Genomic DNA, 54887 nt, shown 5'->3' with positions numbered 1-54887 from the left:
TGAGATCCTCGAAGTTCACCGCCGGCGCGCCCATGCCGGCATTGTTGAACAGCACGTCGAGCCGGCCGTAGGTCGCCTTCACCTTGTCGAACAGCGCGGCAATGGAGTCCGGCTTGGTCATGTCCGCGGTGACGCACAGGCTCTTGCCTGCGGGGCCGAGCTTTGCGGTCTCCTCGAGCATGTCGAGCCGGCGCCCGACCAGCACCACGGTGAAGCCGATGTTCATCAACGCCAGCGACGCCGCGCGCCCGACACCGGTGCCCGCGCCCGTCACCACTGCGATCTTGTTTGCTTCACTCATCGTTTCCTGCCTTTTCTCTCTTCAAGTTGGCTGTCAGGTTTTTGGTTCTTTTTCGTTCTTGTAGGGCGGCCGCGGAATGTTCTGATGCGCCGCGCGCAGGGCCGCCGACCAGCGCGAACGGAGGTCGTGGAAATAGGGCTCGCCGGCCTCGATGCGGTGGTTGAGATCGGCATCGCAGGCATCGCTACGCACCACCAGCACGTCGATCGGCAGGCCGACGCCGAGATTGGAGCGCATGGTCGAGTCCATCGAGATCAGGCCGGTCTTCAGCGCCTCGTACAGCTCGACGTCGTAATGCATGGCGCGGTCGAGCACCGGCTTGCCGTATTTGTGCTCGCCGATCTGCAGGTAGGGCGTGTCCGTGGTGCACTCGATGAAATTGCCGGCGGTGTAGACCATGAACAGGCGCATGCGCGCGCCCTTGATCTGGCCGCCGAAGAGGAAGGAGACGTCGAAGGAGACGTCTTCGGATCGCAGCGCCGGTCCTTCGGTCGCGTGCACCGCCCGGATCGCCCGACCGATGCGCTGGGCGGCCTGGAACATGGTCGGCGCGTTCATCAGCGTCTCGACCTCGCCCGTGGTGGGGTCCTCCAGGCCTTCGGTCAGCGTCGACAGCACCGACTGGCTGATGGCGAGGTTACCGGCGCTGGCGATCGCCATGATGCGGTCGCCGGGTTTGGAGAAGATGTGGAGCTTGCGGAAGGTCGAGACATTGTCGAGCCCGGCATTGGTTCGGGTGTCGGCGATCATCACCAGACCGTCCCGAACCAGGATTCCGCAACAATAGGTCATTTCCCGTCCCCGAACGCGTTTGCGCGGAATTACTAGCCAATTTCGGGGAGGCATGAAACCCCCGATTCCCCGGGGGAGGTCGTCATTCTCCGGCGAAACAGCTATCTCTGCCGCTCAGTCAGCGGCATCGACGAGAAACGCCTCGTCGACGGGGACGCCGAGCGCCGTGACCAGCCGGTTGGTCTCCGCGGCCATGCCGACGATGGCGAGCATCTCGCCATATTCGGCCTCGGTCATGCCCTTGGCCCGTGCGCCCGCGGTGTGCGAATGGATGCAATAGCTGCAGCCATGCGCGATCGAGACTGCGACATAGAGCATTTCCTTGATCTTGGGATCGAGCGCGCCGGGTGCCATCACCTCCTTGATGCTCTCCCAAGTCCGCCGCAGCGTCTTCGGATCATGCGCCAGCGCGCGCCAGAAATTGTTGACGAAGTCCGACTTCCGCACCTTGCGGATATCGTCGAAAACGGCGCGCGCCTCGGCGGAGAGTTCATCGTCCGAAAGCAGCTTTACGGTCGCCATGGGGTACCTCGCGGGGTCAGGTCTGATCCCGCGAGTGTAGCACGGCTCGAGCGCTCAGCCGGCATGTCCGGCCGCACGACGCAAGGCCAGCTTGCCGACGTCGACATATTGCCGCTGCTGCGCGTGAGCGTGCTGAGCTGCGACGTGAAGGTCGCGCAGGCGCCGCTGCAGCGGCGAACTGTCATAGACCACGCTGGCGCCGGCCAGCGCAAAGCAGGCATCCGCGATGCCGACGCAGGTCGTGGCGAGCCAGGTCGCGGACCGGGACCCCTCGATCATGAGGTCTTCGTCGTTCAGCGTTCCCGCCAGCGCGTGACGCCAGTGGCTGGCGGCCTGGACCTCATGAAACGCTTGCGCGGCCCCGAGGTCGGCGGAGATCCGGCCGAGATCGTACTGGAAGATCTCGGACTCCCGCATCGGCACGGCCGCGTACAATTGCTGCCTTCCGGTGCCCGCCAGCGCGAGCAGGTCATCGACGGTGCCCTCGGCCATGCCTACCGTGAATGCGCCGTGCACCAATGGCAGCCATTGGCGCAGCGCCCGATAGAGCGGACCCGACTGGCGCGGGCGGCATCGAGATCGAAGAAATTGGCCTCGGGAACCAGCGTCTCCCGCAGCGTGACGTGATGGCTGCCGGTGCCCTTGAGCCCCGCCGCGTGCCAAGTGTCCTCGATCTCCCAGTCGCGCGCCGGCAACACAACGACGCGAAGCAGCGGCTTGCCCTGCGGGCCGGGGACCGGCTTGCCATTTTCGGTGACAATGCAGAACCCGCCGATCCAGTCGGCGTGCGTGCAACCGCTGGCGAACGGCCAGCGGCCCTTGACGCGATAACCGTCGGCCACGCGCTCTGCCGTTCCACCCGGTTGGGATGAGCCGCAGATCGCCGTATCGGGTCCGTCCTGATAGATGCGCTGGTACAATTCCGGGGGTGACGCTGCGACGAAGAGGCTGCTGGCTCCGGCGACAGTCGCGATCCAGCCGATCGAGCCGTCGAGACGGGCCAGTGCCTTGATGACCTCCAGTCTGGCCGGAAAATCCAGCTCCAGCCCGCCATGGCTCCGCGCAACGAACATCCGGAAGAGCCCGATCGACCGCAGCCGTTCCACGAGGTCGGGCGGGACGCGGCGTGCGGCTTCGATCTCGGCGGCGCGGGCCTTGATCTCGGGAGCCAACTCCCGGATCCCCGCAAGCATGTCTTGGTGGGGATCGCGCAGGGGCACGGAATGCTTCTTGTTCTTTTCGTGAAGCCGCATCTGTCTCAACCTCTGTTGCGGAAACGGATCACAACGGAGGTTGAAGAGATGGCGCTACGGGACGGTTTCAGCGCGGGCCGTCGTCGATTACAGCTGTAACGCTGCGACGTGATTGCGCCGCAGATGCCTCGTGACGAGATACCGCAGCGCCTAGCTTTGCCGCTGTGACTGCGACTGCGATTGCCCGCCGCGGCCGGCCTGCTCGACCTTCACGGCCACCGTCAGCGTCTCCGCACCGCCGCCATAGCGGGTGCCGCGCACGGGGGCTGCGCCGAGATAGTCGAGCCCGATCGCAACGCGGACATGGGCGTCGGTGGTGCAGATGCAGTTGGCGGGATCGAAGCCGACCCAGCCGAGACCGTCGACGTAAGCTTCCGCCCAGGCATGGCCGGCATCCTGGTGCACCGTGCCGTCCGAGCGCAGGAAATGGCCGGAGACGAAGCGCGCCGGCACGCCGCCGCTGCGGGCGCAGGCGATGAAGATATGCGCGTAGTCCTGGCAGACGCCGCGCTTGAGCGTGAACGCTTCGGCCGCCGAGGTGCCGCTGTTGGTCGGATCCTCGTCGAAGGTCATGTGATCGCTGATTTGCGTCATCAGCGTGTGCAGGAAGCCGAGCGTGTCGCTCTCGGCCTCGCTGCGCAACTGCCGCGCGACCGCCGTCATCGCCGGATTGACGGTGGTGAGGTCGGTGGCGCGCAAGAACATGCCGGCCGGAAAGCGCTCGTCGGCGCCGCGCAGCACGCCGCCGGTGTCGTGGGTCTCGATCAGGCCCTCGGCGGTGATCTTGATGTCGCCGACGGGTCCGCAGGACAGCACATGGGTGACGTTGCCGAAGGCATCCTCATGGGTGTCGAGCTTGGTGTCAGTCGAGACGTCGATCTGCCACTCCGCCACATACTGCCCGTCATGGCTGCCGGGCGTCATGCGCAGGATCTGGATCACGCTGGTGGCCGGCGGCTCGTAGCGATAGGTCGTGGTGTGCAGGATTCGCAGGCGCATGGTGGACCGTGAAGTTAGTGGTTAGACCCGCTGCCTATTGCGAAGAAGCTCGTCATGCCCGGGCTTGTCCCGGCCATCCACGATCTTCCTCGCCGCGCAAAAGCAAGAACGTGGATGGCCGGGACAAGCCCGGCCATGACGATATCCCGTTTTCGTCAGCCGGGGGACATCAGATCAAATACTGCTTCGTGATGATTTCGCCCAGCCTGGAATTGTCCGTGATGAATTCCTGAATGAATTCATGCACGCCGTGCTGGAAAATGTCGTTCATATTGCTGTGTTCCAGCCGGTTGCGGATGCCGCGGGCATGGCGCTGGGCGGGGCCCTGGCGGCCGTAGGCGACGCCGATCTGGTCGAGGTTGCGCACGAGATTGCCGTAGCAGCTTGCCAGTGAGCGCGGCAGCGTGTCGTTGAGGATGAGCAGGTCCGCAATCAGCCACGGCTTCAGCGTCTCGCGATAGACCCAGTGATAGGCTGTCAGCGCCGAGACCGAGCGCAGGATCGAGCTCCACTGATAGAAGTCGAGCGGGCCGCCGACATGCTCCTCCTCGGGCAGCAGCACATGGTACTTCACGTCGAGGATGCGCGCGGTGTTGTCGGCGCGCTCCAGATGCACGCCCATCCGCGAGAACCAGTAGGCGTCGTTGCGCAGCATGGTCCGGTAGGCCGAGCCGTCGAAGCGCAGCGAAGTCTCCTGCACGAAGCGCAGGAATTTGGCGAGATCCTCGCGCGTGGAGGTGCCCTTGCTCCAGACCTCCTGGAGTTCGATCCAGGCCGAGTTGATGGTGTCCCACATCTCGCTGGTGAGCGCGGTGCGCACCGAGCGCGAGTTCAGCCGCGCCGCCTCGATGCAGTTCCTGATCGATGATGGATTGCTTGCCGAGAACGAGAGGTAGTCGACGACGTTGTGCTCGTTGGCGACTTCGTATTGCTGATAGAAGCTCGCGGCGACGCCGGCGGTGAGAAGCGCCGAGTCCCATTCATTGGTCTTGCCGATATAGGCGGCGGGAAGCGCGGTGACGCGCAGCGTCGCATCGATGGTGCGCGCGAGATATTCGGCCCGTTCGACATAGCGGGCGAGCCAGTAGAGGTTTTCGGCGGTACGCGACAGCATCTGACTACTCGTCCAGGATCCAGGTGTCTTTGGTGCCGCCGCCCTGGCTCGAATTCACCACCAGGGAGCCTTCCTTGAGCGCGACCCGTGTCAGCCCTCCGGGCACGATCGTGGTGCTCTTGCTGCCGGTGAGCACGAAGGGGCGCAGGTCAACGTGGCGTGGCGCGAGGCCGCTTGCCGTACAGGTCGGGCAGGTCGAGAGCGCCAGCGTCGGCTGCGCGATAAAACCTTCCGGCTCGCGCTTGAGCTTTTCGCGGAAGGCCTCGATCGTCGCTTTCGTCGCGGCGGGGCCGATCAGCATGCCGTAGCCGCCGGAGCCGTGGACCTCCTTCACGACGAGCTCGCCGAGATTGTCGAGCACATAGGCAAGGTCCTTCGGCTCGCGGCAACGCCACGTCGGCACGTTCTTCAGGATCGGCTCCTCGCCGAGATAGAATTTCACGATGTCCGGCATGTAGGAGTAGATCGCCTTGTCGTCGGCGATGCCGGTGCCGACCGCATTGGCGAGCGTGATGTTGCCGGCCGCATAGGCCGACATCAGCCCGGGCACGCCGAGCACGGAGTCGGGACGGAAGGTGAGGGGGTCGATGAAATCGTCGTCGACGCGGCGATAGATCACGTCGATCCGCTTCACTCCCTCGGTCGTCCGCATGAACACTTCGTTGTTCTTGACGATGAGATCGCGGCCTTCGACCAGTTCGATGCCGAGCTTGTCGGCAAGGAAGGAGTGCTCGTAGTAGGCCGAATTGTAGACGCCGGGCGTGAGCAGGGCGACGGTCGGCTCGCCGGAGGCGCCTTGCGGCGCCACCGAACGCAGCGCGGAGAGCAGTTCGTCCGGATAGCGTTCGACCGGAGCCACCCTGTGGCGGGCGAACAGGTCCGGAAACAACCGCATCATGATCTCGCGGTTTTCCAGCATGTAGGACACACCCGACGGCGTACGGGCATTGTCCTCCAGCACGATGAAGTCCTCGGCATCGATCCGGACGATGTCGATGCCGGCGATGTGCACGTAGACGTCGTGCGGCACCTGCTGGCCGTTCATCTCGGGGCGGAACACCGGGTTCTGGAAGATCAGGTCGTCGGGCACGACCTCGGCGCGCAGGATGTCGCGGCCGTGATAGATGTCGCGCAGGAACATGTTGAGCGCGCGCACGCGCTGCTTCAGGCCCTTCTCCAGCAACGCCCATTCCTTGCCGGACATGATTCGCGGGATCACGTCGAAGGGGATCAGGCGCTCGGTGGATTCGGAATCGCCATAGACGGCAAAGGTGATGCCGATGCGGCGGAACAGGAGCTCGGCCTCCTGGCGGCGATATTCGAGCGCCTCGGGAGGCGTCTCCTTGAGCCAGCGCGCCAGCTCCTGATAGGCGGGGCGAAGGTCCCCGCCGGGAATGTTCATTTCATCAAACGCGACTGCCATAGATCCCGACTTGTCTCCGCAAGGCGTTGCGCCATTCGACAGGTCGCTAGGCCTTGGTGAAGACCGCAACGTCCTGGCCATGCGGCAAGAGTGCATGACTCTGAGGAGGTAGCAAGGGCTGGGCCAGCGCGATAAGCATGGAGTTGTGGCATTTGCCGGGGACAGCCGGGAGGGTGCCTCAAAAAATGGCTGAGGACTGCTTATTTCGGCAGCAAAACCGCGTGACTTCAACGCGTTACCTCGGCAAAGTCGGGCCGACAGGTGAGGGACTTAAGGTATGAGCGACATCGTCACGGCGGGCATTCTGGTCATCGGGGATGAAATCCTGTCCGGCCGCACCAAGGACAAGAATATCGGCTTCATCGCCGAATACCTGACCAATATCGGCATCGACCTGAAGGAAGTCCGGGTCGTCTCCGACGACGAGGACGACATCATCGCGGCGTTGGATGCACTGCGGCATCGCTACGCCTATGTCTTCACCACCGGCGGCATCGGGCCAACCCATGACGACATCACCGCCGACAGCGTCGCCAAGGCGTTCGGCGTCGGCATCGACCACCATCCGGAGGTCGTCGCCCGCTTCCGCGAGCGCTGGAGCGAGCAGGACCTCAACGAGGCCCGCCTGCGCATGGCCCGCATCCCCGATGGCGCCGAGCTGATCCAGAGCGCGACCATCCTCGCCCCCGGCTTCAAGATCGGCAACGTCATCGTGATGGCCGGCGTGCCCTCGATCATGCAGGCGATGATGGACATCGTCTCGCCCAAGCTGAAGTCGGGCGTGCGTATGCTCTCCGAATCGGTCCGCGCCAATGCGCGCGAAGGTGACATCGGCAGCCCGCTGCGCGCGATCGCCGCCGCCCATCCCGACACCATCATCGGCAGCTATCCGTTCATGGACGAAGATCAGAAGCCGAACACCAATCTGGTGGTGCGCTCGCGCGACGCGGACAAGCTGGCAGCGGCGATGGCGGCGGTGAAGGAAATGCTGGCGGGATTGAACATCACCCGGTAGCAGAATGGCTGCCGGATGAAGATTGGCAGGAGACAACAATGGCTGGCGAAGCACCGGAACTGAGCGCGCAGGAGCGGGCCGGCAAGGCCTTTCCTGTTTCGTGGGACCAGTTCCACCGCGACTGCCGGGCGCTGACCTGGCGGCTCAACGAGGTCGGCCCGTTCCACGCCGTCATCGCGATCACCCGCGGCGGGCTGGTGCCGGCCGCGATCGTGGCGCGCGAGCTCGGTGTCCGCATCATCGATACGGTCTGCATCGCCAGCTACGACCACGACAAGCAGGGCGAGCTCCAGGTCCTCAAGGGCATGTCCGAGGCGGCGATGAAGCTCGGCGGCGGCACCGGCAAGGGGCTTCTGATCGTCGACGACCTCGTCGACACCGGCAAGACCGGCAGGCTGGTACGCGACATGCTGCCCGATGCGCATTTCGCCACCGTCTACGCCAAGCCGAAGGGACGCCCGCTGGTCGACACCTTCATCACGGAGGTCTCGCAGGACACCTGGATCTTCTTCCCCTGGGACACCGCGCTGTCCTACCACCCGCCGCTGCGCGACGGCGCGGCGTGAGGGAAGCGACGAAGCAAGCCAGACGATTTCCGCAGACGCATTTCTGGATTGTCTCGCTTCGCTCGCAATGACAGGTGGAGGTGGCCATGCCCCTGCAAAACCGTGTCACGCCGACCGGCGACATCATCGCCACGCCGCACCGTGGCCTGTTCACCGGCAATCGCGGCATCATCCATGATCCCGCGACCAGGACGCTGCTCAAGAAGCGGTGGTCGTCGCCGGCCTGGCTCACCTGTGTTTGCGAATTCCGCGGCCGCCGTCGCGAGGTGATGACGACGCACAGCTGGACCGAGCTGTTCTTCCTCGACGAGGCCACCGCGCTCGCCGCCGGCCATCGCCCCTGCTTCTACTGCCGCCGTGACGATGCCAATCGCTTCCGGGCTGCGTGGGAGAAGGGCAACCGCGTCCGTGATGTCCGCATGCACGATATCGACACGGTGCTGCACCACGAGCGGCTCGATCACGGCAAGAAGCGGCTTCATGCGCTGCTGGTGCCGCTCGACCAGCTTCCAGACGGCGCGATGCTGCAGCAGGGCGAGGAAAGCTTTCTGCTGATGCAGGGCGGGGCGCTGCTGTGGTCGACGGCGGGTTATGTTGAAGGCGCGCGAGAGCTTGACGATGCGCGGTTGCTGACCCCGCCATCGACGCTGCGCGCGATGAGCGCCGGCTATGAGGTCACATTGCACCCCAGCGCGCACCGCGCCTGACCGTCCCCGCAAGGGGGAGGGAACGCAGCGAGCGTGTGGCTATTTCAGCGGCCGCCCCTGCTCATCCACTGTCGTCCGCGCATCGCGCAGCGCCCATTCGCGCATGATCTGGCGGCAGCGGGTGAGCTCGGCCTCGGTTGCCGTACCCGTATCCTTTGACGCACGCTCGACCATGGCCTTGCAATTCAGCAGCACGGAGCGATCCTCCGCGCGCACAGCGAATGTGATCCCCGCAAGAGCCGTGACGACGAGTGCCGTTCGGAGCACCATCACCCCAGCTTCTCGCGCGCCAGCGCGGCACCGGCGCCGAGCGCCATCAGCTTGGCCTCGGCGATCTCCCGCCGCATCGGCGCCATGCCGCAATTGGTGGTGGCGATGATGTTGCTCTTGGGAACGAACTTCGACACCGCGTCGATCACCTGCACGACGTCCTCGGCCGTCTCCACCGTGTCGCTGGCGACGTCGATCACGCCGGCCTGCACGATCTTGTTTTTCAGCAGCGCCAGCAAATCGAGCGGCACCTTGGAATTACGGCACTCGATCGCGACCTGCTGGATCGGGCTCGCGTCGATCGCCGGAAAGATCTGCTCGTACTGCCGCCACTGTGCGCCGAGCGTCTCCTTCCAGTCGGTGTTGGCCTTGATGCCGTAGCCGTAGCAGATGTGCACGGCGGTGGCGCAGGTCAGCCCCTGCGCGGCACGCTCCAGCGCCTTGATGCCCCAGTCGTTGACCTCGTCCATGTAGACGTTGAAGGCGGGCTCGTCGAACTGCACGAGATCGACGCCGTCGGCCTGCAATGCCTTGGCTTCCTCGTTGAGGAGATCGGCGAAGGCAAAGGCCATCTTGACGCGATCACCGTAGTAGCGGTCCGCAATCGTGTCGATGATGGTCATCGGGCCGGGCAGGGTGAACTTCAGCTTCTTCGTTGTGTGCGTGCGCGCCACGCGCGCCTCGTCGGCATGGACACGCCCCTTGAGCTGAAGCGGCGCGACCACTTGCGGCACCATCGCCTTGTAGCGGTCCTTGCGGATGCCCATCTCGACCTTGTGGGCGAAGTCGATACCGTCGATCTTCTCCAGGAAGCCGTGCACGAAATGCTGGCGGGCCTGCTCGCCCTCGGTGACGATGTCGATGCCGGCATCCTCCTGGACCTTGACGGCGAGCATGGTCGCATCGCGCTTGGCGCGGAGAAGCTCGGCGCCTTGCGACTTCCAGGGTGCCCAGAGCATGTTCGGCTCGGCGAGCCATTCCGGCTTCGGCAAGGAGCCGGCGATCGTGGTTGGAAACAGCATGGCGGCTCTCCCGGCAGGTTGTGTTGCGCCCCTTCCTGCCATGTCTTAACGTCAAGGTACAGAACAACAAAAGTCGCTCTCTATTCCATTGGCGACGACAGGGAAGGGCGATGATCGACCTCTATTATGCGCCGACGCCGAACGGCTGGAAAATCTCGATCATGCTGGAGGAACTCGGGCTCCCCTATAACGTGAAGCCCGTCAATATCCGCGCCGGCGAGCAGTTCAGCCCCGAATTTCTGGCGGTCTCCCCCAACAATCGCATTCCCGCGATCGTCGACCACGCACCCGCCGACGGCGGTGCGCCGTTCTCGGCGTTCGAGACCGGCGCGATCCTGATTTACCTCGCCGAGAAGACCGGCCGCTTCCTGGCCAGCGATCTGCGCTGTCGCTCGACGACCATCCAGTGGGTGATGTGGCAGATGGCGGGCCTCGGGCCGATGCTCGGCCAGCACGGCCATTTCGCGCTCTATGCGGCGGAAAAGATCCCTTATGCGATTGAGCGTTACCGCGACGAGGCCGCGCGGCTCTATGGCGTGCTCGACCGGCAGTTGGCCAAGACCGGCGCCTATGTCGCCGGCGACTATTCCATCGCGGACATCGCCTGCTTCCCCTGGACCATGACCCACAAGGCGCAGGGCTTTACGCTCGACGACTATCCGAACGTGAAACGCTGGTACGCCGAGGTGCGCGCACGGCCGCAGGTGCAGGCGGGGCTTGCGATCGGCAAGTTCGTGAAAGAGCCGTTCGACGAGGAATCACGCAAGATCATGTTCGGCCAGCGTGCCAAGGAAGTGCTGGGAAAGAAGTAGGCTGCTCGCCCCATCGTCATTGCGAGGAGCGAAGCGACGAAGCAATCCAGACTGGTTCCGCGGAAAGATTCTGGATTGCTTCGCTTCCGCCGTCGCTCTTCGAGCTATGGCGGACAAGTCGCTCGCAATGACGGGGATAGAGCACGACAAACAAGACGCAAAGGAAACGCCATGATTGAATTCTTCTTCGACTGTTCCAGCCCCTGGACCTACCTCGCCTTCCACAACATCCAGCCGCTGGCAAAGGAGCTGGGGGCCGAGATCATCTGGCGGCCGATCCTGGTCGGCGGCATCTTCAACACGGTCAATCCGAGCGTCTACGCGCAGCGCGAGACGCCGGTGCCGCTGAAGGCGCGCTACATGAAAAAAGACCTCGCCGACTGGTCGCGCTCGGCCGGCCTCGCGATCAAGATGCCGCCGACGGTGTTTCCGGTGAACAGCGTGAAGGTCATGCGCGGCTGCATCTGGCTGGGGAAAGACATGGTGCCGTTCGCCACTGCCGTGTTCGAGACCTATTGGGGCGGCGACAAGGACATCTCGCAGGACGCGGTGCTCGCCGAGATCTGCAGGAACGTCGGTGTCGACGAGCAGAAGTTCTTTGCCGGCATCTCCGAGCAGGCAATCAAGGACCAGCTCAAGGCCAACACGGAAGAGGTCGTGGCACGCGGCGGCTTCGGCTCTCCGACGATCTTCGTGGGCAAGACCGACATGTACTTCGGCAACGACCGCCTGCCGCTGATCCGCGAGGCGCTCGAACGCAGCAAGGCGAGTGCGGCCTGATGGTGCGGGCTGTCGTCTGCCGCGAACTCGGCGCGCCCGAGACGTTGCGGCTGGAGGAGTTTCCGTCGCGCGCCGTCAAACCGGGTGAGGTGCGCGTTGCGATCCGCGCCGCCGGATTGAACTTTCCGGACGTGCTGATGGCGGCCGGCGAATATCAGCTCAAGCCGGAGCTGCCTTTCACGCCCGGCATGGAGGCCGCCGGCGACGTCACCGAGGTGGGCGCAGAGGCAAGCGGCGTGTCCGTCGGCGACAAGGTCATCGTCAAGATGCGTCATGGCGCCTTCACCGACGAAGCGGTGGTGATGCCGACGCAGCTAACGCCGATGCCGTCGACGTTCGACTACGCGGAAGCTGCGACCTATCTCGCCGGCCACGGCACCGCCTATCACGCGCTGATCGATCGCGGCCGGGTCATGCCGGGCGAGGTGTTGCTGGTGCATGGCGCCGGCGGTGGCGTGGGGCTTGCCGCAGTCGAGATCGGCAAGATGCTGGGCGCGACCGTGATCGCGACCGCCTCCAGCGACGAGAAGCTTGCGATAGCGAAATCGCGCGGCGCCGACCATCTCGTGCGCTACGATCGCGAGCCGTTTCGCGATGCCATCAAGCGCATCACAGACGGTCGTGGCGCCGACGTCGTGTTCGATCCCGTCGGCGGCGAGGTGTTCGAGAACTCGATGCGCTGCATTGCCTGGGGCGCGCGGCTGCTGGTGATCGGCTTTACCGGTGGCATCGGCTCGGCGAAGACCAACCTGCTGCTGATCAAGGGCGCGAGCGTGCTCGGCGTGCGTGCGGGTGAGGCCGTACGGAAGAATCCCGCGCTCGGCGAGGTGCGCCTGAAGGCGCTGCTGCAATGGGCGGAAGAAGGCAAGCTCCGCCCCAACGTCTCGCACCGCCTGCCGCTGCAGGATTATGCTAAAGCGATGCGGCTGTTGATCGACCGCAAGGCGATCGGGCGGGTGGCGCTGGTGATGGATTGACGGTGCCGTAGGGTGGGCAAAGCGAAGCGTGCCCACCATTCTGGTTTCGATTGCTGATAGATGGTGGGCACGGCGCAAGAGCGCCTTTGCCCACCCTACGATCCCTCTTACTTGTACTCCCGCTCGCTCCACCACGGGAAATAGTCCGGCATATCGCTCGACACCTTGTTCTTGAACTGCGCCGGACGCTTCTCCAGGAACGACACCACGCCTTCCCTAACGTCGTCCGAGCGGCCGCGCGTGTAGATGCCACGGCTGTCGACCTTGTGGGCTTCCATGGGATCGTCGGCGCCCATCATGCGCCACATCATCTGGCGGATCAGCGCGACCGACACCGGCGCGGTCTTGGCGGCGAATTCCTTGGCCAGCGCGCGGGCGGTCGGCAAGAGATCATCGGGAGCTACGACCTTGCTGACGAGGCGGCCGGCGAGAGCTTCCTGGGCCGGGAAGACGCGGCCGGAATAGCACCATTCCAGCGCCTGCGAGATGCCGACGATGCGCGGCAGGAACCAGCTCGAGGCGGCCTCCGGCACGATGCCACGCTGGGAGAACACGAAGCCGAAGCGCGCGGCATCCGAGGCGATGCGGATGTCCATCGCCAGTTGCATGGTGACGCCGATGCCGACGGCAGGGCCGTTCACGGCGGCGATGACGGGCTTCAGGCACTTGAAGATGCGCAGCGTCACCTGGCCGCCGCCGTCGCGCACCTGCGGATCGCTGTAATCGACCTTGCCGTCCGCGAAGCGCTTTACCGGGCCGCGCCGCGCGTCGCGATCGAAGGTGTCCGCACCCGAGGAAAGATCGGCGCCCGCGCAAAAACCGCGGCCGGCGCCGGTGACGATGATGGCGCGGACGTCGTCGTCCTTGTCGGCGGCGTCGAACGCGTCGATCAGCTCGGCCTGCATCTGCGCGTTGAAGGCGTTGAGCTTGTCGGGCCGGTTCAGCGTGATGGTGAGGATCTGTTCGGCGACCTCGTATTTGATCGTCTCATACGCCATGGTGGTTTCCTTCCTCATCTTAAGTGCGATCTCAATGAGACGAGACGCATGGTCGCCGTTGTCCGTCTTGCGCGGACTGGGCATGCGAGCAGTACAAGAACGTGGATGGCCGGGACAAGCCCGGCCATGACGGAATGCTTACTTTGCCGGTGGGCTCGGCCAGGGCTTCTGTGCGCCGCGCAAGCCCTCGAACGCCTTGGCCATGCCGAGCACGCCAATATCATCGAAGCGACGGCCGACGATCTGCACGCCGATGGGAAAGCCGTTGGCGTCGAAACCGCCGTTGAGGGAGACCGCAGGGTTCTCCGACATATTCCATGGCACGGTATAGCAGATGTGCTCGAACGGCCGCATCGGATCGTTGGTGGGCGAGGCCCAGTCCGCAGGGTAGTTCACGTTCGGCGCGGTCGGCGAGATCACGTAGTCGAGCTCGCAGAACAGCTTTGACGCAGCGGCGCGGATCGCCATGGTCTGATTGAAGCCGCGGATGACGTCCACACCCGAGAGCTTTGCGCCGGATGCGCCCCATTTGAAGATGTAGGGCAGCACCTTTGCCTGTTCGGCCGGCGTCAGCTTGGCCAGATCGTCCCACATCCGCGCGCGCCAGAAATTGTCGAGGCCGTCGAGCATCTCGCGGGTCAAAATGCCGTCGACCTCGGTGACGACGCTACCTGCAGATTCGAACGCCTTTGCGGCTTTCACTGCAACATCGCGGACCGGCCTTTCTGCCGGCAGGCCGACGCCGGCATCGAGCATCAGGCCGATGCGCAGTTTGCGCGGGGATTTCTCCAGTCCCTTCCAGTTGAGAGGCTCGGCGGGCAGGCTCATGCCGTCGCGCCGGTCGGGCTTTGCAATCACGCTCATCATCAGCGCGCAATCGTCGACCGTGCGGGTCATGGGACCGGCGACACGGCCGACATAGGTCGGGTCGATCGGCACGCGGCCAAAACTCGGTTTCAGGCCGACGAGACCGCACCAGCCCGCAGGCAGGCGGACCGAGCCGCCGATATCGGTGCCGAGATGCAAGGGGCCATAGCCGGCCGCAGCCGCCGCGCCGGCGCCCGCGCTGGAGCCGCCGGGATTCTTGGAGAGATCCCAGGGATTGCGCGCCAGCGCGTGGAAGCTGGAGAGTCCCGAGGACAGCATGCCGTAATCGGGCATGGTGGTCTTCGCGAAGATGATCGCACCGGCCTCGCGCAGTCGCGCAGCGGGCGGTGCGTCCTTCTCGGCTGGCACGAGCTTCACGCTGGCAGCGCCGAGCGGCACCGGCACGCCCTTGGTCGCGATGTTGTCCTTTACCGTGACAGGCACGCCGTCGAGCGCGCCGGAAGGTTCGCCCCCGCTCCAGCGCGCGGTCGAGGCCTTCGCGGCCTCGCGCGCGCTGTCGGGGTCGAACGCGAAGAGCGCCTTGAGGTGCGGTTCCCACGCAGCGACGTGCGCAAGCACGTCCTCCAGCACCTCGCTCGGCGAGAACTGCTTGGCGCGATAGCCCGCGATCAGATCAACCGCGGAGAGATCGTGCAGCGAGGTGACGGCCTCTTCGACGCTCTTCTTGTGCATTGCTAACCTACCGGCATGCGCGTTTCGATGATCCGGGCGAACATGCTGGCGCCGATCGGCAGGATCTTGTCGTCGAGCACGAAGCCGGGATTGTGCACGGGCACCGAGCCGTCGTGGCCGATCCAGAAGTAGGCACCGGGAATGGTTTGCAGCATGTCGGCGAAATCCTCGCTGCCCATCTTCGGCTGGGCGCGGGTGATCACGTTGGCGGGGTTGACGACGGTGCGCGCGACCTCCTCGACCACCTTGGACTGCTCGACCTGGTTGACCAGCACGCCGAAGGTGTCGCGGATGTCGGCTTCGATCACGCACTGATATGCGGATGCGATGCCGGCGCAGATCGTGCGGATGCGTTCGGCGATCAGGGCGCGGACTTCATCCGAGAAGGTGCGGATGGTGCCGCAGAGATGGGCCTCGCCAGGGATGACGTTGTAGGCCGAACCGGCGTGAATCTGCGTGATCGAGATGACGGCGGCCTGCAGCGGCTCGACGTTGCGGCTGACGATGGTCTGGATCGCCTGCGCCAGCGTGGTCGCGATGATCACCGCGTCCTTGGAGCGTTCGGGCATCGCGCCATGCGCGCCGTAGCCGGTGATGCGCAGGTCGAAGAAGTCGGCGCTGGCCATCGCGGGGCCGGGCAGGATCGCGATTTCGCCGAGGTTGAGGTCGGGCGCGTTGTGTAGGCCGTAGAGCTCGTCGCAGGGAAACTTCTCGAACAGGCCGTCCTTGATCATCGCGCGAGCGCCACCAAGGCCTTCCTCGGCCGGCTGGAAGATCAGGTGCACGGTGCCGTCGAAATTTTTGGTCTCGGCGAGGTAGCGCGCGGTGCCGAGCAGCATGGTGGTGTGGCCGTCATGGCCGCAGCCGTGGAAGCGGCCGGGGATTTTCGAACTCCATTTCAGATTGGTGTTCTCTTCCATCGGCAGCGCGTCCATGTCGGCACGAAGCCCGATGCGCTTGCTGCCCGAACCCTTGCCCTTGATGACGCCGATCACGCCGGTGCCGCCGAGACCGCGGTGCACCTCGATGCCCCAGCTCTTCAGCTTGTCGGCGACGATGCCGGAGGTGCGCACTTCCTCGAAGCCGATCTCGGGATGGGCGTGGAGGTCGCGCCTGATAGCAGTGAGTTCGTCGGCATAGCCGTCGATGCGGTCGATCGTGGGCATGTGTCCTGTCCGGTTAGCGTGATGGGGGCGTGAAAACGGGGCCGTTCGGCTTGATGCGGATGCCCGGCCGCAGGCGCGTCCAGGGCAGGGTGGCTGTGTCGGCCGGCATCGCGCCGGGCGCGGCGCAGATCATCAGCTTTTCCGCGATCGGCTCGAAATCGGCGCGGAAGTGCACCGAGCTCTTGTTGACCAGAATCTTCTGCGCGGTCGGCTCGATGCCGACATAGCGGTACATCGCCTGATCGGCGAGCTGTGCCTTGTGCGAGGAGACGACGACGCGGACGTCACCGATGCGCAGGCACGCGGAGGGACCCATCTCCATCTCGCGGCCACCGTAGTAGGGGCCGGGCGCGATGAAGCGTCCGTCGGAGAGCTTTTCGACGGTGAAGGTCTCGCGATAGGGCTCGTCACCGGGAATGCCGGATTTGCCGCCGAGCGACAGCGTCACGGTGGCGCCGACGCCGGCCTCATGCGCGGCCTTGGCCGAGATCGGGTCGTAGATCGCGCCGGTCGCGGCGCTCGCCTTGTTGCGTACCAGCGCGCGCAGCATGCCGGTGGTGTCGGAATCGCCGCCGGCGCCCGGATTGTCCTGGGTGTCGGCGATGATGATCGGCTTGCTCGCGCCCTTGGCGAGTTCCATCGCATGGCGCACGCCGTCGTCGGGCGACCAGATCTTGCCGTCGAAATCGTCCTCGTGGCTTTCGATCAGTTTGACGATCGCATCGGCCGCGCGGTCGGCATCGGCCTGCGTCTTGCCATAGGCGAACACGCTCGGGCCGCAGTCGCGGAAGTCGGCGGCGGGGAAGCCGGGCGCGAAGGACAGCGTCGGAACGGCGTCGCTCTCCAGCGCCGCCAGTTTTTCGTAGATGCCCTTGGTGGGAAAGTCATTGGTGCATTGCCAGCTGATCGCGATCAAGAACGGCAATTGGCGAAACGACTTTGCAAAGCGCTGCCTGGTCTGCAGCAGCAGGGCGAGGTGCCTTGCGGAGGCGCGGCCGGTCTCGGCCATGTCGACATGCGGATAGGTGCGGTAGGCGATCAGCGCGTCCGCGTGTTCCATCATCTCGGGCGTGACGTTGGCGTGCAGGTCGAGGCTGGCAACCAGCGGAACGTCCTTGCCGATGACGCGGCGCACGCGCGCCAAAATCTCGCCTTCGCCGTCGTCGAGATGCTCGGTCACCATCGCGCCATGCAGATCGAGATAGACCGCATCGAGCGGGCCGGCGGCGGCGATACCGTCGACCATCACCTTCACGATACGCTCGAAGGCGTCCCTGGTGACATGCGCCGACGGACTTGCGCCGCAGGCGATCGTCGGAATGAGGTTCCAGCCATTCGCTTCGGCGCAGTCGACGAAGCCGGCGAGACCGACATTGATGCGGCGCATCACCTTCAATACGTCGGCGCCTTCCGTCATGGCCGGCCAGCCGCCGCCATGCTGGAAGTCCGCGAAAGTCGCCTTCGTCGGGGCGAACGTGTTGGTCTCGTGGAGGAAGCCGCCGACGGCGATACGTGTCATTAATTCTGGTCCAGCGTTTGAAAGTGCGCGACGTTAGCCTTGGCTTCGAGGCGGGGGCAAGCGAGGAGCCCATGCCGCCGCGCATGGCTTTAAGTCATTTTCGAATGATGATGGTCGCTACCCGTCATTGCGAGTGAAGCGAAGCAATCCAGACCGTCTCCGCAGAGGGACTCTGGATTGCTTCGCTCCGCTCGCAATGACGAGTGGACAAACCTAAGCCGTAGCCGCGACGCCTTCCGACACCGGCCTGAAGTTCGCAAAATCCCAGCCGCGGCCCGGTGCGGCCTCCAGCAGCGCCCTGGTGTAGGCTTCCTTCGGATGGGTCAGCACCTCGGCGGCCAGGCCCTGTTCGACGACACGGCCGTGCTGCATCACCACGACCTCGTCGCAGATCTGGGCTGCGACGCGCAGATCGTGGGTAATGAACAGGATGGCGATGCCGAGCCGGTTCTGGATCTCGTCGAGCAGTTCCAGCACCTGCGCCTGAACCGAGACGTCGAGTGCCGAGACCGCTTCGTCCGCGACCAGCACGTCGGGGTCGAGCGCGAGCGCACGCGCAATGGCGATGCGCTGGCGCTGGCCGCCGGAGAACTGGTGCGGATAGCGCGTCACTGCGTCCGCGGGCAGGCCAACGAGCTCGAGCAGTTCGCGCGCCCGCTTCATCGCATCGGCATGCGAGGTGCCGTAATTGATCGGGCCTTCCGCGATGCTCTCGCCGACGGTAATGCGCGGGTTGAGCGAGCGATAGGGATCCTGGAACACGATCTGGATCTTCTGCCGGTGCGGCTGGAGCAGGCGGCGCGAGATGTCGGCGATCTCGCGGCCGGCGAGACGCACGCCGCCGGAGGTCGGATCGATCAGGCGCACGATGCACCGCGCGACGGTGGACTTGCCCGAGCCGCTCTCGCCGACGATGCCGAGCGTGCGGCCCTTGCGCAGCGTCAGCGTGACCTTGTCGGCGGCGACGACCTCGCGGCCTTTGCCGAAGAAGGCGCGCTCCTTATAGACCTTGCCGAGCTCGTTGGCCTCCAGCACCACCGGCTCCTTGGTCTCGGGCCGCGCCGCGCGCGGCACCAGGCTCGGCACCGCAGAAAGCAAATTGCGGGTGTACTCCATGGTCGGGTTGCGCAGCACGGTCTCGAGCGGACCGGTCTCGACCAGCCGGCCCTGCCGCATCACGGCGACGCGGTCGGCGATCTCGGCGACCACGCCCATGTCGTGGGTGATGAACAGGACGGCGGTGCCGTGATCGCGCTGGAGGTCGCGGATCAGCGTCAGGATCTGCTTCTGCGTGGTGACGTCGAGCGCGGTGGTCGGCTCGTCGGCGATCAGCAGCTTCGGCTCCAGCACCAGCGCCATCGCGATCATGATGCGCTGGCGCTGGCCGCCGGACAGGCGATGCGGATAGGAGGCGAAGATACGCTCGACCTGGGGCAGGCGGACCTGCTCCATCATGTCGAGAATGCGCTTCTTCCGCGCCTTGGCGTCGAGATCGGTGTGGGCGCGCAGGACCTCGTCGATCTGACGGCCGACCGGCACCACCGGATTGAGCGCGGTCATCGGCTCCTGGAAGATCATCGCCATCTGCGTCGCGCGGAGCTGGCGCAGGCGGCGATCGGTCGCGGTGAGAATCTCTTCGCCGACCAGCTTGACGCTGCCGCCGGTCGGAACCAGCGTGCCCTTCGGCAGCAGGCCCATCGTGGTGAGCGAGGTCACCGACTTGCCCGAGCCGCTTTCGCCGACGAGACACAGTGTCTCGCCCTTATGCACCTGGATCGAGATCCCGTCGATGATGTTTGCGCCCTTCGGCTTCTTGCCGATGGAGACGACGAGGTTGTTGATGTCGAGAACTGGGTTGGTCATCACTTGATCCGTCATCACTTGCCCTCCCGCTGCTTCATGCGGGGATCGAGGGCGTCGCGGGCGGCGTCGCCGATCAGATTGATGCTGAGGATGGCGATCGAAAGCAGCAGGCCCGGCCAGAAGATCAGCGTCGGCTTGAGCTGAAAATACTGACGGCCCTCGGCCATGATGTTGCCCCAGGTCGGCGTCTCCGGCGAGATGCCGGCGCCGAGGAAGGAGAGGATGGCCTCGGTCAGGATCGCGGAAGCGCAGACATAGGTGCCCTGGACGATCAGCGGCGCGATCGTGTTCGGCATCAGATGGCGCCACATGATCTTCGGCAGGCTGGAGCCGACCGAGATCGCAGCCTCGACGTAAGGCTCCTCGCGCGCGGACAGCACGACCGAGCGTACCAGGCGTGCCACGCGCGGTATTTCGGGGATGGTGATCGCGACCAGCACGGTCCAGATGCTGGCGCCGGACAGCGACACCACGGCGATCGCGAGCAGGATGCTCGGCATCGCCATGAGGCCGTCCATGACGCGCATCAGGACGGCATCGACCAGCTTGAAGAAGCCGGAGACGAGGCCGATCGCAAGGCCGATGACGATCGACAGGATCGCCGAGCCGATGCCGATCAGGAGCGAGATGCGGCCGCCATAGATGACGCGCGACAAGAGGTCACGGCCATAGGCGTCGGTGCCGAGCAGGAACTGCGCCGAGGCCGGCTTCAGCCGCTGCGAGGGCGCAAGCTGGACCGGATCGTGCGGCGCGATCAGCGGCGCCAGGATCGAGACCAGCACGATCAGCGCGAGCAGGATCGTGGCCGCCGCAATGATCGGCGTCGAGGTGAGGAATCCGAAACGCGGCCGCAGTGGCGACGTGATCGGAATGGACGACTGGGGGAGGCTATCGACGGACATATTGTTGGTATCCTTGCCTCAGTACCGGATCCGGGGATCGAGCAGCGTATAGGCGACGTCGATCAGGAGATTGACGACGACATAGATCAGCGACGTCAGCAGGATCATCGCCTGGATGACCGGATAGTCGCGCGCCAGCACAGCGTCTACCGTGAGGCGGCCGATGCCGGGGATGTTGAACACGCTCTCGGTGACGACGACGCCGGAAATCAGCAGCGCAAAGCCGGTGCCGATTACGGTGATGACGGGCACCGCGGCATTGCGCAGCGCATGGCGCATCATCACGGCGACCTCGTTGATGCCCTTGGCGCGGGCGGTGCGGACGTAGTCCTCACCGAGCACGTCGAGCATCGCCGCACGCGTCATGCGCGCGATCAGCGCGATGTAGATGAACGAGAGCGCGCAGGTCGGCAGGATGATGCGCTCGAAGAACGGTCCAAAGCCGTTGAAGATGCTGCGGAAGCCCTGCACCGGCACCCAGCGCAGGTCGATCGCGAAGACCTCGATCAGGAGATAGCCGACCACGAACACCGGCACGGAGAAGCCGAGCACGGAGAGGCCCATCACGAAACGGTCGATCCAGGTGCCGTGCTTCCACGCCGCGATGACGCCGAGCGGCACGGCGACGATCACGGCGAGAATGATCGTCGAGAGCGCGATCGAAATCGACGGCTCGACGCGCTGGCTGATCATCTTCATGACTGGCAGGTTGGAGATCAGCGACGTTCCGAGATCGCCGTGCAGCAGCTTGTTCACCCAGGTGATGAATTGCACGATCAGCGGTTCGTTGAGGCCGAGCGAGTCGCGGATGCGTTCCAGCCGTTCCGGCGTGGCGTTATCGCCGGCGAGAATGGCGGCGGGATCGCCCGGCGTCAGCCGCAGCAGCAGGAAGACGAACAGCGCGACGACGCCCATCACGGGCACCGCGGCCAGAACGCGGCGAATGAGATAACCTAGCATGCACCTATCTCCGGCTGCGGAACTTGTGGGGCCGAGAGGCCCCTGTGGAATCGGTTCTGTCTATCATGCACGCCTGTCACTCGGGCTGGAAAGCCGGCCGGAGAAGCCGACCTTTCGGGGCAAATTGTGTGCCAAGGGCAGGGCGGTCGCAAGAGGCCGCCGAGCCTCCGATATCGGCCACTCAGGATGCATGGCGGAACTCGCGCTCAACCCTGAGTGAGGGTGCGGTCGGCGGTGCGTTGAGCCCGCGCCAGCCGTCGATGGTCCCGGCAATCATCTGCGCGGTCGCCGCCGACAAGGTCCAGCCGAGATGGCCGTGACCGGTGTTGAAGAACACGCCCGGCATCCGTCCTGCGCGCACCACGGGCATCATGTTCGGCATCATCGGCCGCAGCCCGGCCCAAGGCACGACCTTGGACGTTTCGACGCCGGGGAAGTTGCTGCGCACCCAGTCGACCAGCGGCTGCACGCGGTCGGCGCGGATGTCGCGGTTGAAGTCGTTGAATTCGGCGGTGCCTGCGACGCGGAAACGATCGGCGCCGAGCCGGCTGGTGACGATCTTGGCGGCTTCGTCGAGCAGGCTCACGGTCGGCGTCGCATTGCGGCTTGCGGCAGTGTCGAGCTGAACGGTGATCGAATAGCCCTTCACCGGATAGACGTTGACGCGCTCGTCGAGGAGGGCGGCGAAGTGGCGGCTGGCCACACCGGCGCAGACCACGACGCCATCCGCCTTCAGCATGCCGCGCGCGGATGCGACAGCATCACTGGCCGAAAGATCAGCCCAGCCGATGACAAAGCCGCCACCTGCCTGGGCAATGGAATCGATGTTGGCTTCGTGGATAAAGGTCGCGCCGCGCCGCTTGCAGGCTTCCGCAAGTCCGCGCGTGAACTTGTGGATATCGCCGGTCGCATCCGACGGCGTGTAGAAGCCGCCAAAATAGTCCTTGCGCAGCGTCGGCTCGATGGCGCGGATCTCCTCCGGCGTCACCGGGCGGCGATCGAGCCCGCCTTCCTTCAGCAGCGCATTGACCTGCAGGCCGGATTCAAAACCCCTCTTGTCGTGATAGATGTGCAGGATGCCGCGGCGTTCGAGATCGAAGTCGATGCCTTCGCGCTCCGCGATCTCGAACAGATGCTTGCGGGCTTCGATCGCGAGCCGCGTGGTCTGAACCGTGTTGGCGCGGTAGTTGCCGATATTGGCGACGAACTCGCTCATCCACGAATATTTGTGCCAGTTCGGCCGCGGGTTCATCAGCAGCGGCGCATCGCGCCGGAACATCCAGCGCAGGCCTTTCAGGATCGTGGCGGTGCTGTTCCACACTTCGGCATTGCTGGCGGAGAGCTGTCCGCCGTTGGCGAAGGACGTCTCCATCGCGGCGTAGCGGTGCTTGTCGAGCACCGTCACCTTGTATCCGCGTTCGAGCAGGGCATAGGCGGTCGTTACGCCGGTGATGCCGGCGCCGATGATGGCGATATGGGTCATGGCAGGTTCGGGGCTCCCGTGAGTTAGAGTCGGCTAACCGCCGGCCAAAGGCCGTTGGCGGCGCCCCATCTGTCACGGTTACCTGAGAGCTTGATCCGGCGCGGACCTCGGCGAGGTCAGCTCCGGACTATCCCCTTCGGTGGACGTCACGACCACATTGGCCGTGCCGCCTCTCTCCAGATCGTCCTGACGATACGGTCCTTTTGCCTGAGAGTTTCCGGGGCGGTTGCTCCGTCGGCGCCGCAACGAAAGCCTGAACTCTCGTTGCGATCTCTCCCGCATCGTCGCGTGGACAATCGAGCAGTACGATGCGCCTCATTTTTAGACAAGGCTAAATTTAAACCGCGACTGCCAACGCATTGTGCAGTGCGAAGTTGATTCAATTTACTCCAGGGTCGCCAGCAGGCCCGCCATAAGGCGCCCGCGTTCAACCAGGCTCTCGACCTCGATGAATTCTTCCAGCGTGTGGCCGTTGCCGCCACGCACGCCGAGGCCGTCGAGCGTCGGGATGCCCATCGCGCCGGTAAAGTTGCCGTCGGAGCCGCCGCCGGAGCTCGCATGCGGCAGCTCAGTGCCGAGCGATTTGGCGATGCCGCGCGCCTTTTCATACAGCGCCATGGTGCCGGCATCGGGCTCCCATACGGGGCGCGTGACGCCGCGCGTCACCTTGAACGTGACATCATTGGACGTGCCCGACAACGCCAGCATCCGCTCGACGCCGCGGTCGAGATCGGCCTGGCGCTTGGCCATGGACAGCGCCTCGCCGGTGGCGGTCGTGGCAACGCAATTGACCCATTGTCCGCCGTGCACGACGCCGACCGAGAAGGTGCAGTCCTCCGTCGTCATCGCGTCGATGGCGAGGATCTGCCGCGCCATCTCGCGGATCGCCGAGCGTCCGGCCGACAATGTCGCGCCGGCATGGCTCGGCCGGCCCGTCGCTTCCAGATTGAAACGCGCGATGGCGTAACGTCCGGTGGTGACACCGTTGTCGGCGCGGCCCGGTTCGGGCACCAGCACATATTTGTTGCGCGCGGCCTCCGCCTCGATGATGTCGCGCGTCGAGGGCGTGCCGACTTCCTCGTCGGGCGTAAACAGCACCGTGATCGGCAACGGCGTGGTGAAGGAAGCACGTGCCAGCTGCCGGATCGCTTCCAGCGAGAGATAGTTGCCGCCCTTCATGTCGTAGATGCCGGGGCCGTAGCACTTGTTGCCCTCACGCCGCCATTTCAGCTTCTCGATGGTGCCGACCGGGTGGACGGTATCCATGTGGCCGGCGATCAGGATGCCCGGCTCGCCCTGCTTCGGATGCGGGAAGCGCGCGCGGATCACGCCGCCGAAGCCCTGTCGGCCGCCGATGCGTTCGATCGTCGCACCCATGATCGCCATATCCCGCGCTGCGATATCGAGCATGCGGTTGACGGCACCCGCGTCCCAGGTCGGGCTCTCGCATTCCACCCAGGTGCGCAGGCCCTCGAGCATCGCCTCGGAATCGAAGGGAAGATTGGCTGGATTCATCTTAATGTCTCTCAAGCTTCGAAAGATGGAACGCGCATTGCATTGGCGCGGACGGGACTGGCGGAAAGCGTTGTAGAGCCAAACCGATCTTTGTGGAGCCCGTGGGCGCGCCGCTTGGGGCTGCAGCGAAACCGGATTGACGCGCTCAACACTGTCTGCAAGTCTCGAAAGACAAAGGCATCGCATGAGGTTAGTTCGCCTAAAGAACGAACCGAATGCTCAACCAATAACCTGCCTTTGAACAGTTTCACGTCAGGAGAAACTTTTATGTTGAGCTTGATGCGCCGGGGGCGTCGCGCGTTCGCCTCCACACTTGCGCTATCGGTCGTTGCGCTTTCGACGGCGATGGCCTCGCCGGTACTTGCCGCCGCCAGCAAGACCATCACTGCGGTGATGCATTCGGATCTGCGCATCATCGATCCGATTTTCACCACCGCCTACATCACGCGTGACCATGGCTACATGGTCTACGACACGCTGATCGCGACGGACTCGAACTTCAAGATCCAGCCGCAGATGGCGGACTGGAAGATCTCCGACGACAAGCTCACCTACACCTTCACGCTGCGCGACGGCCTGAAGTGGCACGACGGTACGCCGGTGACGGCGGAAGACTGCGCCGCTTCGCTGAAGCGCTGGGCCGCGGTCGACGGCATGGGCCAGCAGATGATGCAGTTTACTGCGAGCATCGAGGCGACCGACCCCAAGACGATCACGCTGAAGCTGAAGGAGCCCTACGGCCTCGTGCTCGAATCCATCGGCAAGCCGTCCTCGCGCGTCGCCTTCATGATGCCGAAGCGTCTCGCCGAAACGCCGCCGGACAAGCAGATCCCCGAGCAGATCGGCTCCGGCCCGTTCAAGTTCGTGCAGGGCGAATTCCAGCCCGGCGTGAAGGCGGTGTACGTCAAGAACACCGACTACGTGCCGCGCAAGGAGGCGTCGAGCTGGACTGCCGGAGGCAAGGTGGTCAAGGTCGATCGCGTCGAATGGATCACCATGCCGGATGCGCAGACCGCAGTGAACGCGCTGCAATCGGGCGACATCGACTTCATGGAAGTGCCGCCGTGGGATCTGCTGCCCGTCCTTGAAGGCAATGCCGACCTCAAGACCGAGACGCTGAACAAGTTCGGCTACCAGACCCTTGGGCGCATGAACTTCCTCTATCCGCCCTTCGACAATCCGAAGATCCGCCGTGCCGCACTTCTGGCGATGAATCAGAAGGACGTGCTCGACGCGCTCGTCGGCAATCCCAAATACTACAAGATCTGCGGTGCGTTCTTCATCTGCGATACGCCGTTCGCGACCGACGTCGGCTCGGAATCGCTGGTCAAGGGCAACGGCATGGCCGAAGCCAAGAAGGCGCTCGCCGAGTCCGGCTATGACGGCACGCCCGTCGTGGTCATGGTGCCCGGCGACGTCGTGACGCTGAAGGCGCAGCCGACGGTCGCGGTGCAGTTGCTCCGCGAGGCCGGCTTCAAGGTCGACGCGCAGGCGACCGACTGGCAGACGGTGGTCAGCCGGCGCGCCAGCCAGAAGCCTCCGAAGGAGGGCGGCTGGAACATGTTCTTCACCAACTGGGTCAGCGCCGACGTGTCCAACCCGATCGCCAATCTGTCGATCGGCGGCCAGGGCAAGAAGGGCTGGTTCGGCTGGGCGGAAAACGCCAAGATCGAGAAGCTCAAGGACGACTTCGTCCGCGCCGCCTCGCTCGACGATCAGAAGAAGATCGCGACCGAGATCCAGAAGGAAGCCTATGACCAGGTGATCTACGTGCCGCTCGGCCAGTATCTGGCGCCGAGCGCGTGGCGGAAGTCGCTCACCGGCGTGCTCGACGGCCCGGCGACGCCGGTGTTCTGGAACATCGACAAGACCGAGTAAGGCGAGGGCGCGCCAGCGCGCCTTCCCCGAGCGTTACGCGGCGTCGCTGTCATCAGCGGCGCCGTTTTCGTTTGTCAGCCTCGCGTCAGCTTTTAACTCTTCCAGTGTCCAATCATTGCTATTTGTTTCTGACTTGAAATAGATGTGCGCGGTTCGCACATCACTTCCTTCCTGCATTTGAGTCCCGTGTCGATTGATTTTTCATTTCGGGCGATGGCCGAGCGGTCCGATCGCGCGCCGGCGCGATGGCGGCGGCCTTTCCTGCGCTGGCTCGACGGCGTCGAGGCGGGTTGGGCCGTTCCGCTTCTCATTGTGTGCTTTGTCGCGCTCTGGACGATCTATCTGGTCGTTGCCTATGCCGGCAGCGGCCTGCACCCTGATACCCTCGAGGCCTGGACGCTCGGGCGCCGTTTCGCGTGGGGCTACCACAAGCATCCGCCGCTGATGGGCTGGGTTACGGCGGTGTGGACCTCCGTCTTCCCGCTCAGCGACTGGTCGCTGCAATTGATGGCGATGGCCAATGCCGGGCTCGCCCTGTTTTTCGTCGACCGGATCGCACGGCAGTTCGTGACCGGGCACAAACGCATCCTGGTGCTGCTGCTCCTGATGCTGACGCCGGCCTATCAATTCCACGCCCAGCGCTTCAATGCCAATACGGTGCTGCTTGCGCTCTGGCCGCTCGCGACCTGGTGTTTTCTGCGCGCGTTCGAGACCCGCAGCGCGGCCTGGGCGGTCGCCGTAGGATGCACGACGGCGCTGGCGATGGTCGGCAAATATTATTCGGTCTTCCTCGTGGCGAGCTTTGCATTTGCCGCGCTGGCGCATCCCGCGCGCCGCGCCTATTTCGCGTCCGCTTCGCCGTGGATATCGGTCGTGGTCGGGGTCGCGATGTTGTCGCCGCATATCTACTGGCTCGCGACGACGGGCGCGTCGGCCTTCACCTACGCGATGGCGCACGCCAACGGCAACTTCGTGAGCTCGCTCGGCGAGGTGCAGAACTTCCTGCTCGGACTCGTGGCGGCCATCAGCGTATCGGCCGTCTTCTGGGTGATCATCGCCGGCACACGGCTGAAACAATTTGCGGCCGACTTCGCCGCGATGAGTTCCGGCCTGCGGCTTCTTTTTTACGTTGCGATCGGCACGATCGTGCTGCCGGTCCTGACGTCGCTGGCGATGGGCACCGATCTGCCGTCGCTATGGGCGCTGCAAGGGCTGTTCCTGTTCGTCGTGCTGATCGTTTGCGGCACGCGCTACCCGATCGAAAGATTCTACACCGTCAATGTCACGGTCATCACCGCAATCGTTGGGCTCGCCGCTGTCTTCGTCGCCGCTCCGATTCACGCCGTCTATCGCAACAATCACGGCTACGAAGAGGGCCGGAATTTCTACGCGCAGGTAGCCAGTGAGCTCACCCGGGAATGGCACGAGCTGACCGGCGAGCCCCTCAGCGCCGTCAGCGGCGACGATTCGCTGGCCTTTGCGACCGCGTTCTACAGTCCGGACCATCCGTACTACGCGCGGCCGTTCGAGTTTCAGTACACATGGGGCATGCCGCGAAAGACGACACTGGATCGCGGCTGGGCCGCGCTCTGTTTCAGCGGCCAGGACTATTGCGGCAGGTGGATGGAGTCCGTGTCCGCGCGCGCCGAGCATTTCGTCAAGCGCCAGTTCACCGTGCAGGCGACGCTATGGGGCAGGCCCGGCCTGACTCGAGACGTGGTCGTGCTGATCGTGCCACCGCGAACGAGCAGCGCGACGCCCGAGAGCGCCGCGCAGGACTTCAGCGCCAGCAGGCGCCCGACGGACTAGGCTTTGCGCTCAGCAGTGGCTGTCGCGGATTCGCTCGAGGCCTTCGCTCGCGAAGGGGGGAGTGAACGCAGTTCGGTCGGCGCCCGACGTCGGGCGTTCCGTTTCCGCCCGATCCGGGGTGGTGTTGTCTTCGCGATGTTCCGGTTCCATGAGGCGGCCTTTCGAATTGCTGCAGTACAACATCGACGCGGCCGGGAAGTTCCTCATGCGATGGGACGATGATGCGGCTTGAACAGCCGTCCCTTTTCCACCACCAGCACGATCGCAAGCGCCGCCAGCGTCGACAGGAAGAAGCCGACCGAGAACGGCAGCAGCGTGCCGTCGAAACTCTGCCCGATCGCCATGCCGACGACGATGCCGATCAGCGTCGTGATCGAGCCGTAGAGCGAGGAGGCGGTGCCGGCGATATGGCCCTGCGGCTCCATGGCCAGTGCGGTGAAGTTCGCGACCATCATGCCGAACGAGAACATCATCAGGGCGGACAGCACCATGAACAACGAGAGCGGCAGCATGCCGAGGCTTTCCGTCAGCAGCATCACGCCCGCAACCGCGGTGTAGAGCGTCAGCGCGCCGTGCGAGATCACGCGCATGCCCAGCCGTCCGACCAGCTTCGCATTGAGGAAGCCGGCGATCGCGGTGCCGGCCGCGATCGCGGCGAAGGCAATCGGGAAATAATGGCCGAGATGATAGACGCCGGTGAAGACCTGCTGCGCCGAGAAGACATAGGCAAAGAGCGCGCCTATCACGCTGCCGGCGGCCGTCGCATAGCCGATGGTCTGGCGGTTGGTCACGGTCTGCCGGAACGCCGAGAGCACGTCTGCGGGCGCCAGCGACCTGCGCTCGGACTCCGGAAGGGTTTCGGGCAGCCGCAGCACGCTCCATGCGAGCGCGAGCAGTCCGTAGAGCATCAGTACGACGAAGATGCCGCGCCATTGCGTGACCAGCAGCACCGCCTGCCCGAACGAGGGCGCGATCACCGGCACCGCGATGAACACCATCATGGCGAGCGACATCACGCTCGCCATCCGGCGGCCGACATAGCAGTCGCGCACGATCGAGGTCGCGATCACGCGCGTCGCCGACGTGCCGAGCCCTTGCAGCGCGCGCGCCAGCAGCAGCGTCTCGAACGAGGGCGCGGCGACCGCCAGCACGCTCGCCACCGCATAGACGGCCATGCCGCCGAGCAGCACCGGGCGGCGCCCGAAGCGGTCCGACAACGGGCCCATGACGAACTGCCCGGCACCGAAGCCGATCAGGAAGGTCGAGAGCACCAGCTGAAGATGGTTGGCGTTGGGAATGGCGAAGGCTGCCCCGATGTTGGGCAGCGCCGGCAGCATCATGTCCATCGCAAGCGGATTCAGCGCCATGATGGACGCGATCACGATGACGAATTCTGGAAAACCCATGGGCCGGTGTCCCGAGGACACCCAATCGTCGGCATTGACGTCGGACAAAGCTCACCTCTGAAAATCAGAGGCTTTTCTATCGGTTATGCTGCGTCGCACAACCCATGTTTCGGGATGGCTGACAGGCGGGTGCACAAGAATTGGTGATGTCGCCGGGCTCGGGAAGGGCCGCCTCGTCCATCATCGTGCGCTAGCGGCCTGCTCGACCAGGCCGAGCGCCAACCGTCCCGCGGTGTCGACATAGTCGAGATCGCGATGGATCAGCATCACGGTCGTGGCGCCGTCGAGCAGGATCACGAGCTGGCGCGCGACCGCCGCTGCACCGGCAACGCCATGCCCGCGCAATTCGGTTTCGAGCCACGCTTCAAAACGCTTCTTGTGCGCCGCGCCGGCCTTGACCGCGGGATGTGCCGGGGTGTTTGCGAGCTCGGCGATGGTGCGCAGGAATCCGCAGCCGCGCCATCGCGGCGTATTAACGGAGCGTCCGAGCCTTGTGAAGAGACCGCGGACCTTGTCGGCCACCGTGCCCTCGGTCTCGGCGAACCAGCGCATATAGAGCTCCAGCGTCGGCTGGTCCCTGGCCGCGATGGTCTCGGCGACGAGCTCGTCCTTGCTGGTGAAGTGATAATAGAGCGTCTTCTTGGTGACGCCGGCCTTCTCGGCGACCGCGTCCATGCTCACCGCCCTGATGCCTTCGCCATAGAACAGGCGCGTCGCCGCGATGACGATCTGCTCGCGAGTGGTGTCGCCTTTGCCTGACATCGCGAATGTATACTGCCTAGTGAGTATACACGACAAGACCGCTGTGGCTGACTTCCGCGCCTGTTCGACCTGGAATTCGACCTGGAAGGAGCCTGCACTTGTCCGATCTCGTACTCTCCGAAACGCGAGGCGCTGTCGCGCTGCTGACGTTCAATCGCCCGAACAAGCTCAATGCGCTGAGCTACGCCCTCGTCGACCGCCTGATGGCGATCCTCGATCGTATCGAGGACGATGCCGATATCCGCGCCGTGATCCTGACCGGGGCGGGCGACCGCGCCTTCTCGGCCGGCGCCGACATCGCCGAGTTCTCGGAGAGCGTGAAATGCGGGCCGGACGCGGCGGTAAAGGCCTTCGTGCGGCGCGGGCAGGCGATGACGGCGCGCATGGAGGCGTTTCCGAAGCCGATCATCGCCGCCGTGAACGGCATCGCCTTCGGCGGCGGCTGCGAGATCACGGAAGCCGTGCATCTCGCCGTCGCGAGCGAGCGGGCGAGCTTTGCCAAGCCCGAGATTGCGATCGGAATCACGCCGACCTTCGGCGGCACGCAGCGCCTGCCACGGCTCGCAGGCCGGAAGCGGGCGCTCGAATATCTCCTGACAGGAGATTCCTTTTCACCACAGCGGGCTCATGAGATCGGTTTGGTCAACCAGGTCGTGCCGCACGGGCAGCTGCTGGACGCAGCCTTCGCGCTGGCAGACCGCATCACGCGGCATTCGCACCTGGCGGTCGCCCGCGTCATCACCGCCGCCACGCGGGGCCTCAACGTCTCGATCTCGGAAGGCCTCGCCATCGAGAGCGAGCAGTTCGCACGCATGGCGGCGACACGGGACACGCGCGAAGCGCTCGACGCCTGGCTTGCCGTCCGCGCGTCGCGGTAGGGCTGGCGCGGCGGATTTGGCGGTCGTGGCAACAGGGAACCGGTTCCCCGCCGTCCAGGCGGGCGGCTGGCAACCAAGGATTCACCATAAGCGCGAGCGCAACGCACAGGGGAGATGAATCCGCAACCCATCCTGTCCATGGTGGCACGGGCTGGCGCCGAGTTGGCGCCGGGAGAGACCCGGCCAAACAAGGTATCCGATTGTGTCCGACGTCACCGGTGCAGCACGATGGTTGGAACCCTCGGCCGACATGGCTTCGCGGCGGAATTTCTGGCTTGCCTGCCTGGTCGCACTGACTGCACTGCTGGTGCTCGGCAATCTCGCCAACGATGCCGTGCTCGATATGAAATATGGCTGGGACACCCGCGTCAATTGCGCGGCGGTCGATGCGTATGCCAGCGGGCTCGATCCCTATTTCGTCAAGAACCTGAAGGGCACCAAGCTCTCTTATCCCTATCTGCCGGTGACGCTGGATATCTTCCGTCCCTTGTGCGCGGGTGGACTTCTGGTCGATCACTACAAAGGCATCTTTCCTGTCCTCACCGTGCTTTGCGGGCTCCTCTTGCCCGGTCTTGGCCGAACGCGCCCGGGCGCGCGCGATGTTGCGCTGAGGGTGCTCTGCGCGCTCGGCGCGTTCGTCGGTTTCGAATGGGTGCAGGCGTCCGGCAACTTCGCGATCCTGAGCGGCGTGCTGACCGCGGTCGCGTTGAGGTTTCTGCTTTCTCCGTCTGCGTCCGGCGCGTCTGAGGACCGCAGCTTTCCGTTGCGGCTCGCCGGCGCCGCGCTGCTCGGCCTCGTGACGTCGTTCAAGCTGGTGTTCTTTCCCGTGCTGGCCGCGCTCTATTTCCTGCCGCTGCCGCGCGGCCGCAAGCTCACGCTGATCGTGGTTGCGGCGTTCAGCTTCGCATTGCCGATCCTGATATCGCGGCTGATGTACCCCGAGCTGTTCGCAAGCTGGCAACTGGCGATGAGCGGAAAGATCCCCGACCAGCATCTCGTCGATCTCTTCGAGATCAATCCGTCGCTGCTGCTGGCGGCGCGCGACCTCATGGATCATGCCGGCCTCGGTGACAGCAAGGCGGTGACGTTCGCGACCTATGCATGCGCAGCACTCGCGCTCGTGCTGGTGCCGTTCGCCTTGTCCATCCTGCGCGTGGTCACGAGCGAGCCGGCGCAGGAAGGCGGATCGCTTCTTGTGCGACTGGATCGCTGGCTGATGGATCATCCCCGCGTCGCCATGCGCATCACGGTGTTCGCGATGTTTGCGCTCTATCTCAGCTCGCCGCGCCTCAAGGAATATGCCTTTTTCGAGCTCGCGCTTTATGCCGCGATCCTCGTCGTCGATCTTCCGGCCCTGGCACTCGCCGCGTTCCTCGCCGTCGGTCTCGCCTTTCCGGCACTGATCTCGATTCTGGGGACGGCATTCGAGGGCAGCTTCATCCTCCTCATCATTGCGCTGACAAGTTTCTGGATCCTGCTGCTCGACTTTCGTGCCGAGCCGAAGCGGCTGGAGACGGAAGGTGCGCAGTCATAATGCATGCCGCCCCGTCCGCCGCAAAAGGGACGGCGCCTTGCCCCCGCGCAGGCCATAGCCGGTCCGTGACAGCATCGGTCTGCCGTCCGCCTTTGGGCGGAGGCTCGCCCCGTCAGCTCCGATGGTGCGGGCAGCCGGGGTCGAACCGGCACAGCGCTTGCGCGCCGAGGGATTTTAAGTCCCTTGCGTCTACCAATTCCGCCATGCCCGCTTGATCCAACGAGATCAACTAGTTAAGTCCACCTCCGGCCGTCTGGAATTGGCGCGTTTCGCGGGCCGGATGGGCGGTTCTTCCTTAAGCGAGCCGGCTGCGCAAGGCAAAGCCTCAATCCGGACATCTGTTGTTGCTTTAGGCATTCTCAATCCACGGGGACTATTCATCCGGCATGGCTGCTTCGTTTTCCTCTCGCCTGCGCGACTCGGGCGCATTTCTGGCGCTACTCGCGGCGGGCGCGGCGCTGTCCGGTTGCGCCAGCATGACCGAGACGGTCGCACCGGCCTTTGCCGATCCGGGCAAGTACGAATTGTACGACTGCAAGCAACTCGAGGCTGAGCGTAAGGCGCTCGCCAGCCGCACCGAGCAGTTGCAGAAGCTGATGGAGAAGGCTGAGACCGGGGCGGGAGGCGCGGTCGTGTCCGAGCTCGCCTATCGCAACGACTACATCGCGGTGCGCGGGCAGTCGCAACTTGCCGAGGAGGCATGGCGCCGCAACAAGTGCCGGGAAACGCCGCCCGGTGCGACGCCGGCGGCCTCTGCTCCGCAGCGGCCGGACATCAAGCCCGCCCCGAAATCCGGTAGCGCCGTTCGCTGAGTTGATACGATTGCGCCCGCCTCAGGGGCGCCAGCCGTAGATCCAGTCCTGCCGCGCCAGCATGCGCTCCGGGCCGAGCGCGCGGATCGCAACATCGCGCGCGATCGCGAGCGGCCCACCGAGATGATAGATGCGGCCCTGCTGCCGCGCCGTCCGCTGCACCCGCCGCACCCGCGCCTGCCGCGCGCGGCCATATTGCTTCAGCGCCGCCGCGATGCCGGCCGTGCTCTCGGCAGCCTCGAGGCTCAGATGCCGAGCGAGCACGGCGGCGTCCTCGATCGCCATGCCGGCGCCCTGGGCCGCGAATGGCAGCATCGCATGCACGGCGTCACCGAGCAGGCCGACCGGTCCTTCGCTCCAGGGGCAGCCGTCGGGCACGCCGAACAGCGCCCATTTGCGCCAATTGTCGACAGCAGTGAGCATCATCCTGGCCTGCGATGGCCAGCGCGGTGCCGCGAAGGCGTCCATCACCTCGAACGGGTCGCCCGGCGTGCTCCAGCCGGGCCTGTTCCAGGTCCCCGGTAGCACCGCGACCACGTTGATCTGGCGTCCGCCGGCGATCGGATAAGCGACGAGATGGGCGTTCGGACCCATCCAGAGCTGCACCCGCCGCGCGGTAAAATCCTTCGGCAGTTGCGTGGCATCGAGCGTGCCGCGCCAGGCGATCAGGCCGGAGAAGCGCGGCTGCACCTCGGGAAACAGATGCTGGCGTACCGTCGACCAGATACCGTCGGCGCCGATCAGTGCGCTAGCCAGATCGCTGCGCCGTATCGTGCCGCTGCGATGGACGACCGTCAGCCCCTTGGCGTGGGGCGCCACATCCTCGAAGGTCGCACCTAACTTCAGATCGATATCGGGATGGTCGGAGACCGCACCGGCCAGCGCGGATTGCAGGTCGGCGCGATGCACCACCCAATAGGGTGCGCCGGCCCGCGCGGAAGCGGCTTCGCCGAGCGGCATGCGCAGCAGTTCGCCGCCGGCCCGCGCGCTCATGACGCAGAGCGCCTCAGGGGTGACGGCGCTTCGCTTGAGCCGCTCGGTGAGGCCGAGCTCGACCAGCACGCGGCTGGCGTTGGGGGAGAGTTGCAGGCCGGCGCCGACTTCCTCGAGCCGCTCGGCCTTTTCCAGCACGACGATGCGGAAGCCACGGGCTGCGAGCGCAAGCGCGGCCGTCAGTCCACCTATGCCGGCACCGGCGATGACAATCGTTCGGGAGAGCGCCACCCCTGACCGTGAGAGGCGGTCAGGCCACCTTGTCCTTCAGCACGCATTCCGGCGGACGGGCTTCGCCCGGCTTCAGGTCGGCGGCGAAACGGTACAGCGTCGAGCAATAGGGGCAGATGATCTCGTTGTCGTTGCCGAGGTCCAGGAAGACGTGCGGATGATCGAACGGAGGATTGGCGCCGACGCACATGAACTCTTGCGAGCCGATCTCGATGACGGGGACACCGGCATCGTTATGGAAGTGCGGGACGACATGGTCGGACATCGTAGTTCATCCTGGAGTGGCAATGGCGGCAGACACAATCAAACACTGACGCGGCATCTTTGAGGCGCCGCGGACCATACTGTTGGGTGCAGATGATTGCTAGTCCAGCGGAACCGAAAGGTTCGCAATCGCCCCATGCTCATTTGCTCATGCAAATTCGACACAATCTTGCGGCCTGAGAGAAGCCCTTCTTTCGTCGGGGACGTTGTGTCGCAATTTTGGCATACTATGTCTTTGGACAAGCGGAATTGCGACGAAAGACGAACCGTCAGGCGCAATGATCTCGGGATCGTCCAGGCTCTTGGTATGACTCTTGGCATGAAGTGGCTGCGAATCAGCACGGCGTTGACCGGTATTGCAGCATGCAGCTTCATGCTCGCGCAGGTAGCGCCGCATGCCCGCGAGGCCGGCGCGCTCCTCTCTGCCCAGGACGATCCGGCGGCGCTCTCCGAGCTCAAGCTCGATGCGCTGCTGCGGCAGAACGACCGCCTGGTTCAGGACAATATCGAGACCGCGCTCGCCGCCGGCGACGCTGATCTCGCCGACAGTTTTGTCGCGCTGGCGCGTGAACGCAACGTCGCGCTGCCCGACGACCTCCTCAACCGCGTGAGCGATGCGGTCAAGGAAGAAAATTCCACGCGGCATTTCGCCAAACGGTTCGCCACCGGCCTCGTCACCGGCAACGCCGACGATGTCGCGAGCCTGTCCGGAACCGTCGTCGGCGATCTCTTCGTGATCGGCGACATCAGGGACGTCGTGCGCGAGGGCAAGCACCTCGCCATGGGCGAGGACACCGATCGCCTGGTGCTCGGCCTTGCGACCGCCGGCCTTGCGGTGACGGCGGTGACCTACGTGTCGGTCGGCGGCGCCGCGCCCGTGCGCGCTGGACTGACGCTGGTGAAGGATGCCCGCAAGGTCGGACGGCTCGGCGAGGGACTTGCCGCATGGGCCGGCCGGTCGGCGCGTGAGGTGGTCGATACGCCAATGCTCCAGAACGCCGTCGCCAAGGGTTCGGTGTTCCGCCCCGGCGAGACCGCGAGCGCGATCAAGGCCGCGTTCCGCGCCGAGAAGGCCGGTGCGCTGGTCCGGCTCGGCAAGGACGTCACCCGCGTTGCCGAAAGGACCGGCACGCGCGGCGCCATGGACACGCTGCGCATCGCCGAAGGCCCGAAGGACGTCGCGCGCGCGGCCCGGCTGGCGGAAGCGCAGGGCGGCAAGACCCGCGCGATCATGAAGCTGCTCGGCCGCGGCGCCCTGCTGCTCGTCGGCGGCATGTTCGATCTGGCGCTCTGGCTGTTCGGCGCGGCACTGACGCTGTTCGGCCTGCTGTCCTCGATCAAGGCGGCGACGGAGCGCCTGACCCAGGCCTGGTGCGATCGCAGAAGGGCGCGCCGGCTCCGCCGGGCGCAGATGGCGGCCCAATCCGCTCTGGCGGACGCGGCGCTTACCGCCTAAGATCGATCTCTCCCCCACAACGACTTCCGGAACTGCTGATGCCGAGCTTTCACAACGGCGCCGTTGAAATTGCCTATCTCGACGAAGGCGAGGGCGATCCGATCATCCTGGTGCACGGCTTTGCCTCGAGCAAGAACGTGAACTGGGTCTATCCGACCTGGGTCTCGGAACTGCGCAAGAACGGCCGCCGTGTCATCGCGCTGGACAATCGCGGCCATGGCGAAAGCGCAAAGCTCTACGATCCCACGCAGTACTCGATCCCGACCATGGCCGGCGACGTGCTCGCGCTGATGGATCATCTCGCGATTCCGCAGGCGGACATGATGGGCTATTCGATGGGCGGGCGGATGACGGCCTGGCTCTCCCTCAACGAGTCGCAGCGCCTGCGCTCGGCGATCCTCGGCGGCATCGGCATCGGCGGCCTGATCGAGGGCACCGGGCCCGGCGAGAACGTCGCGAAGGCGCTGGAGGCGCCCACGCTCGACGACGTCACCGATCCCGTCGGCCGCACGTTTCGCGCCTTCGCCGATCAGACCCGTTCCGACCGTCGTGCGCTCGCCGCCTGCCTGCGCGGCACCCGCGACCTCATGACGAAGGAAGAGGCCGCGCGCATCGACGTGCCCGTGCTGATCGCGGTCGGCAGCGCCGACGACGTCGCAGGATCCGCCAGCGCGCTCGGCGCCATCATCCCGGGATCGGAAGTGCTCGACATCCCCAATCGCGACCACATGCGCGCGGTCGGCGACAAGGTCTACAAGACCGGCGTGCTCGATTTCCTGTCACGCCGCGGCTGAGGTCTCGTCGTCAGGTTGGTCGTCACCGAAACGACGCGCCAGCGCCATCAGGACCACGAAGGTCGCGACCCACACCATCCGTGCGCCGTAGCGGTCGTGCGGACCCGAGATCACGCCGCAGATGAAGGCGTTGCCGAGCAGCGCCAGCGTGACGGTTGCCGCCAGCAGCGTCAGATCGTCGAGCCGGCGGCTTGCCAGCGCATGCGCGAGCAACCCGACCAGCGCCAGCATCGAGGCCAGCGCGACGGGAACGTGCAGCCAGTTGACGTGATCGAAATCGAGGCCGTGATTCTGCTGCCGCGCCGCGCGCATCGGCGCGACTTGCGCCGGGATGTAGCGCTCGATGATGCCGTAGGTGTGCCCGATCCAGACACTGGTGCCTTCGCCGGTGGCCACATGCAGCAATTGCTGGCCCATCGCCCGCAACGCCGCGCCGGCCTGCCACGCCGGATAGTCGGCGAGCGAATGCACGACGATATAGCCCATCTCGTCGTTCATGCCTTCGAAGCGGCCGAGCGTGTTGAACATGCTCTTGCCCCACAGGAACTCGTCGGCGGTCGCCGGCAATTGGTCGCGATAGGGACAGAGCTTGTAGCGCTCGCGCGGGCAGTGATCGTCGAGGAAGCGCGCGACGATACCGTCCTGCATCATGCGTCCGAAAGCGACGCCATAGCCGCCGGGCGTCCAGGCCCATTTGCCCGACAGCGCATGGTTTGCCGACACCAGCATCAGGCCGCCCGCGACGATGGTGAGGCTTGCCTGCGCCAATCCGGCGAGCGGCAGGCGCGCGCCGAGGAACGGCCGCACCATCCAGCCGGCGGCACAGAGACCGAACAGCACGCCGAGTGTGGCGCTGTGGGTTGAGGCGACAAAGGCGGTGAAGGCGAACAGCGAGATCTTTTCGAGGCCCGATGTCCGGCTCGCGCCGACGACCAGCAAGAACACGGACAGGATCGAGAGCCCTGCAAAGATGTCCGTGAGCAGCATGCTCGCGAGCCAGGGCAACGCGGTCGACAGGATCAGGCAGAGGCTGATCGCGACGAAGCGAGACGTCTGCATCAACCCGAGTACGCGTAGCGTCAGTTGCAACAGCCACAGCGTCGCCAGCGACTGGCCCGCGAGATTGACCCAGAAGCCGAAAGTCTCGCCGTAGTGCAGATAGAGGCCGAACACGGTGGAGCGGCTCGGGACCAGATAGCCCTCGTACCAGCGCGCCAGATAGCCGCCGGTATCCCATTGCAACAGCGGATAGCCGTTCCAGAACGCCGGTGCGATCAAGAGGAGGGGCAGTCCCACCGCCGCCAGCCGCAGCCAAAGCGAGCCCGCGGCGCCCGCGCGCAATTGATCGGTGGTGATGCTCAAATCCGCTCCGTCGTGTTCCCCGACCATGCCGGCAATAGCGGTCGAGGCGGAATTCACCAATAGTTTGACGCTGCCCGGCTTGAATTTGGCAAAACCCTGACCATTTTGAGCCGACCTCGCCGCCTGGGGGCGTCAGAAGAAACTGTTGTGTTTCAGGGCGTTGTCGTGCTTTCGCGGAGCAACTCACTGTTCACTCTCAGGCAAGCCCGTCGGGACTTCGTCGGGTAGACTGTGGTATAGAGCCAGCAAAATGAGCCAATTCGAAAGAGCAGATCCTATGGCAGTGCATCAGGTCAGTCCGGGAGGAAAGCTCGCAACGCTCGATCCGATCTGGGATCGGATCCGCGGCGAGGCGGAGGACATCGTCCATCGCGAGCCGGAGCTTGCGACCTTCATCTACTCGACGGTGCTGCATCACAGTCGCCTGGAAGATTCGGTGATCCATCGTCTCGCCGACCGGCTCGATCATTCCGCGCTGTCGGGTGATCTCGTTCGCCAGACCTATGACGAGGCGCTGCGCGAGGCTCCCGATCTCGGCAACGCCTTCCGCGCCGACCTCGTCGCCGTCTACGACCGCGATCCCGCTACGTCGCGCTTCATCGACCCCTTGCTCTACTTCAAGGGCTTTCACGCCATCCAGACCCATCGCCTCGCGCACTGGCTCTATCTGAAGGGCCGCAAGGACTTTGCGTATTATCTCCAGAGCCGCGCGTCTGCGGTGTTCCAGACCGACATCAATCCCGCCGCGCGCATCGGCCGCGGCATCTTCCTCGACCACGCCACCGGCTTCGTCTGCGGTGAGACCGCGGTGATCGAGGATGACGTCTCGATCCTGCACGGCGTCACGCTCGGCGGCACCGGCAAGGAGAACGAGGACCGCCATCCGAAGATCCGTCACGGCGTCCTGATCGGCGCCGGCGCAAAGATCCTCGGCAACATCGAGATCGGTCATTGCGCGCGCATCGCCGCCGGCTCGGTCGTGGTCAAGCCGGTGCCGCACAACGTCACGGTTGCCGGTGTGCCCGCCAAGATCGTCGGTGAGGCCGGCTGCGCCGAGCCGTCGCGCACCATGGATCAGATGATCAACGCGATGGGACTTTGAGCGAGAGAAAAGGGCCGGATTCTCCGGCCCCGCTCGTCCCCAAATTCTTTGGCAATTCATGCTGGCGGTTCGTCGCGTCTCGTCCTAAAACCCCGCCAACCCAGATTTCGATTGGAGACTTGCCGTGGACGTCAAGGAAGTAAGGAAGCTCGACGCGTATCTGAAGCGCGTATTCGGCAATCCCAAGATCCGCGTCGTGCCGCGGCCGAAGAAGGATGATTCCGCCGAGGTTTATATCGGCGAGGAGTTCATCGGCGTGCTCTTCGTCGATGACGAGGATGATGATCGCTCGTTCCAATTCCAGATGGCGATCCTCGAGGACGATCTCGTCGATCAGGAATAGTTTTCTCTCCGTCATTGCGAGCGAAGCGAAGCAATCCAGGATCTTTCCGCGGAGGGATTCTGGATTGCTTCGCTCTGCTCGCAATGACGAACGTTAACTCCGCGGTTCCGTAGTTCTATTTCTTCGCGAGAATGCGCAGCCGCGCCGTGGCATCAGCGACAGTGATGCCGTTCGCATCGACGAGCTCGGCCTGCACGACCATATCGCGATCCGTCCGTTCGACAACGCGCGCGCGTGCCGTGATGGCTCCGACCGCTGCAGGCTTCAGGAAACGCGTATCCAGACTTCTGGTGACCACTGTCAGGTCGGGAGACAGCGCTGCCAGCGCGCCAATCCCGGTGGCGGAGTCCAGCATCGCCGCGAGGAAGCCGCCCTGGATCGTGCCGTGCCTGTTGGTGAATGCGAGCTGCGCCTGAAAGCGGATCAAGGCCCGCCCGCCCTCGTCAAAGCCGAGCCATTCGCGCCCCAACAATTGGGCGCCCGGAGGCAGGTTTGCTGCTGCATCGGTCACGTCGATCACCGCGCTTGATGTTGTTGGCGACGAGCCTATCAGCCGGTCAATGCGGCGCAAAGCGATCGGGGGTCAGCCCTTCGGTCCGCGCAATTGCGCTGACAGCCGGTCCAGCGCTTCCGCGACATCGCGCCATTGCGACAGCCAGCTCCGCGGAAAACGGAAGGTGAGATCGGCGCCGTCGACACGGCGTTCGGAAAGGCACATGCCCGGCGTGGCGGCATCGCGCGTGCAGCGTGCGGTCAGCGCGGGGCTTGCGGCGGAATAGAAGTCCTCGCTGCCATAGGGCGTGTCGGCGCGGAACATCCGCATCGTCAGGCCGTCCGCCGCACTGGTCGCGGCCTGGTCGAGATAGCGCGGATAGATCGTGGCCGTTCGCTGCTCCGGCGCCAGCGCATCGTGATGCGCCGATATCGACAGGAAGACACGGTCGATCGGTTGCATCGCCTCTTCCACGGTGTCGGCGGTGACATGTTTCGGCGCGCCCGGCGGCTCAAGCGAAGGGTAGAGGAAGTCGAGATCGATGCGCTCCTGCGGCCCGGAGTGCCGCTGGATCTTCATCCTGATCGCGGTCGTGGGAACGTTGAACAGCGTGCCGCCGACGCTCACCGGCAGCCGGTCCGGCGCATTTGCGCCGCCCGAGCCCCAGGTCGGCCACAGCAAATAGGCGACGAGCGCCACCGCGCCCAGCGCCGCAATGCCGCCGAGCACGATCGGGACGACATGCGCCCGAGGGTGCGTCCTGGAGGACCTAAGGGGAGCTGCCGAAAACATCGTCATGAGCTTGCGCAAGTCGAACCGGGAAGTCGGCCGGTGGCCGACGAATCAGCGGCGAATATGCCATGCGGCGGCGAATTCGCGGAGCGTTCCCGGCCGCCGGGACGGGGGAGGGCCCTGCGCGGATCGGCCCCCGCTGTTAACCTTCCCTTAAGGATAATGTAGCGTTAACCGGCACTCTTTGTCACAGGAAGGCTCCGGCGTTGCGTAAGGGCGGACCGTTCCGATGACACCTGAAGCCTTCAATTCTCTGTTCTCGATCTGCATCGGTTTCGCGCTCGCGGGCGCGCTCGTGAACGGATACCAGGCGTTTGCGCAGCGGCCGGCGGGCTTCGGCCTGTTGCAGGACGGCGTGGCGCCGAAGACGTTTGCCGCGGTTCCGTTCCTGGTGTTCGCGGCGCCCTTCATCATCATGCGCAACACGCTGCGCGGCATGCGGGTGGAAAGCCGCCGCGTCGAATTCGTGATGATGGCGACCGTCATCGCCGGCTTCTGGAGCATGATGAGCGGCACCTTCTTCCTGATGACGCTACGCGCCGCCGGCGTTCTGGTCTGACAGAGCTGCGTGGCGCGGCGGCCCTTTGCCTCCGCGTCGCCGTTTCGCTATGGCTGGGGTCGACGCGACAGGAGAACCCCATGGCGATCTACGAGCTCGACGGACAGGCACCCGATCTTCCCGCCGACGGGAATTACTTCATCGCCGAGACCGCGACCGTGATCGGCCGCGTGCGCCTGAAGCCGGGTGCGAGCGTCTGGTTCGGCGCCGTGCTGCGCGGCGACAATGAATGGATCGAGATCGGCGATGGCGCCAATGTGCAGGATGGCTCGACCTGCCACACCGACCTCGGCTTCCCCATGGTCATCGGCAAGAATTGCACCGTCGGCCACAACGTCATCCTGCACGGCTGCACGATCGAGGAGGGTGCGCTCGTCGGAATGGGCTCGATCGTGATGAATGGCGCGAAGATCGGCCGCAACAGCATCGTCGGCGCGGGCTCGGTCATCACCGAGGGCAAGGAATTTCCCGAACGCTCCTTGATCATCGGCTCACCCGCGCGCGTGATCCGCACGCTCGACGACGCCCAGGTGCAGAAGATGGGGAGTGCGGCGAGGTTCTACGTGGCCAACGGCCCGCGCTTCAAGAAAGGCCTGAAGCGGATCGGCTGAAAATAGCCGTGGGCCGCCGAGAAGATGGCGGCCGCCGCATAGCGGTCCGCGCGCGCAGCGCGTCAGCTTCCTCCGGATTCACATGCTTCGATCGCGGCTGCTGATGCTCGCGCGGAAGTGAGACAGTGAGGCTGTCAGGAAGGCGCGGGTGACGTTAGCTTGGTCCCGCTTTGAGCGTGGAACGTCTCCACGCGGAGGATCGAGTGATGTTACGCAAGATGATGATGGCGGCGCTGGCCGTCGCGGCAGTCGGCTTGTCGGCGCCGCAGGCGGCTGAGGCGCGGGGCGGTTTCGGTCATGGCGGCGGCGGCTGGGGCCATGGTGGCGGTTGGGGCCATGGCGGTCACTGGCGTGGCGGCGGCTTCTGGCCCGGAGTGGCGATCGGGGCAGGTCTCGCCGGCGCCAGCTACTATGGCGGCTATTACGGCTACGGCTACCCCTATTACGGCGATCCCTATTACTCTGGTACCGGCTACGACGATGGCGGTTATGGCGGCTGCTATGTCGCGCGGAAGCGTGTCATGACGCCGTCGGGCTGGCGTGTCCGCCGCGTGGATGTCTGCGAATAGCGGCCACGAGGCTCAGCCAGACTAGGAAGCCAGATCTGCCAAAAGACTGGACCCACTAAAGAACAAGGCCGTTGACGCAGTATACCGTCAACGACCTTGCCAGCCCCGGACATTGAAATCGGCTCACGCCATCCGGTAACCGCGAGCATGGCGCGGAATCATACGGGGGAATGTGATCCAGTTCACATGTGGAAAAATTTAAGTCGCGGACCCTGACCCGGCTAGCCGCGCGAGCGCTTGCGGGCGCTGGCGTGGACACGGCGCGACGGTTTCCTGCGGGTAACCGAGGGTGTCTCCGCCTCCGTGGCCCGGGCGCTGGCAAAGGACTGCCGAAGGCTGTCGATGGACTCGTTCAGCGTCGTGACCTGCTCGGACAGTCGCTTGGTGTCGGCCTGCTGGAATGCGAGCAGCTTCTTCACCGTCTGGAGCTGGTCCTGCACGACCTGGAGCTGGTCGATCGATTCCTGCTGGGTCGCCTCGAGACCCTTGGTCTTCTCGACGAGTTGCTCGGAGGCCTGGGCCGTGCGGGCCTGGAGCTGCCGCGACGCCACCACCCGGTCGGTCTCGGGAGTTGCGCCGGTATAGGCGCGCCAGATCGCGATCGAGCTCACGCCCGCGATGAGGAGCAGGAGGGCTGCGGCGGTCAGCGCGATCGGCTGGGCGCCAAGGCGAAGGAGGGGATTGGACGGCCTGTCCTGGGCGAGATCGATCATCGCTGACAAAACCCAAATTGAAACTTGGTGAGTGGCGAAGTGCGGCAACCAGAGGTCGCCGGGACGTCCCGAAAGTGTTACCATTCGGCAACAAATGGGACCAAAAAGAGGCTAACGGGAAAAAACCAGCAATCAGCTGGTCTTGGGACCCCTCAAGGTCCTCGAAAAGAGCCGGGATCAAGGCTGGAACGGCGAAAACGGTCCGGAATAGGTCTTCGAGCGCGGCGCCGCATAGGGCCCGAGTCGGGAGGTTTTCAGTCCCAGCCGCACCAGTGATTCTGCCAGCGTGACCGCCGCTACGACGCCGTCGACCACGGGCAGGCCATGTGTGGCGGCGAGTTCGGCGGCGAGGTCAGCCATGCCGGCGCAGCCGAGCACGATGGCTTCCGCCCGATCGTCGCGGACCGCGGCGGTGATCTCCGCGGAGATCTTGCCGAGAGCATCAGCATTGCGCTCCTCGAGCGCGAGCACCGGGACCTCGGCGGCGCGGACGCGAGCGCAGCGCTCGGCGAGACCGTATTTCCGCAAATTATGCTCGATCGGCACGATCGAGACACCGAGGGTCGTCACCACGGCAAAACGCGCCGCGATCAGGCTCGCCATGTGGAAGCCGGCTTCCCCGATGCCGATCACCGGCGCTTTCGCGGCGGCACGCGCGGCGTCGAGGCCGGTGTCGTCGAAGCAGGCGATGATGTGGGCGTCGGCGCCGTCGCGGTCGGCGTCGCGGATGCAGCCGAGCATGCCGGGCACGGCGAAGGCTTCGTCGTAAAAGCCCTCGATCGAGACCGGGCCCATCGCGGGCTGGCGCGCATCGATCAAAGTGTCGGGCAGGGCGACGCTGCGTGCCGCAGCGGCGATCTTCGCCGTCATCGACGCGGTGGTGTTGGGATTGACGACGTGCAGCCGCATCAGTTCAGACAAGCCCCTTGTCAGACAAGCCCTTGGCCGGCATCCGAGCCCTTGGCCGCCTGCCGTTTGTTGAGCATGTGGATGGTGCCGAGTGCAAGGGCGATCACGGTGAACGACACCGCCGAGATCACGGTGCCGAGTGCATAGATGTCGGGGTTCGTCACGGTGGTGGTGAGGCCCTGGAGATCGAGCGGCAGCGTGTTCACCGCCCCGATCGCCTGGCTGGAGCGGGCGAGTTCGTCCCAGGACAGCGTGAAGCCGAACAGGCCGATGCCGATCACGGAGGGCAGAATGATCGGCAGCACGACATGACGGAAGGCCTGCCACGGCGTCGCGCCAAGATCGCGCGCGGCTTCCTCGAGCCTGGGATCAAAGCGGTTGAAGATCGCGAACATGATGAGCAGGCCGAACGGCAGCGTCCAGGTCAGGTGCGCACCGAGGCCCGAGGTCAACAGGCCCATCGAGGTCTCGAAATTCTCGTTCCAGTGCGCCTTGATCAGGTCGTCGATGATGCGGAATTCAAGCGAGATGCCGAGTGAGGTGATGATCGAGGGAACGATGAGGCTCGCGATCGCCGAGTAAAACAAGATGCCCTGCGCCTTGAACTTGCGGCGGAAGGCCATGCCGGCGGCGACCGACAGCACGACGGTCACGACCATCACGATCAGGCCAAGCAGCAGCGAGCGGCGGAAGGCCGCGCCGAGATCGACGATGCCGGTGCCCTGGAACAGTTTTGCGATCCAGAAGGTCGACACGCCGTTCATCGGGAAAGTGAGGCCGCCCTGCGGCCCCTGGAACGAGAGGACGTAGATCGCGATCATCGGACCGTAGAGAAACACCACATAGGCCGCGAAGAAGATCGCGAGCACGTAGAACGAGCGCGGGCGTCCTTCCTTCATGCTCTAGAGCTCCTTCTTGATGTCGACGATGCGCGACATCATGGTGATGATCAGGAAGGTGATGATGAGCAGGATCACGGCGTTCGCGGCGGCAGCCGGGAATTGCAACGCGTTCACCCGCGTCTCGATGATCTTGCCGGCGGCGGCGATCTGCTGGCCGCCCATCACGCCGATGGTGATGAAATCGCCCATCACGATGGTGATGACGAAGATCGAGCCGATCACGATGCCGGGCTTGGAGAGCGGAATGATGACGTTGACCAGCGTCTGGAAACCGGTGGCGCCGGCGTCATAGGCGGCCTCGATCAGCGACTTGTCGATGCGGATCATCGAATTGAAGATCGGCACCACCATGAAGAAGGTGAAGAGGTGGACCAGCGCCAGCACCACGGAGAATTCAGAGAACAGCAGCCATTCCAGCGGGTGGTTGATCAATCCGCTCTTGACCAGTCCGGAGTTCACCAGGCCATTGCGCCCGAGCAGCGGGATCCAGGCGATCATGCGGATCACGTTGGAGGTCCAGAACGGGATCGTGCAGAGCAGCGACAATCCCATCTGCCAGGTCTTGGACTTGACGTGGAAGGCGAGGAAGTAGGCGACCCAGAAGCCGATGAAGAGCGTGATGACCCAGACCAGGAAGCACAGCTTCAGCGTCTTCAGATAGGTCTTGGCGATGGTGCAGAGATCGGGGAGCTGCGCGATGCAGCCCTCGAACGTGTCGGTGTAGCCGCGGCCGGAGAAGGCCGGCAGCAGCTGGTATTCGTTGTAGTCCCAGAACGAGACGATGACGACGAAGACCAGCGGGATCAGGAAGAAGGCGAGAAACACCAGCATCATCGGCCCGGCCTGGAGCCAGGAGATGAAGGACGGCGACAGGCGCGTCGCTTTCGCGGCGCGCGCCGTGCCCGACCCCGGGATCAATCCCGGGGACGCCTGTTGCAGGATGTCCTCTGACGTGTCCATCACGTTAGGCCGCGATGAACTCGTTCCACTTGCGGACCATGTAGTCGTTCTCGTCCATCACGGCGTTCCAGCAGGCGACGCCGCCCATGCGGTCCTCGTAGGAGCCGCCGTCGCGCACCGCGCCGGCCTTCTCGAGCAGCGAGCCGTCGGGTGCCTTGATGTCCTTCTCGGCCGGCTTGCCTTCCATCCAGTACGCCCACTCGTACGGCTCCATGTGCGCCTTCGCGGTCGAGAGCACGGCGGAGTAGTAGCCCTGGCGGTTGAGATAGGCGCCGGCATAACCGGACAGGAACCAGTTCACGAACTCATAGGCCCATTCGAGCTTCGCACCCGACACGCCCTTGGAGACGCAGAAGCCCGAGGCCCAGGAGCGATAGCCTTCCTTGAGCGGCTGGAAGGTGCAGGGGATGCCCATCGAGCGCACCTTCGTCACGGCCGGCGACCACATCGACTGGATCACCGTTTCGCCTGAAGCCATCAGGTTGACGCTTTCGTTGAAATCTTTCCAGAAGGCGCGGAATTGCCCCGCCTTCTTGGCTTCGGTCATCACCTTCATGGTGAGATCGATCTCTTCCTTGGTCATGTTGCCCTTGTCGGCATATTTGTACTTGCCGGTGGCTTCCACGACCATCGCGGCATCCATGATGCCGATCGAGGGGATGTTGAGGATCGAGGCCTTGCCCTTGAATTCGGGATTGAGCAGCTCGGACCACGAGCTGATCGGGCGCTTGATCAGGTCGGGACGAATGCCGAGCGTGTCGGCGTTGTAGACGGTCGGGATCAGCGTGACGAACTCGGTCGCCGACGTCGCGAACTTCTTGGAGTCCTTGCCTTCGAGATAAAGCACCTTCCAGGGCGCCGTGCCCTGGCCGCCGATCTTCTTGCCGCCGGGCGTCTCGCCCTTGGTGAAGACCGGCGTGATGTTGTCGAATTCCTTGATCTTCTTGGCATCGAGGGCAAGGATGTTGCCCGACGGCACGATCTTCTTCAGCGAGAAATATTCGGTGTCGAGCACATCGAAGGAGTTGGGCTGGGTCATCACGCGCTTGGTGACGTCGTCGGTGGTCGCGGTGATGTATTCGATCTTGATGCCGGTGTCCTTGAGGCACTGCTTGGAGATGTCGTCGCCCTCGTTCACGGCGGTGCCGAGATAGCGCAGCACCTTCGCATCGGCCGATTTCACATAGGGGAAGCCGGTGATGGCGCCGGAGCCGGCGGCGAGGCCCGCGAGACCTGCGGTGCCCTTGAGCAGCGTGCGGCGGCTGACGCCCTTCGTCCTGGTGGTCTCGGTCATATCAGTCACTCCTCTGTTGCGCATTCCAGTGATCGATCGGCGCTATTGCAGGCGTTGCGCCTTGGCAGGATCCCAGGTGGCCAGCACGCGATCGCCCGGACGGAACGGGTGGACGTCGAAGGCGGCCTCGGGGAGGTGGGAGAACAGGGCGGTGCCGTCGTCGAGCGTGAGCGAGACGGCGATGTAGGAGCCCTGGTACTCGGTCTGGGTCAGCAGCGCCGGCGCGCCGAACGCGCCCTCGGCGAACGGCGCGATGCCGAGCTGATCGGCGCGCACGGCGATGAGGTTTCCGGCGTCGCTGAGGACGTTGTGGCCGCCGATGAAGCGCGCCACGAATTCAGTGCGGGGGCGGTGGAAGATCTCGCGCGCGGTGCCTTGCTGTTCGATCCTGCCCTGGTTCATCACCACGATGTGGTCGGCGAGCGCCATCGCTTCTTCCTGGCCGTGGGTGACCTGGATGAAGCTGATGCCGAGCTCGCGCTGAAGGCGCTTCAACTCGCCGCGCATCCTCACCCGCAGGAACGGATCGAGCGCGGAGAGCGGCTCGTCGAGCAGCAGGATCTGCGGCTCGGTGATCAGTGCGCGAGCCAGCGCCACGCGCTGCTGCTGGCCGCCGGAGAGTTGGGCCGGGAGCCGGCCCGCATAGGGTGTCATCGCCACCAGCTCGAGCAATTCGCCGGCGCGCCTGTGCCTGGTCGCGCGGTCGACGCCTCGCATTTTGAGCGCAAACGCCACATTGTCGAGCACGGTCAGATGCGGAAACAGCGCGTAGGACTGGAACATCATCGCCGTGCCGCGCTTGGCGGGCTCGAGGTCGGTCACGTTCTGCGCACCGAGAATGATGTCGCCTTTGCTGACCGCCTCATGGCCCGCGATCATCCGCAAGGTCGAGGTCTTGCCGCAGCCGGAGGGGCCGAGCAGGCAGCAATAGGTCCCGGCCGGGATCTTCAAATTGACGGTGTCGACCGCCAGCGTCGTGTCGTAGCGCTTGGTGACGGCGACCAGTTCGAGAGCGGCGGGAGTGGCCATGGCGTGTCCAAGGGAGGGGCGATGCTCCCGTCTCTCCGCAAGGTCCGTGCCAACCGCCCTTGGCCGGCTGAATTCCAGAACTGTGCAGCAGAGTCAGGTCGTTAGATCGAATCCGCCGCCTTCGGCCGTCCCAGCACCCGTCTGTCTCGCTGCACACAAAACGGGCGCGGATTGTATAAACTTTTGCCTGTGATTGGATACAGGTCGTCGACTAACATTCAAGGCTGAACGTCGCCGATCGAGCCCTCACACCCAACCCTTCGAACTGATGGCCGCCAAGACTCCCCCGAAATCCGACGCGCCAGATGCGAGCGATCGCGTCAGCCGTATCAGTGAGGGGGTGACCGCCGCGATCCTCGAGCATCGCCTGCTGCCCGGTACGAAGCTCGGCGAGGACGAGATCGGCGAGATCTACGGCGCGAGCCGCACGCTGGTCCGCACGGCGCTCCAGCAGCTTGCGCATGAAGGCATCGTCAACATCGAGAAGAACCGCGGCGCCTTCGTCGCGCGGCCGACGCCGGGCGATGCCCGTGAAGTGTTCGAGGCGCGCCGCCTGATCGAGCCGACCATCGTCGATCACGCGATTGATGCGGTGTCACCGGCCTGGATCGATCGCCTCCATCAGCATCTCGCCGAGGAGCGCGAGGCGGAGCTGCGCGGTGACGCGCGCGCCTCGGTCCGGCTCTCCGGCGAGTTTCATCGCCTCGTCGCGGAGATGAGTGGCCACAGCATCTATCTCGGCTTCCTGAAAGAGCTGATCGCGCGCTCCTCGCTCATCATCCTGCTCTACCGCCGCCACGACACGCCGGCCTGTGGCACCGATCATCACGCCGGCATCGTCGCCGCGATCCGCAAGCGCGACAAGCAGGCTGCGCGCGTGCAGATGCTGTCGCATCTGGACGAGATCGAGGCCGAACTGTTCTTGAAGGATCCCGCCGCCGACGAGTTGCGGCTCGCCGACGTGCTGGGCGTGTGACCGCCTGCCGTCTGTCAGAACGGACGTTCCTGATTTCGCCTCATGATCTTGAGCACCAGCAGGACGGCTCCGAGGACGAGCAACAACACGCCGACGAAAGTCATGCCGCTGTATTCGAACGTCACGCCTACGGCCGTCAGCAGGCATCCCAAGATGATTGCGATGAGCCCGCCGAGCTTCTTGGCCAGCAGGATGCGTCCGTCACTCGTTTGCGCCACCATGTTACGCCTCGTCATTTGAATTCTACAGACGACCGCAAGCCCCTCCTGCCCAGTGGCTCAAATCGCGTAGACCGCGCAGGATCGTACTCCCGAGCGAGAAAGTTGCAATCTACCGTTGCTGGCGGGTCGAAATCGATAGTGCGTTTTTAATTTGAGTTCGACGCGAGTGCGACAGGTGCACTTACCCATTCGCCTATCCAACTTGATGGGGACGCTTCTCTTCGCGTCCGTATGGCTGATTTGCAAAACCTCCCTGTGGTTGCAAATTGACTCGATGCGGTTTGCAGGCATCAATCCATAGCTGCATCGCGCGGCGTCAGCTGGCTGGCGTTCGCCCGGATCTGCGTGGAGATTGGACATGTGGGGTTGGACCACGCCGGCCGGACTCTTCAGAGCCGCCGCATTGCTTGTGTCGATTGGAAGCCTCGGCAGCCCGTTGCCCTTACAAGCCCAGCAGGACTCCGCCGTCCTGTTCCGCAACGTTCGGATCTTCGACGGAAAGAATGCCACGCTCTCGGCCGCGTCCAACGTCCTGATCAGGAACAGGAAGATCGAGAAGATTTCGACCGCCGATATCGCGGCCACCGGTCAGGTGATCGACGGCGGCGGCCGGGTGCTGATGCCGGGACTGATCGACGCGCATTGGCACGCGATGCTGGTGCGCCCGACGCCGGCCGCGGCCCTCGGCGATGTCGGCTACAACAATCTGCTCGCCGCCAGCGAGGCGACAGCGACGCTGATGCGCGGCTTCACCACCATACGCGACATGGGCGGGCCGAGTTTCGGCCTCAAGCGGGCCATCGACGAGGGTCTCGTCGCCGGTCCGCGCATCTATCCGTCCGGCGCCATCATCACCATCACCGGCGGTCATGGCGATTTCCGCCAGCTCACCGATCTGCCGCGAACCATCGGCGGCATGCTCAGCCGCATGGAGCTGATCGGCGGCAGCCTGGTCGCCGACAGCCCGGACGAGGTGCGCGTGCGCGCGCGCGAGCAACTGATGCAAGGCGCGTCGCAGGTCAAGCTCACGGCGGGCGGCGGCGTCGCATCGCCCTTCAGTCCGCTCGATGTCTCCACCTTCACCGAGCCCGAGCTGCGCGCCGCTGTCGAGGCCGCGGACAATTGGGGCACCTATGTCGCCACGCACGCCTATACGCCGGTCGCGATCCAGCGCTCGATCGCAGCCGGCGTGAGATGCATCGAGCACGGACATCTCATGGATGAGGCGAGCGCGAAGCTGATCGCGGAGAAGGGCGTCTGGCTGAGCACGCAACCGTTCCTTGATATCTCCGGCGCCGCGGCGCTGGGACCGTCGGAGCAGGACAAGATGCGGCAGGTCGTTGCCGGCACCGACCGCGTCTATGCGCTGGCGAAGAAGTACAAGATCAAGACCGCGTTCGGCACTGACGTCCTGTTCTCGAAGGCATTGGCGGACAAGCAGGGCTCGATGCTGGCCGCACTGACGCGCTGGTACACGCCGGCCGAAGCGCTGACGATGGCGACGTCGACCAACGCTGAACTCTTGAGCCTGTCGGGCCTGCGCAATCCCTATCCCGGCAAGCTCGGCGTGGTCGAGGAGGGCGCGCTCGCCGATCTCCTGCTGGTCGACGGCAATCCGCTCGACGACATCAAGCTGGTCGAAGATCCCGCGAAGAATTTTGTGGTGATCATGAAGGACGGCAGGATCTACAAGAACAGGCTCGCGCATTGATGCGCGCTGGGCAGGTGTGAGCCCGCGAAATTCAATCGCCTCTAGTCTCGCTGGTCAGGAACCGGCTTTCCTGGTCGAGAGCCTTTTGCGATCTCCGGGAGCGCAGGAGGCCGCGCGGGGCTTGTCACAATCTCCGGCCTGTCACCATCGGAGGCGTGACTTCTGAGCGTCTCCAAAACCAGAAAGAATTTTTCTGCTAGCATGAGTCAAGCTCGCTGACGCGTTCATCTCGGTTTCGAGAACGACGAGATTCGCTATCAATTCGATCACTTACTGTACGCGGCGGCAATTTAATTCGTCACGCCGGACGAATTATGACAGTCCTGCCCGATCTTTAGCGTCGCGCATGGCGCATGTGGACGATGATGCGTTGCGACGTAACGTTGCTATTCCTTACGGGCCTGACGAGCTATATGCTGCGCTCTGTCATCAAACTGTCATGTCACCGGAAATGTTGAAATCAGACGCTACGCCGGCTCGCAAAACCATGAGCGCGCCGGATGGGAATCCTATCCTCAAGGACAGGAACAAGAGAACGCAAGTCGTCGCCGGCTTCCTCAGGCAACGTGACGCAGCCGAGCCCGACCCGGAACATGCGATCGTCGAGGGCGCTGTGATTGATCAGACGCCATCGCAAGACACGACGCCTGCACCGGAGCCAGCCCAGTCCGGCACTGCTGCGCGTCCCGCCGGTGAGATCGAGCTCAAGCTGCTCGTCGATGCCGATCGCATGGCGCATTTCAACGCCGCGCCGGTCATCACGGCCAACGCGCGCAACAAGGGCACGCGCAAGCATCTCAAGTCGGTCTATTACGACACGGCCGAGCGCCTGCTTCGGCGCAATGGCCTGAGCCTGCGCGTCCGCCAGAGCGGCGCGCGCTTCGTGCAGACGGTGAAGACGGACGCCGCGGACGATCCGTTGCGCCGTGGCGAGTGGGAGGCGAGCGTGTCATCGCTTGCGCCCGATCTCGCTCTGGCGATGCCCTTCATTCCGGAGAAGCTTCGTAGCAACCTCGTGACGCAGCCGCTCGAAGCCGTCTTCACCGCCGACATCCGTCGTCACGCGAGGATGATCGACTTGTCGTCCGGCGCGGTCGAAATCGCCTTCGATCAAGGCGAGCTGACGGCTGGCGATCGCACGCTACAGGTGAGCGAGATCGAGCTTGAGCTGAAGAGCGGCAGCGCCAGCACGATCTACGAGGTCGCGCTGCGGCTCGCGGAGCAGGGTGCGGTGAAGCCGTCTATCCGTACCAAGTCGGCGCGCGGCTTTGATCTTGCCGCCGATGAGCCGCCCCCGGCACGTCGCCCGCGAAAACTTCGCCTCGATGCGTCGGTCACGCTCGACGAGGCCTTCGCGACGATCCTGCGCTCCTGCTTCCTCCATCTGCTTCAGTCGCTGCCGGCCGCCGAGGACGGGCGCAACCCGGAAGGCGTGCATCAACTCCGCGTCTCGCTGCGCCGGCTGCGATCGGCGCTCGACCTGATGAGGTCGGTCGGTACGCTCAGCAATCTCGACGCGCTGCGGTCGGAGGTCAAATGGCTGGCGCAAGACCTCTCCGCCGCCCGTGATTGGGACGTGTTCCAGCTCGATACCTTGCCGACGATCGCACAGGCCTGTCCGTTGGTCGCCGGCTTCGATGCGCTGGGCCGGGCTGCGGCCGAGCGCCAGTCGGACGCCTATCGCAAGGCGCATGATGCGCTCGACGATCGCCGCTGCGCCGTGTTCCTGATCGGCCTCGGAAACTGGATCGAGACGCGAGGCTGGCGCAACGACGTTGCCGCCGAAGATCTCGGCCAGCTCGCCGAACCTGCCGTCGACTTCGCGCGACGCATCTTGTCGGAGCAATACGCCAAGGTGCTCAAGCGCGGCCGCCGCTTCAAGTCGCTTCCTGCAGAAGAGCTGCACCGGGTGCGGCTCGCGACCAAGCGGCTGCGCTATCTCAGCGAGTTCCTGCTGCCGCTGTACGAGGATCGCAAGTCGGCGCGACGTTTCTCGCGCAGGCTCGCAGCCTTGCAGGAGGAGCTTGGCGCATTCAACGATATGGCGGTCACGGCATCGCTGCTCGATGGGCTCGGTACTGAACGCGACAGCGCCGTCGCGGCTGCGGCGATCGCCGGCTGGCAGGCCCGTGCATCGATCGGCGTGCAGCCCGCTTTGCAACGCACGTGGCGCGATTTCACCGCCGCGCGCGTGCCCTGGTCGTCGCAGGGCTGATTGCTCGCCCCAAAAAAAGTTGCGGCCAGCCATTGGGGGATGGCTGGCCGCGCGCGAACCGGTCTGGGACGGGGAGGGGTGGGGATGTGACCGGGCCGCGTAACTCGTTTTCCTGACTGCTAGTTCTTGGCGCTGGCGGTGGAGACCGCCGGCTTGGTGTCGCCGAGCGAGACCCAGACGTTGGGATCGCTCTGTGACTGGCGCTTGACGAAGCGGTAGCCGGTCTCCGTCCAGGCAACGACGTTCTCGTTCTGATTGTCGAGAACGAACTCGCCCTTGTCGGTCTTCACCGTCAGCACCGCGTGTCCTTCGCCCTTCTTGTCCCGCACGACGGTGATGAGCAGGGCCTCGCGCGGCCATCCGGCATCGATCAGCATCTTGCGCTTCAGCAGCACGTAGTCTTCACAATCGCCGTAACCGTCGGTCGGCAGCGACCACTTCTCGATCACGCCCCAGTGCTCCTGGTCGGTCAGAGGCTTGACGGTCTCGTTGACCCAGCGATTGACCTTGACGAGGTCGCGCCATGCGGCCTGCGACATCACGATGTCGCGCGGTTGCGTCGGCGCGCCCTGGCACTGGGCGGCATTATCCGCACAGAACTCGACCCAGCCGATCGGCGCACGCGTGGTGTCGCCGAGGCTCGCGTAGAGCAGACGGCCTTCGCCGGCCTGCGCTGCCGCGCTGATCCCGAAGAGCATGGCAGCCAGTGCCAGCCCTTTCCCCTGTCCCCTGAAGTCCAACATTGCGGCCCCCGTTTCTTGTTGGGACCACATTTCGCATGGAGCTTTTG

The 54887-nt window shown here is 64.7% G+C and carries 55 protein-coding genes, 1 tRNA gene and 2 riboswitches (1 of these 58 running past the window's edge); of the genes, 21 read left to right on the top strand and 35 right to left on the bottom strand.

Going from position 1 to position 54887, the window contains the following annotated elements:
- The 8 genes from AC1DW2_RS02090 to AC1DW2_RS02055 form a co-directional block, all read right to left on the bottom strand.
- Window positions 1-301: the beginning of an SDR family oxidoreductase gene (locus AC1DW2_RS02090; protein ID WP_028150002.1), read on the bottom strand. Its footprint begins 458 nt before the window's first position; only the first 301 of its 759 coding nucleotides appear in the window; it begins with the start codon at window positions 299-301; its stop codon lies beyond the left edge, outside the window.
- Window positions 302-334: 33 nt separating this feature from the next.
- On the bottom strand, window positions 335-1093 hold the full coding sequence (locus AC1DW2_RS02085) for a proteasome-type protease (RefSeq protein ID WP_028154691.1): 759 nt from the start codon (window positions 1091-1093) through the stop codon (window positions 335-337).
- Between the two features lie 114 nt (window positions 1094-1207).
- Entirely contained in the window at window positions 1208-1615 is a 408-nt protein-coding gene (locus tag AC1DW2_RS02080; RefSeq protein WP_028154692.1) for a carboxymuconolactone decarboxylase family protein, read from the bottom strand.
- A gap of 54 nt (window positions 1616-1669) precedes the next feature.
- Complete coding sequence (locus AC1DW2_RS02075; RefSeq protein WP_477005132.1) at window positions 1670-2107, bottom strand: acyl-CoA dehydrogenase family protein; 438 nt, start codon at window positions 2105-2107, stop codon at window positions 1670-1672.
- Window positions 2108-2109: 2 nt separating this feature from the next.
- Window positions 2110-2835 carry an acyl-CoA dehydrogenase family protein gene (locus tag AC1DW2_RS02070; RefSeq protein ID WP_477005131.1) on the bottom strand — a complete coding sequence of 242 codons (726 nt, stop codon included), beginning with the start codon at window positions 2833-2835 and terminating at the stop codon, window positions 2110-2112.
- 183 nt (window positions 2836-3018) lie between these two features.
- Window positions 3019-3867, bottom strand: a complete 849-nt coding sequence (locus AC1DW2_RS02065) for a transglutaminase family protein (protein WP_063982452.1) — start codon at window positions 3865-3867, stop codon at window positions 3019-3021.
- Between the two features lie 169 nt (window positions 3868-4036).
- A complete protein-coding gene (locus AC1DW2_RS02060) occupies window positions 4037-4981 on the bottom strand; it encodes an alpha-E domain-containing protein (protein ID WP_028150006.1) in 945 nt (314 codons plus the stop codon).
- Between the two features lie 4 nt (window positions 4982-4985).
- Window positions 4986-6404: a circularly permuted type 2 ATP-grasp protein gene (locus AC1DW2_RS02055; protein WP_354102221.1), complete on the bottom strand. Its 1419-nt coding sequence runs from the start codon at window positions 6402-6404 to the stop codon at window positions 4986-4988.
- A gap of 277 nt (window positions 6405-6681) precedes the next feature.
- Between AC1DW2_RS02055 and AC1DW2_RS02050 the strand changes: the two genes are divergently transcribed.
- The 3 genes from AC1DW2_RS02050 (at window position 6682) to AC1DW2_RS02040 (ending at window position 8692) form a co-directional block, all read left to right on the top strand.
- A complete protein-coding gene (locus tag AC1DW2_RS02050) occupies window positions 6682-7419 on the top strand; it encodes a competence/damage-inducible protein A (protein ID WP_166091725.1) in 738 nt (245 codons plus the stop codon).
- Between the two features lie 38 nt (window positions 7420-7457).
- Window positions 7458-7985 carry a xanthine phosphoribosyltransferase gene (gpt, locus tag AC1DW2_RS02045; protein WP_028150009.1) on the top strand — a complete coding sequence of 176 codons (528 nt, stop codon included), beginning with the start codon at window positions 7458-7460 and terminating at the stop codon, window positions 7983-7985.
- Window positions 7986-8071: 86 nt separating this feature from the next.
- On the top strand, window positions 8072-8692 hold the full coding sequence (locus AC1DW2_RS02040) for a hypothetical protein (protein ID WP_208087546.1): 621 nt from the start codon (window positions 8072-8074) through the stop codon (window positions 8690-8692).
- A gap of 39 nt (window positions 8693-8731) precedes the next feature.
- Here AC1DW2_RS02040 and AC1DW2_RS02035 read toward each other — a convergent pair whose 3' ends face one another.
- Window positions 8732-8962: a hypothetical protein gene (locus AC1DW2_RS02035; protein ID WP_283016948.1), complete on the bottom strand. Its 231-nt coding sequence runs from the start codon at window positions 8960-8962 to the stop codon at window positions 8732-8734.
- Window positions 8962-9984: a methionine synthase gene (locus AC1DW2_RS02030; RefSeq protein ID WP_283016947.1), complete on the bottom strand. Its 1023-nt coding sequence runs from the start codon at window positions 9982-9984 to the stop codon at window positions 8962-8964. Before AC1DW2_RS02030 ends, AC1DW2_RS02035 begins: the two co-directional genes overlap by 1 nt.
- A 110-nt stretch (window positions 9985-10094) precedes the next feature.
- On the opposite strand from AC1DW2_RS02030, the gene AC1DW2_RS02025 reads away from it, so the two are divergent.
- The 3 genes from AC1DW2_RS02025 (at window position 10095) to AC1DW2_RS02015 (ending at window position 12553) form a co-directional block, all read left to right on the top strand.
- Entirely contained in the window at window positions 10095-10796 is a 702-nt protein-coding gene (locus AC1DW2_RS02025) for a glutathione S-transferase N-terminal domain-containing protein (protein WP_477005130.1), read from the top strand.
- Between the two features lie 171 nt (window positions 10797-10967).
- The gene (locus tag AC1DW2_RS02020; RefSeq protein WP_283016945.1) at window positions 10968-11576 is read left to right on the top strand and encodes a 2-hydroxychromene-2-carboxylate isomerase; all 609 of its coding nucleotides are present in this window, start codon (window positions 10968-10970) and stop codon (window positions 11574-11576) included.
- Window positions 11576-12553: an NADPH:quinone oxidoreductase family protein gene (locus AC1DW2_RS02015; RefSeq protein ID WP_354124469.1), complete on the top strand. Its 978-nt coding sequence runs from the start codon at window positions 11576-11578 to the stop codon at window positions 12551-12553. Before AC1DW2_RS02020 ends, AC1DW2_RS02015 begins: the two co-directional genes overlap by 1 nt.
- A 107-nt stretch (window positions 12554-12660) precedes the next feature.
- On the opposite strand, the gene AC1DW2_RS02010 is transcribed toward AC1DW2_RS02015, so the two are convergent.
- From AC1DW2_RS02010 to AC1DW2_RS01970, 9 genes are all read right to left on the bottom strand, one after another.
- Window positions 12661-13551 carry a crotonase/enoyl-CoA hydratase family protein gene (locus tag AC1DW2_RS02010; protein ID WP_028150016.1) on the bottom strand — a complete coding sequence of 297 codons (891 nt, stop codon included), beginning with the start codon at window positions 13549-13551 and terminating at the stop codon, window positions 12661-12663.
- A gap of 138 nt (window positions 13552-13689) precedes the next feature.
- Window positions 13690-15111, bottom strand: a complete 1422-nt coding sequence (locus AC1DW2_RS02005) for an amidase (RefSeq protein WP_477005129.1) — start codon at window positions 15109-15111, stop codon at window positions 13690-13692.
- A 2-nt stretch (window positions 15112-15113) separates the two neighbouring features.
- Complete coding sequence (locus AC1DW2_RS02000; protein WP_247309496.1) at window positions 15114-16277, bottom strand: M20 aminoacylase family protein; 1164 nt, start codon at window positions 16275-16277, stop codon at window positions 15114-15116.
- A 13-nt stretch (window positions 16278-16290) separates the two neighbouring features.
- The gene (locus tag AC1DW2_RS01995; RefSeq protein WP_283016941.1) at window positions 16291-17796 is read right to left on the bottom strand and encodes a M81 family metallopeptidase; all 1506 of its coding nucleotides are present in this window, start codon (window positions 17794-17796) and stop codon (window positions 16291-16293) included.
- Window positions 17797-18009: 213 nt separating this feature from the next.
- The gene (locus tag AC1DW2_RS01990; protein WP_063986265.1) at window positions 18010-19659 is read right to left on the bottom strand and encodes an ABC transporter ATP-binding protein; all 1650 of its coding nucleotides are present in this window, start codon (window positions 19657-19659) and stop codon (window positions 18010-18012) included.
- Between the two features lie 14 nt (window positions 19660-19673).
- Window positions 19674-20561 carry an ABC transporter permease gene (locus AC1DW2_RS01985; RefSeq protein ID WP_028150021.1) on the bottom strand — a complete coding sequence of 296 codons (888 nt, stop codon included), beginning with the start codon at window positions 20559-20561 and terminating at the stop codon, window positions 19674-19676.
- A gap of 18 nt (window positions 20562-20579) precedes the next feature.
- The gene (locus tag AC1DW2_RS01980) at window positions 20580-21521 is read right to left on the bottom strand and encodes an ABC transporter permease (RefSeq protein WP_014494267.1); all 942 of its coding nucleotides are present in this window, start codon (window positions 21519-21521) and stop codon (window positions 20580-20582) included.
- 181 nt (window positions 21522-21702) lie between these two features.
- On the bottom strand, window positions 21703-23004 hold the full coding sequence (locus AC1DW2_RS01975; protein ID WP_354100268.1) for a D-amino acid dehydrogenase: 1302 nt from the start codon (window positions 23002-23004) through the stop codon (window positions 21703-21705).
- 67 nt (window positions 23005-23071) lie between these two features.
- Window positions 23072-23186: riboswitch (glycine riboswitch) on the bottom strand.
- A gap of 3 nt (window positions 23187-23189) precedes the next feature.
- A riboswitch (glycine riboswitch) is annotated at window positions 23190-23293 on the bottom strand.
- Window positions 23294-23388: 95 nt separating this feature from the next.
- Window positions 23389-24519: a M20/M25/M40 family metallo-hydrolase gene (locus AC1DW2_RS01970; protein WP_283016939.1), complete on the bottom strand. Its 1131-nt coding sequence runs from the start codon at window positions 24517-24519 to the stop codon at window positions 23389-23391.
- Between the two features lie 267 nt (window positions 24520-24786).
- Between AC1DW2_RS01970 and AC1DW2_RS01965 the strand changes: the two genes are divergently transcribed.
- Together AC1DW2_RS01965 and AC1DW2_RS01960 are read left to right on the top strand one after the other, a co-directional pair.
- Entirely contained in the window at window positions 24787-26397 is a 1611-nt protein-coding gene (locus tag AC1DW2_RS01965; RefSeq protein WP_063982465.1) for an ABC transporter substrate-binding protein, read from the top strand.
- Between the two features lie 213 nt (window positions 26398-26610).
- The gene (locus AC1DW2_RS01960) at window positions 26611-28206 is read left to right on the top strand and encodes a glycosyltransferase family 39 protein (RefSeq protein WP_283016938.1); all 1596 of its coding nucleotides are present in this window, start codon (window positions 26611-26613) and stop codon (window positions 28204-28206) included.
- A 203-nt stretch (window positions 28207-28409) separates the two neighbouring features.
- Here the strand turns inward: AC1DW2_RS01960 and AC1DW2_RS01955 are convergent, their stop codons facing one another.
- Window positions 28410-29612, bottom strand: a complete 1203-nt coding sequence (locus AC1DW2_RS01955) for a multidrug effflux MFS transporter (protein ID WP_404979444.1) — start codon at window positions 29610-29612, stop codon at window positions 28410-28412.
- Between the two features lie 180 nt (window positions 29613-29792).
- A complete protein-coding gene (locus AC1DW2_RS01950; RefSeq protein WP_283016937.1) occupies window positions 29793-30374 on the bottom strand; it encodes a TetR/AcrR family transcriptional regulator in 582 nt (193 codons plus the stop codon).
- A gap of 98 nt (window positions 30375-30472) precedes the next feature.
- Between AC1DW2_RS01950 and AC1DW2_RS01945 the strand changes: the two genes are divergently transcribed.
- Window positions 30473-31252 carry a crotonase/enoyl-CoA hydratase family protein gene (locus AC1DW2_RS01945; protein ID WP_354124465.1) on the top strand — a complete coding sequence of 260 codons (780 nt, stop codon included), beginning with the start codon at window positions 30473-30475 and terminating at the stop codon, window positions 31250-31252.
- Between the two features lie 250 nt (window positions 31253-31502).
- Window positions 31503-32786: a hypothetical protein gene (locus tag AC1DW2_RS01940; RefSeq protein WP_283016935.1), complete on the top strand. Its 1284-nt coding sequence runs from the start codon at window positions 31503-31505 to the stop codon at window positions 32784-32786.
- Window positions 32787-32908: 122 nt separating this feature from the next.
- Here the strand turns inward: AC1DW2_RS01940 and AC1DW2_RS01935 are convergent.
- Window positions 32909-32997, bottom strand: a tRNA-Leu gene (locus AC1DW2_RS01935).
- Between the two features lie 175 nt (window positions 32998-33172).
- Here AC1DW2_RS01935 and AC1DW2_RS01930 point away from each other — a divergent pair.
- Window positions 33173-33598 (top strand): twin-arginine translocation pathway signal, encoded by a 426-nt coding sequence (locus AC1DW2_RS01930; RefSeq protein WP_166342429.1) that lies wholly within the window; start codon window positions 33173-33175, stop codon window positions 33596-33598.
- 21 nt (window positions 33599-33619) lie between these two features.
- Here the strand turns inward: AC1DW2_RS01930 and AC1DW2_RS01925 are convergent, their stop codons facing one another.
- The gene (locus AC1DW2_RS01925) at window positions 33620-34822 is read right to left on the bottom strand and encodes an FAD-dependent monooxygenase (RefSeq protein WP_283016934.1); all 1203 of its coding nucleotides are present in this window, start codon (window positions 34820-34822) and stop codon (window positions 33620-33622) included.
- A gap of 19 nt (window positions 34823-34841) precedes the next feature.
- Complete coding sequence (locus tag AC1DW2_RS01920) at window positions 34842-35087, bottom strand: zinc-finger domain-containing protein (RefSeq protein WP_008562814.1); 246 nt, start codon at window positions 35085-35087, stop codon at window positions 34842-34844.
- A gap of 318 nt (window positions 35088-35405) precedes the next feature.
- Here AC1DW2_RS01920 and AC1DW2_RS01915 point away from each other — a divergent pair, with 318 nt between their 5' ends.
- Together AC1DW2_RS01915 and AC1DW2_RS01910 are read left to right on the top strand one after the other, a co-directional pair.
- Window positions 35406-36542: a hypothetical protein gene (locus AC1DW2_RS01915; RefSeq protein WP_354102205.1), complete on the top strand. Its 1137-nt coding sequence runs from the start codon at window positions 35406-35408 to the stop codon at window positions 36540-36542.
- Window positions 36543-36580: 38 nt separating this feature from the next.
- Window positions 36581-37336, top strand: a complete 756-nt coding sequence (locus tag AC1DW2_RS01910; protein ID WP_166091920.1) for an alpha/beta fold hydrolase — start codon at window positions 36581-36583, stop codon at window positions 37334-37336.
- On the opposite strand, the gene AC1DW2_RS01905 is transcribed toward AC1DW2_RS01910, so the two are convergent.
- Window positions 37322-38698: a hypothetical protein gene (locus tag AC1DW2_RS01905; RefSeq protein WP_477005128.1), complete on the bottom strand. Its 1377-nt coding sequence runs from the start codon at window positions 38696-38698 to the stop codon at window positions 37322-37324. The genes AC1DW2_RS01910 and AC1DW2_RS01905 overlap by 15 nt on opposite strands.
- Window positions 38699-38975: 277 nt before the next feature.
- Here AC1DW2_RS01905 and cysE point away from each other — a divergent pair, with 277 nt between their 5' ends.
- Window positions 38976-39800, top strand: coding sequence for a serine O-acetyltransferase (cysE, locus tag AC1DW2_RS01900; protein WP_014494283.1), 825 nt, complete (start codon window positions 38976-38978; stop codon window positions 39798-39800).
- A gap of 124 nt (window positions 39801-39924) precedes the next feature.
- Window positions 39925-40143, top strand: coding sequence for a DUF3126 family protein (locus AC1DW2_RS01895; RefSeq protein WP_007602550.1), 219 nt, complete (start codon window positions 39925-39927; stop codon window positions 40141-40143).
- A 115-nt stretch (window positions 40144-40258) separates the two neighbouring features.
- On the opposite strand, the gene AC1DW2_RS01890 is transcribed toward AC1DW2_RS01895, so the two are convergent.
- Entirely contained in the window at window positions 40259-40654 is a 396-nt protein-coding gene (locus AC1DW2_RS01890) for a PaaI family thioesterase (protein ID WP_231142235.1), read from the bottom strand.
- A gap of 72 nt (window positions 40655-40726) precedes the next feature.
- Window positions 40727-41434: a hypothetical protein gene (locus AC1DW2_RS01885; protein WP_085401688.1), complete on the bottom strand. Its 708-nt coding sequence runs from the start codon at window positions 41432-41434 to the stop codon at window positions 40727-40729.
- Between the two features lie 223 nt (window positions 41435-41657).
- Between AC1DW2_RS01885 and AC1DW2_RS01880 the strand changes: the two genes are divergently transcribed.
- From AC1DW2_RS01880 to AC1DW2_RS01870, 3 genes are all read left to right on the top strand, one after another.
- Window positions 41658-41987 carry a DUF6949 family protein gene (locus AC1DW2_RS01880; protein WP_014494286.1) on the top strand — a complete coding sequence of 110 codons (330 nt, stop codon included), beginning with the start codon at window positions 41658-41660 and terminating at the stop codon, window positions 41985-41987.
- An 80-nt stretch (window positions 41988-42067) separates the two neighbouring features.
- Window positions 42068-42598, top strand: coding sequence for a gamma carbonic anhydrase family protein (locus AC1DW2_RS01875; RefSeq protein ID WP_166342424.1), 531 nt, complete (start codon window positions 42068-42070; stop codon window positions 42596-42598).
- A gap of 206 nt (window positions 42599-42804) precedes the next feature.
- Complete coding sequence (locus AC1DW2_RS01870; RefSeq protein ID WP_354097529.1) at window positions 42805-43167, top strand: hypothetical protein; 363 nt, start codon at window positions 42805-42807, stop codon at window positions 43165-43167.
- A 221-nt stretch (window positions 43168-43388) separates the two neighbouring features.
- Here AC1DW2_RS01870 and AC1DW2_RS01865 read toward each other — a convergent pair whose 3' ends face one another.
- The 6 genes from AC1DW2_RS01865 to AC1DW2_RS01840 all read right to left on the bottom strand — a co-directional run bounded on the left by AC1DW2_RS01865 (window position 43389) and on the right by AC1DW2_RS01840 (window position 48974).
- Window positions 43389-43880 (bottom strand): hypothetical protein, encoded by a 492-nt coding sequence (locus tag AC1DW2_RS01865; protein WP_166342423.1) that lies wholly within the window; start codon window positions 43878-43880, stop codon window positions 43389-43391.
- A 177-nt stretch (window positions 43881-44057) separates the two neighbouring features.
- Window positions 44058-44789, bottom strand: a complete 732-nt coding sequence (locus AC1DW2_RS01860) for an aspartate/glutamate racemase family protein (protein WP_166353239.1) — start codon at window positions 44787-44789, stop codon at window positions 44058-44060.
- A gap of 20 nt (window positions 44790-44809) precedes the next feature.
- Complete coding sequence (locus AC1DW2_RS01855) at window positions 44810-45688, bottom strand: ABC transporter permease (protein ID WP_166342422.1); 879 nt, start codon at window positions 45686-45688, stop codon at window positions 44810-44812.
- A 3-nt stretch (window positions 45689-45691) separates the two neighbouring features.
- Window positions 45692-46651, bottom strand: a complete 960-nt coding sequence (locus tag AC1DW2_RS01850; protein ID WP_041958636.1) for an ABC transporter permease — start codon at window positions 46649-46651, stop codon at window positions 45692-45694.
- 4 nt (window positions 46652-46655) lie between these two features.
- Entirely contained in the window at window positions 46656-47945 is a 1290-nt protein-coding gene (locus tag AC1DW2_RS01845) for an ABC transporter substrate-binding protein (RefSeq protein WP_028150047.1), read from the bottom strand.
- Between the two features lie 42 nt (window positions 47946-47987).
- Window positions 47988-48974 (bottom strand): ABC transporter ATP-binding protein, encoded by a 987-nt coding sequence (locus AC1DW2_RS01840; protein ID WP_063982479.1) that lies wholly within the window; start codon window positions 48972-48974, stop codon window positions 47988-47990.
- A 268-nt stretch (window positions 48975-49242) separates the two neighbouring features.
- Between AC1DW2_RS01840 and AC1DW2_RS01835 the strand changes: the two genes are divergently transcribed.
- A complete protein-coding gene (locus AC1DW2_RS01835; RefSeq protein WP_354097530.1) occupies window positions 49243-49950 on the top strand; it encodes a GntR family transcriptional regulator in 708 nt (235 codons plus the stop codon).
- Between the two features lie 14 nt (window positions 49951-49964).
- Here the strand turns inward: AC1DW2_RS01835 and AC1DW2_RS01830 are convergent, their stop codons facing one another.
- A complete protein-coding gene (locus AC1DW2_RS01830) occupies window positions 49965-50171 on the bottom strand; it encodes a hypothetical protein (protein WP_063982481.1) in 207 nt (68 codons plus the stop codon).
- A 358-nt stretch (window positions 50172-50529) separates the two neighbouring features.
- On the opposite strand from AC1DW2_RS01830, the gene AC1DW2_RS01825 reads away from it, so the two are divergent.
- Both AC1DW2_RS01825 and AC1DW2_RS01820 read left to right on the top strand, forming a co-directional pair.
- Window positions 50530-51882, top strand: a complete 1353-nt coding sequence (locus tag AC1DW2_RS01825) for a metal-dependent hydrolase family protein (RefSeq protein ID WP_166342420.1) — start codon at window positions 50530-50532, stop codon at window positions 51880-51882.
- 451 nt (window positions 51883-52333) lie between these two features.
- Window positions 52334-54097 (top strand): CYTH and CHAD domain-containing protein, encoded by a 1764-nt coding sequence (locus AC1DW2_RS01820; protein ID WP_166342419.1) that lies wholly within the window; start codon window positions 52334-52336, stop codon window positions 54095-54097.
- 119 nt (window positions 54098-54216) lie between these two features.
- Here the strand turns inward: AC1DW2_RS01820 and AC1DW2_RS01815 are convergent, their stop codons facing one another.
- Window positions 54217-54840 (bottom strand): transglutaminase-like cysteine peptidase, encoded by a 624-nt coding sequence (locus AC1DW2_RS01815; RefSeq protein WP_028154093.1) that lies wholly within the window; start codon window positions 54838-54840, stop codon window positions 54217-54219.
- Window positions 54841-54887 lie beyond the last annotated feature (47 nt).

The organism is Bradyrhizobium sp. P3_C3 (assembly GCF_056402655.1).
Note: the sequence above shows the minus strand (reverse complement) of the source record. Positions and strands in the feature narration are given on the sequence as shown.

Bases quoted from the DNA above. Each gene is read 5' to 3' on its own strand.
- AC1DW2_RS02085 (WP_028154691.1), bottom strand. From the start codon at position 1,093: ATGACCTATTGTTGCGGAATCCTGGTTCGGGACGGTCTGGTGATGATC.
- AC1DW2_RS02080 (WP_028154692.1), bottom strand. From the start codon at position 1,615: ATGGCGACCGTAAAGCTGCTTTCGGACGATGAACTCTCCGCCGAGGCG.
- AC1DW2_RS02075 (WP_477005132.1), bottom strand. From the start codon at position 2,107: ATGGCCGAGGGCACCGTCGATGACCTGCTCGCGCTGGCGGGCACCGGA.
- AC1DW2_RS02065 (WP_063982452.1), bottom strand. From the start codon at position 3,867: ATGCGCCTGCGAATCCTGCACACCACGACCTATCGCTACGAGCCGCCG.
- AC1DW2_RS02060 (WP_028150006.1), bottom strand. From the start codon at position 4,981: ATGCTGTCGCGTACCGCCGAAAACCTCTACTGGCTCGCCCGCTATGTC.
- AC1DW2_RS02055 (WP_354102221.1), bottom strand. From the start codon at position 6,404: ATGGCAGTCGCGTTTGATGAAATGAACATTCCCGGCGGGGACCTTCGC.
- AC1DW2_RS02050 (WP_166091725.1), top strand. From the start codon at position 6,682: ATGAGCGACATCGTCACGGCGGGCATTCTGGTCATCGGGGATGAAATC.
- gpt (WP_028150009.1), top strand. From the start codon at position 7,458: ATGGCTGGCGAAGCACCGGAACTGAGCGCGCAGGAGCGGGCCGGCAAG.
- AC1DW2_RS02040 (WP_208087546.1), top strand. From the start codon at position 8,072: ATGCCCCTGCAAAACCGTGTCACGCCGACCGGCGACATCATCGCCACG.
- AC1DW2_RS02035 (WP_283016948.1), bottom strand. From the start codon at position 8,962: ATGGTGCTCCGAACGGCACTCGTCGTCACGGCTCTTGCGGGGATCACA.
- AC1DW2_RS02030 (WP_283016947.1), bottom strand. From the start codon at position 9,984: ATGCTGTTTCCAACCACGATCGCCGGCTCCTTGCCGAAGCCGGAATGG.
- AC1DW2_RS02025 (WP_477005130.1), top strand. From the start codon at position 10,095: ATGATCGACCTCTATTATGCGCCGACGCCGAACGGCTGGAAAATCTCG.
- AC1DW2_RS02020 (WP_283016945.1), top strand. From the start codon at position 10,968: ATGATTGAATTCTTCTTCGACTGTTCCAGCCCCTGGACCTACCTCGCC.
- AC1DW2_RS02015 (WP_354124469.1), top strand. From the start codon at position 11,576: ATGGTGCGGGCTGTCGTCTGCCGCGAACTCGGCGCGCCCGAGACGTTG.
- AC1DW2_RS02010 (WP_028150016.1), bottom strand. From the start codon at position 13,551: ATGGCGTATGAGACGATCAAATACGAGGTCGCCGAACAGATCCTCACC.
- AC1DW2_RS02005 (WP_477005129.1), bottom strand. From the start codon at position 15,111: ATGCACAAGAAGAGCGTCGAAGAGGCCGTCACCTCGCTGCACGATCTC.
- AC1DW2_RS02000 (WP_247309496.1), bottom strand. From the start codon at position 16,277: ATGCCCACGATCGACCGCATCGACGGCTATGCCGACGAACTCACTGCT.
- AC1DW2_RS01995 (WP_283016941.1), bottom strand. From the start codon at position 17,796: ATGACACGTATCGCCGTCGGCGGCTTCCTCCACGAGACCAACACGTTC.
- AC1DW2_RS01990 (WP_063986265.1), bottom strand. From the start codon at position 19,659: ATGACCAACCCAGTTCTCGACATCAACAACCTCGTCGTCTCCATCGGC.
- AC1DW2_RS01985 (WP_028150021.1), bottom strand. From the start codon at position 20,561: ATGTCCGTCGATAGCCTCCCCCAGTCGTCCATTCCGATCACGTCGCCA.
- AC1DW2_RS01980 (WP_014494267.1), bottom strand. From the start codon at position 21,521: ATGCTAGGTTATCTCATTCGCCGCGTTCTGGCCGCGGTGCCCGTGATG.
- AC1DW2_RS01975 (WP_354100268.1), bottom strand. From the start codon at position 23,004: ATGACCCATATCGCCATCATCGGCGCCGGCATCACCGGCGTAACGACC.
- AC1DW2_RS01970 (WP_283016939.1), bottom strand. From the start codon at position 24,519: ATGAATCCAGCCAATCTTCCCTTCGATTCCGAGGCGATGCTCGAGGGC.
- AC1DW2_RS01965 (WP_063982465.1), top strand. From the start codon at position 24,787: ATGTTGAGCTTGATGCGCCGGGGGCGTCGCGCGTTCGCCTCCACACTT.
- AC1DW2_RS01960 (WP_283016938.1), top strand. From the start codon at position 26,611: ATGGCCGAGCGGTCCGATCGCGCGCCGGCGCGATGGCGGCGGCCTTTC.
- AC1DW2_RS01955 (WP_404979444.1), bottom strand. From the start codon at position 29,612: ATGGGTTTTCCAGAATTCGTCATCGTGATCGCGTCCATCATGGCGCTG.
- AC1DW2_RS01950 (WP_283016937.1), bottom strand. From the start codon at position 30,374: ATGTCAGGCAAAGGCGACACCACTCGCGAGCAGATCGTCATCGCGGCG.
- AC1DW2_RS01940 (WP_283016935.1), top strand. From the start codon at position 31,503: ATGGCTTCGCGGCGGAATTTCTGGCTTGCCTGCCTGGTCGCACTGACT.
- AC1DW2_RS01930 (WP_166342429.1), top strand. From the start codon at position 33,173: ATGGCTGCTTCGTTTTCCTCTCGCCTGCGCGACTCGGGCGCATTTCTG.
- AC1DW2_RS01920 (WP_008562814.1), bottom strand. From the start codon at position 35,087: ATGTCCGACCATGTCGTCCCGCACTTCCATAACGATGCCGGTGTCCCC.
- AC1DW2_RS01915 (WP_354102205.1), top strand. From the start codon at position 35,406: ATGAAGTGGCTGCGAATCAGCACGGCGTTGACCGGTATTGCAGCATGC.
- AC1DW2_RS01910 (WP_166091920.1), top strand. From the start codon at position 36,581: ATGCCGAGCTTTCACAACGGCGCCGTTGAAATTGCCTATCTCGACGAA.
- cysE (WP_014494283.1), top strand. From the start codon at position 38,976: ATGGCAGTGCATCAGGTCAGTCCGGGAGGAAAGCTCGCAACGCTCGAT.
- AC1DW2_RS01885 (WP_085401688.1), bottom strand. From the start codon at position 41,434: ATGACGATGTTTTCGGCAGCTCCCCTTAGGTCCTCCAGGACGCACCCT.
- AC1DW2_RS01880 (WP_014494286.1), top strand. From the start codon at position 41,658: ATGACACCTGAAGCCTTCAATTCTCTGTTCTCGATCTGCATCGGTTTC.
- AC1DW2_RS01875 (WP_166342424.1), top strand. From the start codon at position 42,068: ATGGCGATCTACGAGCTCGACGGACAGGCACCCGATCTTCCCGCCGAC.
- AC1DW2_RS01870 (WP_354097529.1), top strand. From the start codon at position 42,805: ATGTTACGCAAGATGATGATGGCGGCGCTGGCCGTCGCGGCAGTCGGC.
- AC1DW2_RS01865 (WP_166342423.1), bottom strand. From the start codon at position 43,880: ATGATCGATCTCGCCCAGGACAGGCCGTCCAATCCCCTCCTTCGCCTT.
- AC1DW2_RS01860 (WP_166353239.1), bottom strand. From the start codon at position 44,789: ATGCGGCTGCACGTCGTCAATCCCAACACCACCGCGTCGATGACGGCG.
- AC1DW2_RS01855 (WP_166342422.1), bottom strand. From the start codon at position 45,688: ATGAAGGAAGGACGCCCGCGCTCGTTCTACGTGCTCGCGATCTTCTTC.
- AC1DW2_RS01850 (WP_041958636.1), bottom strand. From the start codon at position 46,651: ATGGACACGTCAGAGGACATCCTGCAACAGGCGTCCCCGGGATTGATC.
- AC1DW2_RS01845 (WP_028150047.1), bottom strand. From the start codon at position 47,945: ATGACCGAGACCACCAGGACGAAGGGCGTCAGCCGCCGCACGCTGCTC.
- AC1DW2_RS01840 (WP_063982479.1), bottom strand. From the start codon at position 48,974: ATGGCCACTCCCGCCGCTCTCGAACTGGTCGCCGTCACCAAGCGCTAC.
- AC1DW2_RS01835 (WP_354097530.1), top strand. From the start codon at position 49,243: ATGGCCGCCAAGACTCCCCCGAAATCCGACGCGCCAGATGCGAGCGAT.
- AC1DW2_RS01830 (WP_063982481.1), bottom strand. From the start codon at position 50,171: ATGGTGGCGCAAACGAGTGACGGACGCATCCTGCTGGCCAAGAAGCTC.
- AC1DW2_RS01825 (WP_166342420.1), top strand. From the start codon at position 50,530: ATGTGGGGTTGGACCACGCCGGCCGGACTCTTCAGAGCCGCCGCATTG.
- AC1DW2_RS01820 (WP_166342419.1), top strand. From the start codon at position 52,334: ATGTTGAAATCAGACGCTACGCCGGCTCGCAAAACCATGAGCGCGCCG.
- AC1DW2_RS01815 (WP_028154093.1), bottom strand. From the start codon at position 54,840: ATGTTGGACTTCAGGGGACAGGGGAAAGGGCTGGCACTGGCTGCCATG.